This window comes from Paenibacillus sp. PCH8 (assembly GCF_002968835.1).
Taxonomy (GTDB): domain Bacteria; phylum Bacillota; class Bacilli; order Paenibacillales; family Paenibacillaceae; genus Paenibacillus.
On the sequence record NZ_PKQK01000006.1, the window covers coordinates 1 to 57,671 of the forward strand.

Consider the following 57,671-nt stretch of genomic DNA (forward strand, 5'->3'; position numbering starts at 1 on the left):
CAAAACGGTGCACAAGCATCTGACACTGTCCGCAACTTGCTTAGCAAAGCGGGCGTGATGAAGAAGTTCCACGAGTCTAAATTATCTAAATAAGATGCTGATTCGGAGGGTCATCTATGGAAGAATTAGTAAGCATAATTGCTAAGGCTTTGGTCGATCATCCGGAAGATGTGGCGGTTCGGACGGTTGAGAAAGACCGACTTGTCGTTTATGAGCTAACTGTTCATCCCGACGATGTCGGGAAGGTAATTGGTAAACAGGGACGAATTGCAAAATCTCTTCGCACGGTCGTCACATCAGCAGCAGTTAAGATGGATAAACGGGTTACCGTTGATATCATATCTTAAAGATATACGAAAGGGGGTTAGGATGCATGTCCTAGCCCCTTTTCGTGCATGCTGAAACTTAAATAATATGATTGAAATAACTCGTCAAGTATGATTATCTGCGGAAGTAGTGAAGGGTACGGAATCGATTCTGAAGAAACGTTAACAGCGATCCGAAGAACGATCCGTAACCGGAACGGTCACAGGGAGATCATCAAAATTTGAGTACCAATATGAATGGATTGTAGGAGGAAAGTATGGCAGAGTTTTTGAATGTAGGTAAAATTGTCAATACACATGGAATTCGCGGCGAGTTGAGAATCATGCCTTTAACCGATTTTCCAGAAGTGCGTTTTGCAAAAAATGCAGAGTTGTTTTTCTTCACACCAGATAATCATCCGATCATGGTTAACGTGGAATCAGCGCGTTTGCATAAGAATATGTATATTGTTCGTCTGAAAGAGTATGGCGATATTAATGAAGTAGAGAAGTTTAAAGGTGGTATGGCCAAAGTTCTGAAAGAGAACCTGGCTGAGCTTGACGAAGGTGAGTACTACTTCCATCAAATCGTTGGATGTGCTGTCATCACCGAAGAGGGTGAAACTCTCGGAACGATTTCTGAAATTCTGACTCCGGGTGCCAATGATGTATGGGTAGTCAAAACGCCAGCAGGTAAAGAAGTTCTAATTCCGGTTATTGATCATGTTGTGCTTGATGTGGACATCGAACAGCAGCAGGTTAAGATTCACTTGATGGAAGGGCTGCTGTAACATGAAAGTGGATGTATTGACACTATTCCCTGAGATGTTTGACGGCGTGTTCGGAGCAAGCATTCTGGGCAAAGCACAAACGAAAGGCCTCGTATCCCTGGGGGCAACCAACTTTCGTAATTATGCGACCAATAAGCACAATACGGTGGATGATGCTCCTTACGGTGGAGGAGGAGGCATGGTGTTGAAGCCTGACCCCATCTTTGCGGCTGTTGAGGATGTGCTGGAACAGCGGGGAGAAGCGACGACGAAACCTCCACGTATTATTCTCATGTGCCCTCAAGGTGAGACGTTCACGCAGAAAAAAGCAGAGGAACTTGTACAGGAAGATCATCTGATTTTTATATGCGGACATTATGAAGGCTATGATGAGCGTATCCGTGAATTTCTTGTGACGGACGAATTATCGATTGGTGACTATGTATTAACCGGTGGGGAGTTGCCCGCTATGGTTGCCATTGATAGTATCGTGCGTCTTATCCCGGGAGTGCTTGGCAATGAGACGAGTGCAGTAACCGACTCATTCAGCACGGGACTCCTAGAATATCCACACTACACACGTCCACCTGAGTTTAGAGGCATGAAAGTGCCGGATATGCTGTTGTCAGGGCATCACCTTAACATCGAAGCCTGGCGCAGAGAGCAGTCTTTACTTCGTACGTTAGAGCGCAGGCCGGAGATGCTGGAAATAGCCGATTTGACAGAGAAAGAGCGGGCTTGGTTGAAAAAGATTCGTTCAGATCGTAAAAATATCACAGAGTAAATGATACATCAGCATGAGATTATGAATTTTTCGAAAGTATGAAGACCAGCCTAAGATAAAAACGGTTGGTCTTTTTTTGTTATGGATAATATGAATATCTGAATTGCAACTGTGAGTTATACAATGGCTGAAACCATAAGCGAACAAGCTTATTTCTAACATGGTACTTTTTTGCCACTTTGAACTATTTTGCGTAATCCAGAATGGGGTTGTAGAGTACAGAATTCTTCTTTAAGGTGAACTCAGCTGGAAATTACTAAGCACGATAAGCTGAGGAGGAAGAATATGAACCATCAGCCTCATGAAATCGCCAGATTAGATATTAGTCAAGCTGGAGAGCGCTGCAAAATGCTTTTGGGAGATCTGAATGGAGACGGCAGGTTAGAGATGATACTGGTGCAGGAGATGTGATGCCTTCTTTGGTAGATGGAAAAATGAAAGCAATTACTATTTTCCCGAAAGAGGGATATGCGGTACATGCAGATTTGGGCCAGACTGGCCAAGAACAGATTATCATCTATGACGCACGGGAAGCAGTGATTTACTCCGATTCACCGATAAAATTATCACTGGTGGATGCAAAAAGAGCCAAGCTACAGCTCAAAAGGCTGTATAGCTCGACTCTATATCCAGGCGGTGAAGCTTAAATCTAAAATGGGGTGTTCACTGTCTATTCTCTGTTAGAGGTGGTTCGTTCTGCGGACGGGAATCAGGCTGAAGCAAGGCTGCCAGGTCCGTACCCGTCGTGACTGTCAAGCGAGGAAGCTTCATAAGAGGATCTCCTGGATGCACAAATCCGGAACGTACGGTAAAGGCCATACGATATCCATGCTGTTGCAACTTGTAGATCATCTGTGTGCTGGTATAACCAAAAGGGTAGGCCAGATAAGGTGTATCTATTCCAGTTTCCTTCATCCGTTGGATATCATCATCCAGAAGGCTGGTGTCCAGACCGACAGGCACATTGTCACCACAGCGCATAAATCCTTTGTGATGCAGGTTATAGGTGTGGCTATTGAATTCAAATACGTCAGTTGCCGCTTGCATCTCTGGCTTGGAGATGAAGCTTTTCTTGGCTGGATCGAATTCCGCAGGCTGACCCTGGATTTTACTGCCTATGATAAATAATGAGGCGTGAAAATTATATTTTTGGAGCACAGGATAAGCTAACGTATAATTGTTTTGGTACCCGTCATCAAAGGTAATCACAATGGATTTTTTGGGTAGGGAGATCTTCCCGCTGACATATTGTTCAAGCTGATCCAGTGTAACTGTACTATAACCTTCATTATAGAGATATTTCATGTTTTGCTCGAAATCCTCCAGATTAATAATGGATTTATTCCCTGTCTCGTGATTGTTCTGTTTGGGCTCTATGTAATGATACATTAGTACAGGAACTTCTGTAGCGGTACCATGTTCAATTTGGAAGGTAGACCGATCCAGAGCAGGTCGACTGGAATAGTCAGCGTGAGACAGTTGGAATGCTTTACGTTTGACCATATCCCAGGATGTGCAGGCTTTGTGAGACATTGCATTCGTCGGATGAGTTACGGCATACGCATATAACGTAATGGTACAGGTGAGCAGGGCAAGTGCGGCAAGCATAATCTTTTTCCAATATTTCATGAGTCTTTGGTTTCTCCTTTATCATGTAGTTCAATAAGCTATATCATAAACGATCTTTCATTAAGGAAAGTTACAGTATTTTTCCCTGTTTCAGGTTGACTTGCAGAAGAGATCGTTTCTTAAAAGATTGACAATAAGCATTTTGTTTATATGTCTTGTGTTTTGATATGCTGCGTGATACAATAGTTCTGTTATGTGGAATACGGCGGTCCTCTATGGATGATGAAGGAGACAATGAGATCTCTGGAAGAAGTATGAACGCCTGTACGGAAGGAGGGAGTCATAGATGAATATCGTTCAAGCGATTACACAAGAGCAACTTCGCAAGGATCTTCCGAGTTTTCGTCCTGGTGACACTTTGAAAGTGCACGTTAAGGTAATCGAGGGAACTCGCGAGCGTATCCAATTGTTCGAAGGTGTTGTGATTAAACGCCGTGGTGGTGGAATCAGTGAGACTTTTACAGTTCGTAAAATTTCTTACGGTGTAGGTGTGGAAAGAGCTTTCCCGCTTCATTCCCCTAAAATCGATAGAATCGAAGTGGCTCGCCGTGGTAAAGTTCGTCGTGCGAAGCTTTATTATCTTCGTGAACTACGCGGTAAAGCAGCGAGAATTAAAGAAATTCGTTAATATAACGGATACCGGGGAGGGCTTGGAGACAAGCCCTTTTCGTTTTTGTCCGGGAAAAGTTGAACCGGAGGTAACTTCCGAGTAAAATGGTATGGCAACACATACGGCGAACAGTCCGGGAGGCTTGTGAAATCAGTTATTGAAGTGCGTGTTCAAAAAGACCGATTTTCAGTACCGAGAAGATAGGATGAAGCTAGAAATGGAGTAGCGGAGCGTAGGGAAAACTACGTGAGCAACTACAATGTTTCCGAAGGAAACATTCTTCGCAGGTATATGCTTATTCGGTTGAATTCCATATTCGATGCTGATGATGCCACTAGACATCCTTCGTAATCAAAAGCGGACTTTTTGAACAACCTCTTGAAGGCATTTGAATTGTGGATTAAATGTACTGTAATGCTTCGTGTAAGATTACATAACTGATGTGAGAATTTTGTTTTCATCCATTGAACTATTCGTTGGAATGATGCAGGATGCTGAATGTGTATACTGCTATAAACATGTACTGTGAAGAGAGGAAGATCTTGAATGGAACAAGAAGTTCAACAGGACCGGGGCAATGCTACCGAAGAGAAAGACAGTCGATCCAAAAAAGCTAAAAATGAAATTGTTGAATGGCTTAAAGCCATCGTAATTGCATTAGTACTTGTTATTCTAATTCGGTGGTTGCTCTTCAAACCGTTTGTCGTGGACGGGCCGTCCATGCAGCCGAACTTTGAAACCGGGGAACGTGTGATTGTCAACGAAATCTTATATGATATCAGGGAACCGAAGCGTGGGGAAGTTATCGTCTTCCACGTACCAACCGAAGGTCGTGACTTCATTAAACGTGTCATTGCTGTAGAAGGTGATACGGTTGAAGTTCATGGTGATACAGTGACGGTTAATGGAGAAAAGGTTGAGGAAACCTATATTCAGGGAGCCATTGATGCAGCGGAAGCGAATGGTGGAACATATAACGTAAAGGAATTCCCGAACGATCAGTTCCCTGATGGCAAAGTGCCGGCAGGTCATGTGTTTGTAATGGGAGATAACCGTCCAAATAGTACAGATAGTCGTATGATCGGCTATGTTTCATTGACTGATATCATTGGTCGTGCAGATGTGATTTTCTGGCCAATTGGTGAAATTAAGTGGATCAACCACTGAAATTGAAGTAATAATGAGGTGAAGACAAGGTGACGATACAATGGTTTCCAGGTCATATGACCCGAGCCAGACGCCAGATTCAGGATAAGTTAAAGCTCATCGACGTGGTCATCGAACTGTTGGATGCCCGTCTGCCTGTCTCCAGCCGTAATCCGATGATTGACGAAATCATTCAGGGTAAGCCGCGGATGATTCTGTTAAACAAGTCGGATTTGGCAGATGCTAAAGTGACGCAAGAATGGATTGACTATTTCAAAAAAGATGGAATTACCGCTTTTCCTGTAGATGCTTCGACAGGTACCAATGTGAAAGACATTCACGTACAGGCCAAGCTTCTTCTTAAAGAAAAAATTGATCGTCAAATCTCTAAAGGAATTAATCCTCGTGCAGTTCGCGGATTGATTGTCGGTATTCCCAACGTAGGTAAATCCACGCTGATTAATCGACTGGCTGGACGGAGTATTGCGTTAACAGGAGATCGTCCTGGTGTGACTAAAGGGCAGCAATGGATCAAGGTGGGCAAAGAAATGGAGCTACTGGATACTCCGGGTATCCTATGGCCCAAGTTCGAAGATCAAAATGTAGGTTATCGTCTTGCTGTAACAGGTGCGATCAAAGAGGAGATTCTGAACGCAGAGGATATTGCCTTTTTTGGGATCAGTTACCTGATGCGATATTACTGGGATGCCTTGGAAGAGAGATACGGACTTCAAGAGTTCTCTAAAGATGCAGACGACTCGGACAGTGTTATTGCAATTATGGAAAAAGTTGGACGCATACGTGGTTGTGTTGTAAGTGGTGGACGTATTGATCTGGAAAAAGCATCGCGAGCATTTTTGCGAGAACTGCGAGCGGGTAAAATGGGACGTTTCTCCATGGAAGCCCCCTATTAAAAGAACGATATACGATGGGGTCCATGACTTCATCTGTTCATCCTTATAAAAAAAGTGCCGAAAGAAGCGGCCGTTACCGGATTACCGGGAGCGGTCTTTTTTGTGTTCAGCACATTAAATGAATACAGTTCACCACGATACATATGGAAGAGGATTGAAGAAAAGAGGTCTTAGTGGAATTACTTGTTCTATATATCAGGTGTTTCTAAATCATGCTATGATAAATGGTGGTGTAATTTGGAGAACACGCTTTAGTGTATATTCAATTTAGTCTATCAAATACCGATAAAATAAGACATCACTATCTTTATTGTAATATATGCAGATTATGAAATGGTGTAGCGAGGCATGGATTGAACAGAACAAAGACGCTGGTTTTACGTCTATATAATAAAAAACATGGAACAAGTGATACGCATGTTGAAGAAGCATGGGTAGAGGAGATGAGCGTTATGAATGAAAATAATGATACGACTGGGTTGAATCTGCTGGATACCCTGATTAAACCTACAAAGAAAAAAGGGGCAAGTGAGCCCCGAGACTTGTTGATATACGAGAGGGAATACTGGGATAGTGGTTTTGATCGTATTGCAGGCATTGATGAAGTAGGACGGGGATGCTTGTTTGGGGATGTTGTCGCAGCGGCAGTGATTTTACCGAGGGATCTCATTCTGGAAGGCGTGAATGATTCCAAGAAATTGACGGAGAAAAAACGTGATGCGCTGTATGACGTGATCATGGAAAAGGCGCTGGCGGTGGGTGTAGGGTACGCGGATGCCGAGACGATTGATCGTCTTAACATCAAGCAGGCTGCGAGACTTGCTATGAAACGTGCTGTTGAAGCATTGGGAGAAACTCCTGATTATATGCTGGTGGATGCCGAAAAGGTGGACATGAATGTGCCTCAACTGTCCATTATTAAAGGTGACGCCAATAGTCAATCTATTGCAGCGGCATCTATTATTGCAAAGGTAACGAGAGATCGTCTCTGTAAGGAAGACTGGGATACGTTATATCCGGAATACGGTCTGTCGATACATAAAGGATATGCTACAAAAGTTCATCGCGAGCAAATTATGGCTTTGGGGGCAACTCCAATGCATCGGCGCAGTTTCCTGGGCAATCTGCTTGGAGAGCAGCAATCTTTGTTTTAATACAGGATTGAGGAAAGGAGGGGAGAGATTTGAATATCAGTTCCATGATTAAGGGATTATTGGGAGATAGTAAGCCCGGGAATGCCAAGCCGCTTGAATTAAAGGAAGGTCAGGTGGTTCGTGGCTCCGTGGTTAGTGTATCCGATGATGGAGGAGATGCGGTTCTGCAGATTCAAGGTGTGCAGGTGCGCGCCAAATTGGAAACTCCACTCCGTCCGGGTGAGACCACGTTGCTCCAAGTGCAGGCGCCAGGGGAAAATGGCACAACGGTAATGAAACCTATGGCGGGTACACTTGCTGAGCTGCCACAAGCTTCTTTGAACAACCTGCTTCAGGAGGTAGGCCTGCCGGATACGAAAGGCAACCGGGAACTGTTGCTTGCCATGCAGCGTAGCGGTTTGCCGCTTACGAAGGATAATGTGGCTTTGGTTCAGAATATGATGACAGCCAAACCTGCACAGGTGCCTGTGGAAGAATGGGTGCAGGCGACGGGAATTGCTTTTCAGCGTGGCCTCCCGGTTACGGCCGAAACGGTAAAAGGATTACACCAGACGGTGTTTGGTCCACCACTGCATCAGTTGTTAAGTGGATTGGCTGATCAGTTGGAAACGTTGCTAACCCAAACGACGGGGAAACTGGCAACGGGCGGGGAACAATCTGCTACGATGAAACCAGCTATAATGGCTGGAGTACCTGCCCTGCTGAATGCAGCGCAGACGGAAGAGGCATTGGCTACATCAGGTAACGGTCGCCAAGTACCTGGGACCGTTACAGCTGGCTTGGCAACGCAACAAGGTCAGGGAACAGTGGCAGGAGCTGTTTCAGTGGCTGAGGGCGGGGCAGAGAATACGGCTGCTGTCGTAAAAGGAAGTGCACAGACCGGTGGAAGCACTGGAAATGCTGAAGCCGGTATGAAGGCAGGAGCCAGCAACGTTGAAACGGCTGGCAAGGGTGGAGTGGGTATTCCGTCTGGAACCGGAATACCTGGTGAGAGCCCGCGTGGGGCTGGCGCGGGGCAAGTTGGGGGCCGCCCAGGTGCAACAGGGGCGGCCGTTGAATCTGCGGCTGGCCGCGTAAGTGCAGGCCAGCCTGAAGCAGGCACAGCCGGCCGGACTGATGGCCGCGCTGAAACGCCTGCTGCTGCGGCGACTCCGTCCGCAGCAGGTCAGGCAGCGCCAGCAGCGCCTACGGCAGCGCAGCTGGCGCCTAAGCTGCTGGCGCTGCTGGACGCACTGCGCAGCGCGTCCACTGCCGCACCGGTACAGCCTGGTGCGGTAGCACAGGCCGCCCCTGCATCGCAGGGCGGCCAGGTGGCTGCGGCTGCCGGAGGCGTGCCGCAGCCGTTGCCAGCCGGCGCTGATGCGCCGCCGGCTGGCGGTAGTGCCGCCGCACCTGCGGGAGCAGCGGCGGTGCACGCGCCTGTCACCCACGAGGGGGACCCGTGGGTGGGGCGCGTGCTGAAGCTGCTCGGTGCAGAGCACGAGCAGCAGGCCGTTCACGGCGCGGCAGCGCAGCCGCGCGTGGGAGAAGCGGCGGGTCCTGCGAACGCGGACACGCTGAAGGGCTTGCTGCTGCAGCTTGCCAGCAGCGATGGTGCTCCTGCGGCGCTCAAGGATGCCGCAGGACAGGCCGTGCAATATCTGACAGGTCAGCAGTTATTGCTGACAACGGATCGCAGTGCCACATTTGCACAGATGCACTGGTTCATTCCCATTACCGGACCGGATGGGGAAGAAACAGCTTCTGTTCAGATTCAGTCACGCCGCGGACCACGCGGAGAACTCGATGCATCCAATTGTCGCCTCTGGTTCGATCTGGATATGAAAAGTCTTGGACCTACATTGGTAGATGTGCATGTGGTTAACAACATTGTCAGTCTGCGTGTTCTGAATGACCGAGAAGGGATGGGTCCGCTTCTAGAGAGTGGACGAGAGGTAATCCATCAGGCATTGGACAAGCTGGGCTACCAATTGCTAACCTTCAAGGCGGAACCGTGGCCTGTGGGCCAGGAACCGGGTGCGGAACGGAAAATGACGGCCTCGGACTACAGTCCCGAACGATACAAAGGGGTGGACTTGAAGGTATGAAAGACGATTCGTCACAACCGGATCTGCTCTCCAAAAAGGCAGTTGCCCTTAAATACGTTCCTGGAGAGAGCGAAGCACCCGTTGTTGTAGCAAAGGGACGCGGCAAAGTGGCAGAAGCTATTCTGGATAAAGCCAAGGAAAACGGTGTGCCTGTTCAGGAGGATGCAGCGCTTGTGGAAGTGCTCTCCAAGTTGGATCTGGATGAACAAATTCCAGCTGAACTGTATCAACTGGTGGCGGAGGTTCTAACTTATGTCTACCGTGCAGATCGACTGGCCTCGGAACGTAAAGAAGGCGAATCATGGTAGAGAGAAGAACAGGTCCGGCGCCTGGATTGAAGCTCACACGGCAGCAGAAAGGCCAATTAGGTGAAGAGGCTGCTTGTTGCTGGTTGCGGGAGAACGACTATCGGATTATCAGACGGAACTGGCGTTGCCGCAGCGGTGAGATTGACATCATTGCTTCCTGTGAAGGTCTGCTTGTTTTTGTTGAAGTCCGAAGCAGAAGCGGAGCCTCTCAATATGGTACACCTCAGGAATCGGTCGATATGCGTAAAATGCAGCAGGTGCGTTCAACCGCATCCGTTTATTTACAAATGACGGGAAAGACGGATATTCAGATCCGTTTTGATGTAATTGCCGTGATGCTTGATAAAGCAGGAGTAACCTTATCAGTGAATCATATTGTTAATGCCTTTTGAGGGTATCGTCAAGGGGCTGTCTCAAAAGCACTACAAAAGAATATGGGCGAAAAACCATAACATCAACGCATGAAAAAGGGACGAAGCAGAGATTCATTCTGCCTTGTCCCTTTGTGTTTTGTTGTTGACCCTCAGATTTCAAAACAGTTCTGATATTGCTACATGTATTGGTAACTTGTTCATTCAGACTGTCGGGAAATTATCCACTGATACCTGCTCCAATCTGCCCCGATGTCACGAATAACTCTGCATTCCTCGGAATTCTTGTAATATGCGTATAATTCCCTACCGGTGGCTGGCATATTCGATGGATTTTTTCTGGTGATCTTATCGTTCTTCATGTTCATTACTTCGTCTTCGTCATTCCTAAGATTTTTCTACGGTATTCCCTCGTTTTCATCTCCATTTGGATAGACTTCACCCTTGGACTAGATTCTAGAAAAAGACCTAAGTGGAATATCCATATCCCGAAGATATAAACGCAAGTGATTTTTTCTTCATGATTGGATGCTTCTCCCTTCTTAGATGACATGATTCTCTGGATTACTGAATTATATTTAAAACCATATCATGGGTCAAACAATCGTCTGACTTCCCTTTGAATCTCTTGAACAGTAGGGTGTATAATCATGAGTGTAATGTGGAGTTGTATCTTTTTCTTGTCATAAACTAAACGAACTGTACAAGGTCGCGAGCTATTGTTGCGATTGCAAATCATATTATATAAACAGGAGGTACGGCCGATGAGTAAAACTACGAAAACAAGTAATGAAGTCAGAGAGGCGATTCAAAATCGTCGCACAGTGAAAAAATTCAAAAAAGAAGCTGTTCCAACACAGCAGATTGTGGAATTGCTGGACACGGCAGTCTGGGCTCCTAACCATAAATTACGTGAACCCTGGAGATTTTTGTTGTTTACCGGGAATGGACGGAAGAAGCTGGCTGAGGCTATTGACGCAGAAATGGGAGATGACAATAAATTCTCAGCCAATATTATGCAAGTGCCTGCTGTATTACTTGTCGTTCTGGAAGAAGATCCAAGACAGAATATTTGGGATGAGGATTACGCCGCAGTAAGTGCATTAGTTCAGAACTTTATGCTTGCAGCCTGGAGCGAAGAGATCGGTACGTTCTGGGTAACCAAACCATTCTTATACGCCCCAAAATTCCGTAAACCTCTTGGGATTGAAGCCGGTGAGAAGATTGTAGGCATGATCTATATGGGATATCCTGATGTAATTCCTTCTGCCAAAGAACGCACCCCAGCCAAAGAGAAACTGACTTTATTCGAATAATTGAATTATCGTAACGATTAGCTATACAAGTTTGTCTGTTACATGACAAAAAAGTACAAGTTCCTTTCTTCTTGGAAGAGAGTCACTTGTACTTTTTTGTCGTTATTTTTGTACCGGTATTATAAAACCTGCATGAGATCTCGCCGGACTGGACTCTACGGTCTAAAGGTTAATGCTTAGAACAAAGCCTTTTACTAGTCTAGACTATGCCTGTCCTCCCTCCACAAGCTTCAAAATAAATTAAGATCCAATTGACGATATTGTATGGCTTCAGCCACATGAGCTGTTACAACTTCCCCTTCATGGTCCAGATCTGCAATCGTCTGTGCCATCTTGATTATTCGATCATGTGCACGCATGCTAAGGTTCAAAGTTTGCAGTGTTTGCTGTAACAGATCGTCTGCTTCCTGGGGAAGACGGATGGTTCGTCGCAGAAGAGTACCTGAAAGCTGGCTATTCCAGCGAACTGAACTTTTGGCATAGCGCGCAGCCTGGATTTGATGAGCGTGAATGACTTTGGCCTGCATTTCCGCTGACGAAGGAGAGGCAGCTGATTTGCGCCATTCGCCTGGTGGAGGAACTTCGACCTGGAGATCGATGCGGTCAAGCAAGGGTCCTGAAATTTTGGCTCGGTACGCGGCAACACGGGCAGGACTGCATATGCAGCGTTGCTCCTCCGAATGAGCGGACAGATACCCGCAGGGGCAAGGATTCATGGAACATGCGAGCATGAATTGGGCTGGAAAAGTGAATGCTGCCCGCGCTCGGCTAATCGTGACTGTGCGATCTTCTAGAGGTTGTCTTAATACCTCCAGCACTTGGCGCTGAAACTCCGGCAGTTCATCCAGAAACAATATGCCCGGTGGGCCAGGCTCACTTCACCCGGTTTCGGAATGGCTCCGCCTCCAATCAGACCAGATGTGGATATCGTGTGATGTGGGGAGCGAAAAGGTCTGTCCGTAATCAGACCTTGGGGAGCTTCTTTCAACTTGCCTGCGGCACTTAATACTTTGGTTACTTCCAGCGCTTCATCTTCTGACAAAGGAGGGAGAATCGTTGGCAATCGCTTGATTAACATCGTTTTGCCCGTGCCTGGTGGACCAACGAGCATTATGTTATGCATGCCTGCCGCAGCAATCATAAGAGCACGTTTTACATGATGCTGCCCAAGAACATCACTATAGTCATCTCCAAATAATGGTGTTTGTCTCGAACTTATATCCGCCAACTTTTGAGTCTTATCTGTTATAAGAGCAGTAAGGTGAGCATAACTTTTCAACACGACTGGTGCTGCATTAGCTTTATTTGGTACTCCAGTAGAAGTCGTAGATTGATCTGTTTTTTTCGGTGCGATATCATGCAGATGTCGAATACCAAATACCTGAATGCCACGAATCAGTGACGCCTCCTCCAAGTTATCAAAAGGAAGGAGCACTGAAGTGAAGCCCTGTCGTTTGGCCAAGTCCACCATGGATAAAATGCCGGGAACTGATCTGATCGTACCGTCTAGTGCCAGTTCTCCAACCACCAATGTCCGTTCCTGAGGAGGGAGTACAATTTGACCGCTTGTCATAAGTAAACCAATAGCAATTGCCAAATCGAAGGAAGACCCCTCTTTGCGCAGATCAGCTGGGGCCAGATTAATTGTAATCCGCTGCAATGGATACTGGTAACCACAGTTTTTAATGGCAGCCCGAACACGTTCAACGGCCTCGCGAATGGCTGAATCCGGTAATCCGATAATAGCCGTCTGTGGCAGACCATTGGATAAATCGGTCTCCACTTCAATCAGGACGCCATCAATTCCATACAGACACGCACTGTGCAATTTTCCGTACATAACAAAGAAACACCTCACTCGATTCTTGACTCCGCATAACACGGGCCAGTCTACGAATTAAGGTGCTTCCTCAGCTTCTACTAAGCATTTTATATAAAAGGAATCTTGGAGTCAACCTGTCGTTATCTCCGCTATATTAGTTTTGTAAAATATAATTTGTTAAAATTAAATTGAAGTATAAAATCATTTGTGCTCAATTATTCTGTTTTTTTTCTATTTTGTGATAAGATAGATTTATAATTCCTGATTATTAAGGAATAGAATGTACAATAGGCAGGTGAGAAAGACATATGCAGACTGAAAGTTTGAAGTTGGATAACCAATTATGCTTTGCCATATACGCTTGTTCACGTGAGATTACGAAGATGTACCAGCCCTATCTGGAGGTGCTCGGCGTAACGTATTCCCAATATCTGGTTCTGATGGTGTTATGGGAACGTGAAGAATGCACGGTTAAGGAGATCGGGGAAGCGCTATATCTCGATTCGGGAACGTTGACACCACTTCTCAAACGCTTGCAGACAGCAGGGCATATTAATCGCGAACGCTCGGCTCAGGATGAACGAAAAGTATTAATTACACTAACCGACTCCGGTCGTGAACTTCGAAACAAGGCTTTGTCCATACCTGCATCCATTCAGGGGACGCATGCCTAAACAGCACAGAGTTTGAAGCTTTACTCGGTCAGTTCAAAGGGTTACTGGAAAAGGTCCACGAAACCAACGTTAATACAGCCAAAAAATGAAAAAAATACCTTCTCTTCAAAGAAAACCTCAGCTTTTTAGCTGGGGTTTTCCCATTTTTATCCAAACATTCACATTTTGGGATCATATCCATATCAAAATGCTGTCTATTAAACATTACTTTTTTAAGGAAAGCGTTTTAAAAACGTGTTACAATGAATTGGGTTTAAGTGAAAATAGTCAACATTTGTCTTTTGTTAGTCTACCAGCCCGCCTTGTTGCAGTCATGTTGATAGGAGGATTCGAGAATGAATATCCATGAATATCAAGGAAAAGAATTACTGAAACAGTATGGGGTTACCGTTCCAAACGGAAAGGTTGCTTATACAGTCGATGAAGCGGTTGCGGCCGCAGAGGCACTGGGCAGTCCGGTGACTGTCGTTAAAGCGCAAATTCACGCAGGTGGCCGGGGTAAAGCCGGTGGCGTGAAAGTGGCGAAGAGCATGGATGAAGTTCGTGCCTATGCTTCCGAAATTTTGGGCAAAGTATTGGTGACACACCAAACTGGACCTGAAGGTAAAGAAGTGAAGCGTCTTTTGATTGAAGAAGGATGCGATATCCGCAAAGAGTATTATGTGGGTGTTGTTGTGGATCGTGCCACAGGCCGTGTTGTTATGATGGCTTCCGAAGAAGGCGGTACGGAGATTGAAGAAGTAGCTGAAGCTACACCTGAGAAAATTTTCAAAGAAATTATTGACCCTGCAATTGGTTTACAAGTGTTCCAAGCACGTAAATTGGCATACAGCATTCAGATTCCGAATGAACTGGTGAACAAAGCCGTTAAGTTTATGCTCGCACTGTATACTGCTTTTGTCGAGAAAGATTGCTCCATTGCCGAGATTAATCCACTTGTTATTACTGGAGATGGAAACGTTATCGCACTGGATGCGAAATTAAACTTTGACTCCAACGCCCTGTTCCGTCACAAAGACATTTTGGAACTGCGTGACCTGGATGAAGAGGATGAAAAAGAAATCGAAGCTTCCAAATATGACCTCAGCTACATAGCACTTGATGGCAACATCGGCTGTATGGTCAATGGTGCGGGACTTGCGATGGCAACGATGGACATCATCAAATACTACGGTGGGGACCCCGCCAACTTCCTTGATGTTGGGGGCGGTGCAACAACGGAGAAGGTGACTGAAGCGTTCAAAATCATCTTGTCCGATGCCAAAGTAGCTGGGATCTTTGTTAACATTTTCGGTGGTATCATGCGCTGTGATGTTATTGCCAACGGTGTTGTTGAAGCTGCGAAACAGCTTGGCCTGACCAAACCGCTGGTTGTTCGTCTTGAAGGAACTAACGTGGAGCTGGGCAAACAAATTCTGGGTGAGTCTGGCCTGAATATCGTACCTGCTGATTCCATGGCTGATGGTGCACAGAAAATTGTTGCCCTCGTGAAATAAGTTCATTCCTGGGTAATTTACATCACTACATGATGAAAAATTGCTTTCGTAGTACCGGAGCTGTCCGGGAATTGAAAAATAACCGTTAGGATGTGAAGCAACGTGAGTATTTTGATTGATAAAAATACAAAAGTCATTACGCAAGGCATTACGGGTTCAACGGGAATGTTCCACACGAAGGGCGCATTGGACTACGGGACCCAGATGGTAGGCGGAGTTACACCGGGTAAAGGCGGAACCAAAGTGGATATCACGCTGGAAGACGGTACAGTAGCAAGTCTGCCAGTGTTTAACACTGTGCAGGAAGCGAAAGCAGCTACAGGCGCAACAGCGAGCGTCATTTACGTTCCTCCTGCATTTGCGGCAGACTCCATTATGGAAGCTGTTGACGCAGAGCTGGACCTCGTGATCTGCATTACGGAAGGTATTCCGGTTCTTGACATGATTAAGGTTGACCGTTTCATGGAAGGTAAAGATACCGTCCTGATCGGACCAAACTGTCCAGGTGTCATTACACCAGGAGAATGTAAAATCGGTATCATGCCTGGTTATATCCACATGGCAGGGCACGTTGGCGTCGTTTCCCGTAGTGGAACACTGACATACGAAGCTGTTCATCAGCTGACGACTCGTGGCATCGGACAATCTTCTGCTGTAGGCATCGGGGGAGACCCTGTTAAGGGATCCGAGTTCATTGATATCCTCAAACGATTCAATGAAGATCCACAGACTCATGCGGTTATTATGATTGGTGAGATCGGTGGTACAGCTGAAGAGGATGCGGCAGATTGGGTACGTGAGAACATGACCAAACCGGTCGTTGGTTTCATCGGTGGCGTAACTGCGCCTCCAGGCAAGCGGATGGGTCATGCTGGCGCGATAATCTCTGGCGGTAAAGGTACAGCAAAAGAGAAAATTGCAAAGCTGGAATCTTGCGGTATCAAAGTAGCACCAACGCCGGCTGAAATGGGTTCGACTTTGGTAAGTGTACTTGAGGAACGTGGTATTTTAAATTTGTGCACGACACATTAATCCTTTCCCGTTATAATAGAAGAAACGGTTCGGAAATCATGTATTTCTGGTAGACCGACTATTGTGGTTACGGAAAAGGTAAGCAACCTTTTGTCCTTTAACAGGACGAAGGGTTGCTTTTTTGCGTTTTTTAACGGGAAATGGAGAGAAATCACTTCTCATTTGCGTAAACGCTTGCATTCCGTAATCACTTATCACACAATATGAGGGAAGATCTCTTCCTGCTCCGGGAGGTTTATTGTATGGAAGAAAGATGGATATTGATTGGATTGCACGAGATGGAAGGGATTGGCAAGAAAACAATCTCTAAATTGATCTCAGGACAGCATCAACTGTCTGATCTGTTGAATTATGAGATAGGTGATTGGGTTGCAGCCGGATTGCGCAAAGATCAGGCTCTACGTTTGGCCCATCAATTTGATGTCAACTGGATCGAGAGCAGAAGAGAGCAGGTTTATCAACAGGGGATAGAGGTTATTACTTATCTGGATCAGAATTATCCCATATTAATGAAGGAAACCGTTCAGCCTCCATGGGTAATGTATGGTCGCGGTGATCTTAGTCTGCTACACAACTCCTCTATTGCGATGGTGGGAACCCGGATGCCGACCGTGTATGGTCGCAAAGTTGGTGAGAAGATGGCAGAACAATTATGCAGTGCAGGATTGACGATCGTAAGCGGACTTGCCCGAGGTATTGATAGCGCATGTCACGAGGCAGTATTACGTGCTAAAGGAAAAACCATTGCTGTGTTCGGAACAGGGATTGATCATATATATCCACTCGAAAATACAAGCCTTGCAGAGCGCATTGCCGAGACAGGGCTGCTTTTGTCTGAATATCCACCAGGTACGCGGGCACGTCAAGGACTATTCCCGGAACGCAATCGAATCATTGCTGGACTAACGCTGGGAACACTGGTCGTCGAAGCGGACATTCGCAGTGGTTCACTCATCACAGCAGATGCTGCTCTAGAAGCAGGCAGAGATGTATTTGCAGTGCCTGGACCCATTACATCACCGAAGAGTCGGGGGGCGCACAATCTAATTCGGCAAGGCGCAAAATTGGTCACTTGTGCAGCAGACATATTGGAAGAGTATCGTTTGGACTTGCCAAATGCAGAACAACTTCCTTACAATAGAGGACGTTCGACAGAAACACCTGAACCTTCCCGGCAAGGGATATTCGCTGAGGTTAAGCTCTCTCCAGATGAACAACGCGTCATTTATATGTTGGAACAGGAAGAGCAGTCTCTAGATCAACTGGTTGAGCAGCTTGGTTGGGATTTTGGACATTTGCATTCAGTTCTGTTATCTTTAATCATAAAAAAGCAGATTAGCCAATTACCTGGTACCAAATATGCGAGGGTATGACGTTGCTGCAACCTGCGCAGCGTGTGGAAATATATAATTAGCAGAAGTTATCGATCTGCATAAGCTTACAGAAACAGTTTCATGATTGGGAGGAGGATGAACTATGGCGGATGCACTCGTAATCGTGGAGTCGCCCTCAAAGGCGAAGACGATAGGCAAATATTTAGGCAGCAAGTTCATCGTGAAAGCTTCAATGGGACATATTCGCGATTTGCCAAAGAGTCAGATCGGCGTTGAAGTGGAGAATGATTTTAATCCGAAATATATTACGATCCGCGGTAAAGGTTCAATTTTGAAAGAATTGAAGGATGCACGAAAGAAAGTGAAAAAAGTGTATCTCGCAGCTGACCCGGATCGCGAAGGCGAGGCAATTGCATGGCATTTGGCCCATGCACTTGATTTGGACGAGACGGCAGATTGCCGGGTTGTGTTTAATGAGATAACGAAACAGGCGGTCAAAGATGCGTTCAAAACTCCGCGAAAAATTAATATGGATTTGGTCAATGCGCAGCAGGCAAGACGTATTCTGGATCGGCTCGTGGGATATAAGATTAGTCCACTATTATGGAAAAAGGTAAAGAAAGGCTTGTCCGCTGGTCGTGTTCAGTCCGTGGCGGTCAAAATCATCTTGGACCGTGAAAATGAAATTGATGATTTTGAGCCGGAAGAATACTGGAGCATTACCGCTAAACTGACAGCAGATGGTAATCCGTTTGAAGCCAAGTTTCATAAGCTAAACGGTGCCAAAACTGAGCTTGGTAGTGAAGCGGAAGTGCAAGCCATCCTGAAACAGATCGAAGGTGCAGCCTTTACGATCAAGGAAGTGAAAGAGAAAGAACGGAGCCGCAACCCGTCCGCCCCGTTTACAACGAGTTCCCTGCAACAGGAAGCAGCACGTAAATTGAATTTCAGAGCCTCGAAGACGATGTCGGTGGCACAACAGCTATATGAAGGTGTAGACCTTGGAAAAGAAGGCACAGTAGGTCTCATCACGTATATGCGTACAGACTCGACTCGAATTGCGGCATCTGCACAAGAAGAAGCCAAAGAATACATCGTAGGCAAGTATGGAGAACCATTTGCGCCTGAAACGCCACGTAATTATTCCAAAAAGGCTGCCAATGCTCAAGATGCGCATGAAGCGATTCGTCCAACTTCAATTCTGCGTGATCCTGATTCAATCAAGTCATTCATGAGTCGGGATCAGTTCCGGTTGTATAAACTGGTTTGGGAACGTTTTGTAGCGAGCCAGATGTCTTCGGCCATTCTGGATACGCTCTCTGTGGATATTGCTGCTGGAGATACGATTTTCCGTGCTGCAGGTTCGAAGGTTCGATTCCAGGGCTTCATGAAGGTGTATGTCGAAGGAAACGACGATGGTACAACCGATGAGGATCGTCTGTTGCCTCCGCTGAAAAGTGGGGATGCGCTTGAAAAGCAGGAGATTGAGCCGAAACAACATTTTACACAACCGCCACCACGTTATACGGAGGCACGATTGGTCAAGACACTTGAGGAATTGGGTATTGGGCGTCCGAGTACATATGCGCCAACGCTGGAGACCATTCAGAAGCGCGGATATGTTGCTATTGAGGAAAAGAAATTTATGCCGACTGAGCTGGGTGAACTGGTCATCGAACAGATGGAAGAGTTTTTCCCGGAAATTCTGAATGTAGAGTTTACCGCCAACATGGAAGGTGATCTTGACCATGTGGAAGAAGGTTCAGAGGACTGGGTCAAAGTACTCGCAGAATTCTACGAATCTTTTGAGAAACGGCTTATCTTTGCAGAAGAAGAAATGAAAGAAATAGAGATTGAAGACGAAGTATCCGATGAGATCTGTGAGAAATGTGGCAAACCGCTTGTTTATAAACTGGGGCGTTTTGGCAAGTTTCTAGCGTGTTCTGGTTTCCCCGATTGCCGGAATACCAAACCGATTATCAAAGACATTGGCGTAACTTGTCCGAAGTGTAAGGAAGGCCATGTTGTAGAGCGCCGAAGTAAAAAGGGACGTATTTTCTACGGTTGTGACAAGTATCCTGAATGTGATTTTGTCTCATGGGACAGACCTTCAGCGAAACCATGTCCAAGTTGTGGATCGTTAATGATTGAAAAACGGAACAAAAAGGGAGCACGATTGCAGTGTACTTCGTGTGATCATCAGGAACCGGTGGATGAACCGGATGACGAATCAGCGGATTAGCATATATTAGTGAGTTATGAAATTGTTTTATGGGGGTTAATGATTTTGACGAATGAACAACAAGTAACCGTTATTGGTGCTGGACTCGCTGGAACAGAAGCTGCCTGGCAGATCGCAAGTCGCGGCGTACGCGTGAAATTATACGAGATGAGACCTGTTGTGAAAACGCCGGCTCATCATACAGATAAATTTGCAGAGCTGGTGTGCAGCAACTCACTACGAGCAAATGGGTTGACTAATGCAGTTGGTGTGTTGAAAGAAGAAATGAGAATGCTTAATTCGCTCGTACTGTCTGCAGCAGATCGGCATGCAGTCCCTGCGGGTGGAGCGCTCGCTGTTGACCGGGATGGATTCTCTGGTGAGATTACATCCACGCTACATCAGCATCCTCTCATTGAGGTTGTGAATGAAGAGCTCACCTCACTGCCGGAAGATGGCATCGTTGTTGTTGCAACGGGTCCGTTGACTTCACCGGCATTGTCGGAGCAAATCAAGGCACTTATGGGTGAAGAATATTTCTACTTCTATGATGCAGCTGCACCTATTATTGAAAAAGATTCAATTGACATGGATAAGGTATATCTGGCCTCACGTTACGATAAGGGAGAAGCAGCGTATCTGAACTGCCCGATGACAGAGGAAGAGTTTGATGTCTTCTATGAAGCTCTTATTACTGCTGAGGTTGCTCAGTTGAAAGAGTTTGAGAAAGAAATCTACTTTGAGGGCTGTATGCCAATTGAAGTGATGATGAAACGTGGGAAACAGACGGCTTTGTTTGGACCCATGAAACCAGTGGGGCTGGTTAACCCGCATACAGGAGAGTTGCCACATGCAGTTGTTCAGCTTAGACAGGACAATGCAGCGGGAACGCTATATAACCTGGTAGGTTTCCAGACGCATCTGAAATGGGGAGAACAAAAACGAGTCTTTTCCCTTATTCCTGGGCTTGAAACTGCAGAGTTTGTCCGGTATGGCGTAATGCACCGCAATACGTTTATTAATTCTCCTAAACTGCTTCGTCCAACGTATCAGTTTAAAGAGCGCCCAAACCTGTTTTTTGCAGGTCAGATGACGGGTGTGGAAGGATATGTAGAATCTGCTGCATCAGGGCTGATCGCTGGCATGAACGCAGCCAAAGCAGCTCTTGGCGAGGAATTGGTGGTATTGCCGGTTGAAACAACACTGGGCAGTATGGCACAGTATATTACAACGGCTGACTTTAAGCACTTCCAACCAATGAACGCAAACTTTGGTTTGCTACCGAAGCTGGAAATGAAAATTCGCAACAAAAAGGAAAAAAATGAAGCTCTTGCACAGCGTGCACTGGATGGTATCACCAGATTTGCTGCGGCAGAAGGTCTAACCGTTCCAGAACGCGTATAAATTATTCGTGGGGGAGGCTATATCATGGATATGTCATTTCATGCTACAACGATCTGTGCTGTTCGTCATAATGGAAAGGCAGCCATTGCTGGAGATGGTCAGGTGACCATGGGCCAAAGTGTTGTGATGAAAAATACAGCCAAGAAGGTAAGACGATTGTACCGCGGACAGGTTGTGGCTGGTTTTGCCGGTTCTGTGGCGGATGCCATCACCCTGTTTGAGAAATTTGAAGGTAAGCTGGAGGAGCACCATGGTAACCTGCAGCGTGCTGCTGTAGAGCTTGCTAAGGATTGGCGTCAGGATCGCATCTTGCGTAAGCTTGAGGCACTGCTGATTGTCATGGACAAATCAGGAATGCTACTCATTTCAGGCGGTGGCGAAATTATTGAACCAGATGATGATGTGATCGCCATCGGATCAGGTGGGAATTTTGCGTTATCTGCTGCACGTGCTTTGAAGCGTCATGCCGTGGATCTGGAAGCGAAGGATATTGCACGCGAATCACTTCAGATTGCCTCGGAGCTTTGTGTATATACCAACAGTAATATTATTGTAGAAGAGCTATAACTTAAAGAAATCTCCCGTAGTGGAGCATGATTCCGTAATCTGCTCCAGGTACGACATGGGGATTCTTTGTTCTTGCAGGTAAGAAAACTTCAGCAGACTGGTAGGAGGGAAGCAATATGCATACTCAAGCATTAACACCGAGACAGATTGTTGCAGAGCTTGACAAGTACATTGTAGGTCAAAAAAAGGCGAAAAAATCGGTAGCGGTGGCCCTTCGCAATCGTTATCGGCGTAGCCTTTTGCCTGAGCACACTCAGGATGATATCGTGCCTAAGAATATCCTGATGATTGGACCTACCGGTGTTGGTAAAACGGAAATTGCACGTCGCCTCGCCAAATTGGTAGGTGCCCCATTTGTTAAAGTCGAGGCTACCAAATTCACCGAAGTGGGCTATGTCGGTCGTGATGTGGAATCGATGGTGCGTGATTTGCTAGAAACATCCCTGCGGATGGTGAAGCTGGAGCGGACTGAAAAAGTGAAGGACAAGGCTGAAGAAGCTGCTAACGAGCGAATTGTACATATTTTGGCTCCTTCACAATCCAAATCCAAAAATCAACGCAATCCCTTTGAAATGATTTTTGGTAATAATGGCAATAACGTTCAGGAACCGGATGAGCCGGAACCGGACACGGGTGTAGCGGAGCGTCGACGCAAGATTAAGTTTGATCTGTTATCCGGTAAGTTGGAAGATGACATCATCGAGATTGATGTGGAAGACACTGCGCCTAACATGATGGATATGTTTGCAGGTCAGGGTAATGATCAGATGGGCATGAACATGCAGGAGATGTTTGGCAGCCTGCTTCCCCGTCGCACCAAAAAACGTAAGCTGGCCATCAAAGAAGCTCGGAAGGTGTTGATTCAGGAAGAAGCGGGCAAACTGATCGATATGGATGACGTTACTCAGGAGTCAATCCGTCGGGCAGAGCAGACAGGAATCATTTTCATTGACGAGATTGACAAAGTTGCCAGTCAAGGACGCGGTAGCGGTCCAGATGTATCCCGTGAGGGTGTTCAGCGGGACATTCTTCCAATTGTGGAAGGATCTACGGTAATGACGAAGTATGGTCCTGTCAAAACGGATTATATCCTGTTTATGGCAGCTGGCGCATTTCACGTAGCCAAACCCTCAGATCTAATTCCTGAGCTTCAGGGGCGCTTCCCTATTCGTGTAGAACTGAGTAGTCTGACACTTGAGGAATTTGTATCCATTCTGACTGAACCTCAAAATGCGCTGACCAAGCAGTATGTCGAACTGCTACGCACCGAAAATATTGAGATTGAGTTCTCGGACGATGCTATTCGTGAAATTGCCAAGTTGGCTGAATCCGTCAATCAGAACACAGAAAATATTGGTGCGCGCCGATTGCATACCATTCTTGAAAAGCTTCTGGAGGATTTATCCTTTGAGGCGCCGGAACTTACGCTGGATCGAATGGTGATCACTCCCGAATATGTACGTGAGAAACTGAATGATATCGCACTGGACCGTGATTTAAGCCACTATATTCTGTGAAACAGGTCTAGTAATGTATTCTTTAAAAATAGGAATATGAATAAACGATATGCACTGGAGAGAAGAGCAAACTTGCGAGATCGATGAAGGAGGGTACTCCTTTATCAGCTTGCAAAGGTTGGCTTAACCCGAGGCATATCGTTTATTTTTGTTGCGAAACTAAAGAATTTAATAAAATAACCGATAAAAGATGTGAGGTTGCTATCCGAGTCGACAAAAACTAGGACTTGTGCCGCATGTATACGGAGTTAAAACCGATAGGATTGGTGGCTATTCCTAATACGTATATCTAGTTATTCCCAATAAAAGAATTTTCCTTATTCAAAGTCTGGTCATTGGTTTAGTTGTATAGTTGAAAAACATTGCGTGATTGTGCAAAAACAGGATTTGTTGAAAAGTTTGAAGTGATCAATTGTTTTGGGGATATTAAATATTGTTGGCCCTGCTTAATTGTTAAGAAAGTGTTGTGAAGAAAAGGAAAGAAATCTTAAATATTGAAAGATAATTTGTCAATTGATTAATGTACAGCTTCATATGTATACCTATCATATAGCCCCTAAACCCTTAGTGGAGCGGTAAAAAATTCTAACATTACCAACGATGTAATTTTCAGTTTTCTACATAATTACTGGTGTTTAATAGTCATATTGAGGCAAGATTTTTTTTATTTATTTTAAGAATGTTTAAGAACGAACAGAGAGAGTCTTAACATACTTTTGTTTTGGGCCTCAACATTTACGGAAAAATTCATAATTTGCTGAAAATACACAAAAAGCCCTGTCTTTAAGAAAAGATAGGGCTTTTTTCTTATTGTAATAAATCCCAAACTCGAAGAAACTTATGTTATACGACAACATCAGAGTTAATTCTACTTAAGTCCTAGAAAACCGTGTAAAGACGAATAATTTTGTCGAAAAAACATAAGAATTCTCAAGGGAAAAGATTCAATCTTTTTCCATAACTTCTAAAGAGAGGAGGGGCATTGTGAATCTTTTGAACGATATTAGCTTTAAAAGATTGCAAGGTGCACTCGATGCGTCCAACATCAGACAGCGAACGATTGCTGACAACATCGCGAATGCCGATACCCCGTATTTCAAGCGCTCGGACGTTTCTTTTGAAGAAATGTTACAGGGGCAAATGAATGGAGACATGCCTGTTCTTAAAGGTAAAGTAACTGATGCAAGGCATTTTGTCATAGGTCCTTCCTCTTCTGTACCCACGCCAGTAGTTAATATGGACCAGTCAACGTCCATGAATAACAACCAGAACAATGTCGATATAGACAGAGAAATGAGTCTTCTGGCAGAGAATCAACTACGTTATAACGCTTATATTCAGCAAGTGAACGAACAGATTAAAATCATGCGTATTGGCGTGGAAGGGAGATAACTGAATTGAACATTAGTAATAGTTTTAGTATTAGTAGCTCAGCCCTGACGGCTCAACGTTTGCGGATGGACGTCATATCTTCCAACATTGCCAATGCAGAAACCACGCGCGCGAGCGTAATTAATGGGGAGGCGGTTCCCTACAAACGCAAAATGGTTGTGCTCGAACCCAATAAGGCCTCGTTTAGTACGATGCTTCAAAATCAAATGAGAAGCGGCGTTGCCGGAGATGGAGTCCGAGTGACAGAGATTCGAGAAGATCAATCACCACTGAAACCTGTTTACGATCCTTCTCATCCGGATGCTAACGCAGAAGGGTATGTGTATATGCCTAATGTGGATATTGCGAAGGAAATGGTCGACATGATCTCTGCTTCCCGTTCATATGAAGCGAACGTAACCGCATTGAACTCAACGAAAGCGATGATCTCCAAAGCGTTGGAGATTGGAAGGTAATCTGAATCAGAACAAAACAAGAATATATAAACCAGTGATGAAGGGGAGGGACATTAATGATTCAGAACAACATGTTTAACACACAGGGGATACAACCTTTACAGATGAAGAGCGCAATCGAGAGCAAGCCTTCTACACCAGCCGAAACCATCCAGAGCTTCGGTACATACTTACAGAATGCATTGGGGTCTGTCGCAGCACAGGAGACTCAAGCACACGAAATGTCCAATCAATTCTTGGTTGGCAAGGCGAATGTGGATCAAGTGATGATCGCTTCAGAACAGGCCTTGTTAAGTCTGCAACTCACAACTCAAGTCCGAAACAAAGTGGTCGAGGCATATCAGGAAATTATGCGAACGCAGTTATAAAATAATCTACTTGCGCTCAGGCAATAGCGCTGATCATTACAACAAGCAGCTGCGATGCTGCTCCTGCGGAGCCCCTGGAACGGCTAGGGTTGCGTAAGGACAGACTAAGCTAAGTTTCGGATGGGGTGACAGAGTGAATGAGAGAATCGCCCAGTACAGGGATAAGGCATCCCAGTATTGGAATAGTTTCAGCAAAAAGCAAAAAGTACTATTTATATCAACCTTCCTGTTCCTGATTTTGGCTGCAGTTGTACTAACGATGCAATTGTCCAAAACCGAATATGAAGTCGCGTTCACGGATCTGAATGCAAGTGATTCAGCTGGCGTGATCAGTTATCTCGATACATCCAGCATTCCCTATAAACTAAGTGCAGATGGCAAGAGCATTTCGGTGCCAAGCACAAGTGTAGCCATTGCAAAAGTGAATGTCGGGTCACAAGGGATCATTCAGAATGGTTCATTAGGATACAAAGCTTTCGAGCAATCTTCATCCCCAATCGGGATGACAGACAAAGAGTTTGATGTGAAGTACAACAATGCTATAAACGGAGAAGTAGAGCAGTTACTTCAGCGGATGCAAGGGATACAGGACGCTAAAGTGCTGGTCAATATGCCGAAAGATAACATCTTTGCTGGATTAGAGGAACAGGACAAAGCATCTGCATCGGTTGCGCTCCAGTTTAAACCAGGTTATCACCCAAATCAGGCAGCTGTAGATGGCTATTTTAACTTGGTTAAGACCGCAATTCCTAATCTGCCAGTTGAGAACATTACGATTACCAATACGGATGAAGCAGAACTGATTCCAAGTGCTCGAGGTGGCAGTGGGGGGTTGTCTTCGGAAGTTCAAGAGAACATGGCATTACAGAAGAAGTTTGAAAACGATGTTCGTAATAACGTGAAGCAATTTCTTTCTCAAATTGTAGGCGAAGACAAAGTAAATGTTTTGGTAGCCTCAAAGCTTAATTTTGACAAAGAAACACGTAAAGAAAATCTGGTCACACCCGTTGATGTAGAGAATATGAAAGGCATTGAAATCAGTGTACAGGAGATTCAGAAGAGCTACACTGGGGAAATAGCGCAACAGGTGGTGTTGCTGGTACCGGGCAAGAAGAAGTACCAGGTTATCCATCATCGGATGCAACAGGAAACTCTACTTCGGAAGAATCATCAAGCACTGTGAATTACGATGTTAATCGAATAGCCAAGGATATTATTTCCAGTCCATACACTGTAAAAGACTTAACCATTAACGTTGCTGTTGAACCACCAAATGGAGAAACAGAATTACAGGGACCGGTTAAGGACGCAATCGAGAACATTTTGGTTAACATTGTTCGAGCATCACTGGCAGACTCAGGCGCTGTAATAAGTGACGCCGATCTGACAAAGAAAGTTTCAGTGATGTCACAAGGCTTCCAGGCTGCATCAGCAGCGAACACGGGCTTCCCGCTTTCTACAGCTATGATGTGGGGCGGAGGAGCGCTTATAGCGGCATTGATCGCAACGGTGGTTATTTTGTTAGTACGCCGTCGCCGCAAACAAAACGAAGTGGAAGAAGAGGAAATTCCTCTTCCGGTTGCAACAGAGTTCCCGTCCATTACGCTGGACAGTGTAACGAACGAAAGTCAGGTGCGCAAACAATTGGAGAGTTTGGCCAAGAAAAAGCCAGACGAATTCGTCAATCTGCTGCGTACGTGGCTGGCTGACGAATAGAGGTGAACGAATTGGCAAAGGCAAGCAGTCAGGGATTAAGTGGCAGACAAAAAGCAGCAATTTTGTTGATTACATTAGGTCCGGAAGTATCGGCTCAAATTTTCAAACATCTGCGCGATGAGGAGATTGAGCAACTTACGTTGGAAATTGCCAACGTTCGTAAAGTTGATGCTTCCGAAAAGGACATGATCATGTCCGAGTTTCACCAGATCTGTCTGGCACAGGAATATATCTCTCAGGGCGGTATCAATTATGCAAGAGAAATCTTGGAGAAAGCTCTGGGTTCTACAAAAGCACTTGAAGTCATTAATCGTTTGACAGCTACGCTGCAAGTCAGACCATTCGACTTTGCACGCAAAGCAGACCCGAATCAGATTTTGAACTTTATTCAGAATGAAAGCCCTCAAACCATAGCTTTGGTTCTGTCATACCTGCAGTTCGAACAAGCAGCAGCGATTCTGTCCTCCTTACCACAGGATAAACAAGCCGAAGTCGCTCGAAGAGTCGCGGTGATGGACAGTACTTCCCCGGAAGTCATCTCTCAAGTGGAGCGAGTGCTTGAGCAGAAGCTGTCTTCTACCGTAACGCAGGATTACACGAATGCAGGTGGTATCGAATCGATCGTTCAGATTTTGAACGGAGTCGATCGGGGTACGGAACGTACCATTTTGGACTCTCTCGAAATTCAGGATCCAGAGCTTGCGGAAGAAATCAAAAAACGCATGTTTGTATTCGAAGATATCGTCAATGTGGATGATCGTTCGATCCAGCGTATTATTCGGGATATCGACAACGCAGATCTTCAGCTTGCACTTAAAGTGGCGAGTGAAGAAGTTCGGGATGCCGTGTTCCGGAACATGTCGAAACGGATGTCAGAAACATTCAAAGAAGAGATGGAGTTCATGGGACCTGTGCGTCTGCGTGATGTTGAGGAAGCTCAGACACGCATTGTAGGAACGATACGCAGATTGGAAGAAGCCGGTGAGATCATTATCGCACGCGGTGGAGGAGATGATATCATTGTCTAATTTGATTAAATCTTTCCAGTATGTACCCGTTGATGACCGTAAAAGACTCGAAAATCATCATCATTATGGTGGGACTGAGGCGTCTGAAACGGAATTAAATGGTGGAAGTGCTGAAGGTTTTGAAGCAGAAGTGCTTCAAGCACGCGTGGATGAAGAGACACAACGTCTTACCGCGGAGATGCTGGAAGATGCGAAGGAGTTTGCAGAAAAGCAAGTACGTGATGCTTCAGAAGAAGCGGAGCGCATGCTTCAAGAAGCCCGTGAACAGATCGATAGCTGGTGGCAGGAACAACGACAACAGGATGAACATCTGACCGAAGCACTCCGTTCACAAGGTTTCCAACAGGGTTTTGAAGAAGGTAAAGTACAAGCTGAACTGGATCTCCAGGTGCAGATCGAAGAGATGATGAAGGAAGCCCAAGAAGTTCTGCAGGAGGCTTACGTAGCAAAAGATCAGATTATTCAGGAAGCAGAACCGTTCCTGGTTGATCTTGCTTGCGGAATCGCTGAAAAGGTCATTGATAAACAGCTTTCCATTGAACCCGAGCAGACATTGGAACTGATACGCCAAAGTCTGTCACGTAAACGGGAACAAGGACAGATCACACTTTGTGTGGCTCCTGATCAGTTTACATTTGTACAGGCAGCTCGCGAGGAACTCTCCCTCTCTATTGACTCTCAGGCTGAATTGCAGATTTTGCCTGATTCTACCGTCAAAGATAAAGGATGTGTCATCCGTTCTTCATTTGGAAGCGTAGATGCGAGAATAGATACACAGCTTGCTGAGATTAAAAAAGAACTGGTCCGCATAGCACTTGAGGATGAGGAGCGAAAAAATCAACATGAAGGTTCTTAGTTCACAACGATACATGGAACATTTGCAGCAATTTGATCCCGTTCGCATTAACGGCAAAGTTACTCAGGTCATTGGTCTTATGGTTGAGTCTGAAGGGCCGGATGCAAGTATCGGCGATGTATGTTACATCTACCCTGGAAAATCAGCCAAGCCTCTTCAGGCCGAAGTCGTTGGGTTTCGAGATAACAAAGTGCTGCTAATGCCACTGGGTGAACTTCAATCGATTGGTCCGGGTTGCGATGTAGTCGGTACAGGCAAACCACTTGGAGTTCAGGTAGGCTCCGAATTACTGGGTAAAGTGTTAGATGGACTGGGACAACCGCTTGACGGTTCACTCCTTCCCTCCAGAATGCCGATGTACTCGACTTCCAATAAACCGGTGAATCCAATGGATCGTCCGCGTGTACTTGAAACGATGAGTGTTGGTGTAAGAGCCATAGATGGATTGCTGACTGTAGGCAAGGGACAGCGTGTAGGTATATTTGCCGGTTCAGGTGTTGGTAAAAGTACTTTGATGGGTATGATCGCCCGCAATACTGCGGCAGATGTCAATGTAATTGCACTTGTAGGTGAGCGGGGACGTGAGGTTCGCGACTTTATTGAACGGGATCTTGGTCCGGAAGGACTGGAACGCTCGGTAGTCATCGTTGCAACTTCAGATCAGCCTGCCCTGGTTCGGATCAAGGGAGCCGTTATTGCTACCACCATTGCGGAGTATTTCCGGGACCGTGGAATGAATGTAATGCTGATGATGGATTCGGTTACTCGATATGCAATGGCTCAAAGGGAAGTTGGTCTGGCTGTAGGGGAACCTCCGGCAATGAGAGGATATACACCTTCGGTGTTCGCAAGTTTGCCCAAACTGCTTGAACGGGCAGGGACAGGACCTACAGGCTCAATTACAGCCTTTTACACCGTTCTGGTCGACGGGGATGACATGAACGAACCGATCGCGGATGCGGTAAGGGGGATACTGGATGGGCACATCGTGTTAAACCGATCTATAGCGAATAAGGGTCATTTCCCAGCTATCGATGTGCTAGCCAGCATAAGTCGTGTCATGAAGGATATTGCTCCTGAAGAGCAGATGGAAGCTGTTAATAATATGAAGCGTTTGATGTCTGTGTACAAAGAGTCGGAAGATTTAATCAATATTGGAGCTTACCAGCGGGGATCGAATGCAGCCATTGATGAATCAATAGACCAGATTGATAGTATATGGAATTTCACAAAGCAGAAGGTTGATGAAAAAGTTACTTTAAGTGAAGTACAGGAACGTTTGATTCTTGAATTTGCAAGGAGATGAATGGGTAAACGATGAAATTTCGATATCATTTCCAGAAAGTTGTTGACCTGAAGAGCAATGAGAAAACACAAGCAGAGTGGATGTTATCCACAGCGATCGGAAAGCTTCAGACGGAGGAAGAGCATCTGATACAACTTCTGAATGATAGAAGTAATCTGGTCGGTGTTATCCAATCTGCTGCGGAAAGTATAGCGTCTGTAAACCGTTTGCAGGAGATGCAGCGTTATGTTCATCACCTTGACGAGTGCATCTCACGTAAAAACAGTGATGTTAGACATGCTCAGGTCAATGTGCAACAGAATCAGACATTTCTAAATGGGAAGATGATTGACGAAAAAGTATGGCTTGGAGCGAGAGACAAGGCCAAAATCAGTTTTCAGCAGGAGATGCTCCTCCGGGAACAGAACGATCTGGACGAGATGGCAACTGTACGCTTCGCTGCCAAAGCCGGACGCGCGAATTGATGTGAGTTGGCGCGAAGTTGTCTCGTGAGGGAGGAATGAACGATGGCTGTTAAAGACGATAGCGATATAGAAAAAGAGTCGGGAGGCGGTTGGGAAAAATTTCTCATGATTTCAATCCCGATTGTATTCACCGTAGTATTGCTCGGCGTATTACTTACTCTATTTAATGTAGATATTCGTAATAATTTGCTTGAAGTTGCCAACAAGATTCCAGTAGTCAAGGAATGGGTGCCTGATCCTGTGCTGGACCCGGAGAAAGAGAAGCTGGAGAAGAGCGAGCAGCAGGTTGAAAGTGCTGAAGCGACAATCGAAAAGCTGAAGTCTCAAGTAACCGCCAAAGAAACAGAACTCAAAGCGGCGCAGGAAGCGACAACAACAGAGGCTAAAAAAGCAACTGACCTTCAGAAGAAGTTGGATGATGCAGAAAAGGCTACTGAAACTGAAACTGCAGCGGCAGCGGCGACTCCGGAAACGGTATCCGATTATCAGAAGCAAATAAAAGATCTGGCTAAAATGTATGCGGATATGAGCCCGAGCAAAGCTGCACCCATATTGCAAAATATGACGAATGAAGAAATGGTATTGTTGTTGAATGTCATGCAATCAACTGCTCGGACTAAGGTGCTTGAAAAGATGGACCCGAAAACAGCAGCGGATGTCACGATGATGATGAAGGATGCGAAACCATCTGGAGACTTGGCACTGGATGCGCTGCAATCCAGATTGAAGAAGGAAACTGCCGCAACTTCAACCGCAGCAACAACTACAAGTAAGAACCTGGATAAAAATCAGCTTAGTCAAACGTTTGCTTCGATGTCTGCTTCAAGTGGTGCCAAGCTTTTGTTGGAAACATACAAGTTGAGTCCGGATAAAACATTGACCATTCTGAACTCGGTAGATGATGCAACACGATCGCAATTACTCGAAAATATGTCTACAGAGAATTCAGTCGAAACTGCAAAGATTCTGAACAAATTAATGGGCAACAAGTAGATCTGATTCATCTGATATAACCGAGAGGAGGTGAAAATAAATGTCGATCGTATATCAAATGACATCCACAACATCTGCAAAAGCCACAGCAACAAGTCAGGCAACGGGGACACAATCTAAAGGCTCAACCGCAAGTGCTGGTGGTGAATTTCTGCAAACTCTTGCACAGACATTATCCGGAGGATCCACAGAAGGCGAAGCTTCGAGCACCGCTGGAAGCTTAACAGCGAATCCATTGGTAGTATCCTTTGCCTCAAGTGAAGATGGGGAAGAGACCTCAATCACGGATATACTGAATTCGTTGTTCACGGACTTGGATTCGCTTGATGAAGCTTTGGAGAATGATCCAGCTCTACTTGCAGGCTTGCAGACTTTGATTCAACAGATGTATACACAATTAAATGATTCTTCAGGTACCCACGCGGAAGGTTCTGATGTATCTTCGGATGGAGCTGGAAGCGCCGGTACAGTGCCTGCAATTGAACTGTCTCAGCATCCGGCAGCGGTTCGTTTTGTTTTGCAGGATATGCTTACTCAGCTAGTAGCCGGTATGAGTGAACCAGAGAGCGCGGTTGCGAAGAACGCACCGGAATTCAAACATTTGCTTCAATCTCTGCAGAGTCAGTTGCAAGATGCTGGATTGGATACAGCTAGCAACAAAGGATGGAATGAACTGAAATCTATATTGGATACATTGACTGCAGTTAAGGATCAGGTTGTACAAGTTGCTCCAACAACTATGCATCTAACCTCCAAACAGGATTCGGTTGTCCCGCAAGTTCTTGTTGCGGCAGCAGCTAATTCGGGAATTAAAGTCACAGGTGACGCGGATACCACATCTGCTTCAAACCCAGGTGGAGAAGTGGATCACTCAACCATCATTACAGCAGGAGAGTTGTCCTTGCGTACATCAGGCACAACAGCAGGCAAACCGGCTGAACCTGTAATGCAAACATCACAATTTGCCAAAGAGATGACACAATTTGTTGTGAGCAAGTTGGATATTGTACAGCAAAAAGGTTTTTCCGAGGCGACCATCTCACTCCGTCCTGAGCATCTAGGCAAGTTGGATGTACAGATTACCTTACAGAATGGACAATTGGTTGCAAGGTTTATAACAGAGCACACGATGGCCAAAGACATGCTTGAACAACAGATGATGCAGTTACGTTCTTCTCTTCAAGCGCAAGGGATTCAAGTGGAACGTCTTGAGGTCACACAGAACAGTTCACTCGGATCACAGATGTATCAGGATGGAGGCCGTCAGCCGGGAAGCAACTCTCAGCAACAGCGCCGTTCCCGTGAACGTGAGGAACAATCAGATGATGCAGTAGCTACAGCGGGGATTCAAGAAGAATTGCGTAACTGGCGTAGCGAGCAAGTAGATGGCAACGAATCTCTGAGAGATACGTTTAGTGCGAAGGCTTAAATAGAAATGAGGTGAGCAAATGGCTAATGAAATTGTTTCAACCAATAATACCTGGCCGAACTATTCCGCAGCTAATAAAGCAACGACAAGCGCTGCTACAAAAGAATTGGGCAAAGACCAGTTTTTGAAAATATTGATTACCCAGCTTCAGAATCAAGATCCGATGCAGCCGATGGAGGATAAGGAATTTATCGCTCAGATGGCACAGTTCAGCTCGGTAGAACAACTGGTCAATATTTCTACACAACTTAAAACGCTGAATCAGTCACTTGGAGCGGTATCCGGCATGATTGGCATGGAGGTTAGCTGGCTTTCTTCTAATAAAGAGGATAACGGGACTCTTCGTCAGGGTATTGTCGATTCCATCATTGTAAGAGATAGTGTTCAATACGCAAAAGTGGGCAAAGACGAAATTAAGCTGGATGAGATCATTCAGGTGAATTATCCAAAACAGACAGAAGAGAATAAAACTCCAGTACAGAACGTTCAGGATGTAGCCCCTGAAATGAACGAGAGCCAAGAACCTGAATCATCCGCTGAAACTGTTGATACGGAAGATAGCGGGAAAACGATATGAGTGATCGCATAACGGTTGGACAATTATATTCAGGCCCGATTACACCCAATATGCTTCAAAGACCCAAAACAGGAGATGCCTCAGCTGTACCCGAAAAACCTTTTGCAAAAGTACTGGAAGATAATCTTCTGAAATTGAGCAATCATGCTGCCAAACGACTGGAACAGCGTGGAATTGAACTCAAAACCGAACAAATGGAACAGATCGGCTCTGCTTTGGACAAGGCTGCTGCTAAAGGAGCCAAAGAGTCTCTCATTTTGATGAAGGATATGGCTTTTATCGTCAATGTCAAAAATCGTACGGTGGTTACTGCTATGGATAGTGAAAGCATGAAGGATAATGTGTTCACTCAGATTGATAGTGCTGTAATCATTTCTTGAACGGCTGGCCCTTCTCGGGAGCCGGAATGCCGCTGACCGACTGACGCGGTAACCAAATGAAGACTGGGAGGAATTTCTAAAATGTTGAAATCAATGTACTCAGGCGTTTCCGGGATGCGGGGTTTTCAAACCAAACTCGATGTAATTGGTAATAATATTGCGAACGTAAACACGGTTGGCTTTAAAGGTAGTCGAGTGATGTTCAAGGATATTATGAGTCAAACCACTGCAGGGGTAACTGCACCTGGCGATGCAACGGGTGGTGTCAACGCGAAACAAATTGGTCTGGGTGTATCCGTAGGTTCAATTGATACGCTGCATCTGGCAGGTAGTCCCATGACAACGAATAATCCAACGGATCTTCGGATTAACGGAGATGGATTCTTCCTGGTACGTTTGAGTGAAGATCAGGAAGTCCCTTACTTAACTCGCGCGGGTGATTTCCATGTTGATGCTGCGCGTAACCTTTTGACTTCGGATGGATTGTTTGTTCTGGATAGTGGTGGCGGAAATATTACGATTCCAGACGATGCTGTATCCTTCACTATTGGTCAAGATGGAACGATCAACCAGACCATGGCAGACGGAACTATTGAAGCGGGTCCACAGATTGGAATTGGTAAAGTTGTCAATCCGGAAGGTCTTGAGAAAATCGGGGGCAACTTGTACCGCATGACAGCGAATGCGAATCCGGATGGAGCCCTTGAACCATTGACAGCGAACAGTGCTGAGAATGGAACAGGAGCCATCATTGCTGGACAGCTCGAGATGTCAAACGTAGATCTGACTGGTGAATTTACAGAAATGATCGTTGCTCAGCGTGGATTCCAGGCGAATTCCCGGATCATTACAACGTCGGATGAAATACTTCAGGAAGTGGTTAACCTGAAACGTTAATAGCTGATTGGTAATTTTTAAAACGTGGGGGAGCTTACTCCTCCCACTCTGATCGAGGGGGCTTAGCATGATTTCGGTTACGCGGTTAAATGGTTCTCCCATGTGGTTAAATGCGCTGATGGTTGAAATTGTGGAAGAGACGCCGGACACGTATATTACTCTGGTAACTGGAAAGAGACTGATTGTGCTTGAAAAAGCAGATGAAGTTATTTCCAAAATTAAAGATTACAACCGTGAAATCGGGGTTCAGGCAGCCACTATTAAAGTGCAGCAAACGGAGGAATCCTGATGAAAAAGATGATGCCTTGGCTAGCAACGATGTTGCTTGCTATCACACTCATTGTGGTGGTTGTGTTTGTATTTATGCAAGGCCAGAACAAGAATGACGACACACATACTGCTGCAGCTTCTGAAGAAAAAAAAATGACTGCGGATGAGATTGTAGAAGTTTCCTCAGAGCTTGGAGAAATTAAAACCAATTTGGCTGATACAGATCATGTTGTCGTTGTCAGCTTTTCATTCAAGTTGTCAGACAAAGTAGCCAAAGAAGATTTTGAGAAAATCAAAGAAATAACGGTGAAGCCTATTATCATTCAGACGTTTGCGGATACCAAGTCTGAGGAGCTGGCTACAGCGAAGGGCCGGGTTCAATTTAATGAGAGACTAACCGGACTTATTAATGAAGCTTTACCTGAGGGCAAGTTAAGCAGCACCAGTTTTTCAGCTTTTGTGATTGCGCAAATGTAAATGAACAGAACACGCTGTAGACCTGTAAGGGGGTGAGAACATGGTGGATGTATTATCACAAAATGAGATTGACGCCCTATTAGCAGCACTTTCTTCTGGCGAAATGGACGCGGAAGAATTGAAGAAGGAAGATACTCAAAAGAAAATTAGATCGTACGATTTCAAGCGGGCAGTACGTTTTTCCAAAGATCATATTCGAAGTTTGACTCGTATTCACGAAAACTTTGCACGCTTTCTCACCACTTATTTTTCAGCCCAACTGCGGACGTTCGTTCAAATCAATGTCGTTCAGGTCGAACAGTTGCCTTATGATGAGTTTATCCGATCTATTCCTAAGATGACGATATTGAACATTTTTGAAGCGGAGCCACTGCAGGGACGAATGGTGATGGAGGTCCATCCCAACGTGGGATATGCGATGTTGGATCGCCTGCTTGGTGGAAACGGAATTGCTCCGACCAAGATCGTATCGATGACGGAGATTGAGACGACCATCATGGAGCGGATATTCAGCCGTGCGTTTGAAAGTTTGCAGGAAGCATGGAAGACCGTGTTGGATATTTCACCAAGGATGGAAGCACTGGAGACCAATCCGCAATTTATGCAGATTGTATCCCCCAATGAGACTATTGCTCTGATCTCGCTCAGTACCAAAATTGGTGACACGACAGGCATGATCAATCTATGTATACCACATGTCGTTCTTGAACCTATTATGTCCCGGTTGTCAACTCATCAATGGTTTGTTTCGGAGAAGAAAACAAGAGCTCCGGAAGAATATGAAGCGTTAAAAGAGCGAGTGAACAAAGCCAAATTACCCGTTGTAGCGGAATTGGGAGAATCCAGAATTTCAATTGCAGAATTTTTGGGGCTTTCTGTTGGTGATGTCATTACCTTAAACAAACCTGTTGATGAGGGACTTTCCATTAAAGTGGGTGACAGACTGAAGTATATAGGCAGTCCAGGAACCATTAAGGACCGTGTGGCTGTGCAAATAGACGAGATTGTCACCGAAGGAGTTGAAGAATTTGACGAGTAAGGATTATTTATCTCAGGAAGAAATCGATGCTTTGCTCCGGCAATCGGAATCGATAAACAGTTCGGAACCGGCTGAGAAGACAGTTGATGATTTTTTGACTGAGCTGGAACAAGACGCCTTGGGAGAGATTGGTAACATTACATTTGGTAGTGCGGCAACGGCTTTGTCCACGCTATTAGGAATGAAAGTAGATATTACAACACCTAAGGTTTCCATTATTAGTCGAATACAGTTTGAAGAAGCTTTTCCTAAGCCACATGTTGCCGTTCATGTGAATTACGTGGATGGATTCGAAGGCATTAACTCGCTTGTCATCAAGAAGAGAGATGCTCAAGTCATCGCGGATCTGATGTTGGGTGGCGAAGGAAACCCGGTTGACGAAGAACTGAACGAAATCCATATTAGTGCAGTACAGGAAGCGATGAACCAGATGATGGGTTCCTCCGCGACCTCTATGTCCACGATCTTCAATCGTTTCGTGAATATTTCTCCTCCGGGAATCGATATTCTGAATTTGGAGAGCGGCGAGGGTGTCAGTAATCTTCCTGAAGATGAGACGTTGATTCAAGTTTCATTTCGTCTGTTAATAGGCGATTTGATAGATTCAAATCTGATGCAGTTACTTCCAGTACATTTTGCCAAAAGCATGGTAGATATGCTGATTGGAGGCGCGCAAGAGTCAACTGCTAGTGCTTCTGTGGCGACTACGCCTGATCCAGTACCGGCAGCGGTGACAGCACCGCCACCACCTGTTGCTGAACAGCCACCTGTACAGCAACAGGTGCCGCCACAAGCTCCACAGCCTCCTGCTCAGGACTATAACGGATATGGACAGGCTCCAATGGGTATGCCGCAAGGAATGCCGCCACAGCAGCCGTATGGCATGCCGCCGCAGCAACCTTATGGTGCACCTCAACATTACGGTGGAATGCCAAATAGGAATGTTAACGTACAACCAGTACAATTCGCCAATTTGCAAAATGGGGCGTTTGCTCATGTAGACGAGAACAATTTGAATTTATTGATGGACATTCCCCTTAAAGTCACCGTAGAATTAGGAAGGACCCAGAAGCAAATTAAAGATATATTGGAACTGTCACAGGGTTCGATTGTCGAACTGGATAAGTTGGCTGGTGAACCTGTCGATATTTTGGTGAATAACAAACTGATCGCCAAGGGTGAAGTTGTCGTTATTGACGAAAACTTTGGTGTTCGTGTTATAGATATCCTTAGCCAATGGGACCGAATTCAGAAATTACAATAAGCACAATTTAGGGAGGACTTTAATCAAGATGGCAAACCGAATTTTAGTCGTAGACGACGCTGCATTTATGAGAATGATGATCCGGGACATTTTGTCCAAAAATGGATATGAGGTTGTTGGTGAGGCACAGGATGGTTCACAAGCAATTGAGAAATTTAAAGAGCTTCGTCCAGATCTGATCACAATGGATATCACTATGCCTGAGATGGATGGCATTGCAGCTTTGAAAGAAATTAAAAAGATTGATGCGAACGCAAAAGTCATTATGTGTTCTGCAATGGGTCAACAAGCGATGGTAATCGATGCAATTCAAGCGGGAGCCAAAGACTTCATTGTTAAACCTTTCCAATCTGACCGAGTTATCGAAGCGATTAGCAAGACGCTGGGCAATTAAGAAAGATGATGATGGCTCAGGGAGATAATCCGGTAGGAACTGGCGCGGGAGCCAATTATTATTTACAGCTTGTATGGGTGATTGTTGTCCTGGTCGTCATTCTGGTCCTTATTGTCTATCTGATCCGGTTTTTAAATAAACGGAATCAGCAGTGGTTCCGGAACGGCACGATTCGTATTCTGGGCGGGGTCGGACTGGGACAAAACAAGTCGCTGCAAATTATAGAAATTGGTGGAAGTGTTTATCTGCTTGGTGTAGGTGAAGACATACAGCTGGTAGACAAAGTTTCGGATCTTGAAGAGGCGCAGCGAATCATTAATTCATTTGAACGAGATGCTGCTGCACAACAAGGGAGTCTTTCGCCTCTCATTGCCAAGCTCGCAAAACGCTTCCGTAAAGATGAACCGCCGCGGGAAATGGATTTAGAGGACACAACTTCTTTTCACGAAATGTTTGAATCCAAACTTCGGCAGATGCCTAACCGTAAAGAGAAGATGGAGAAGCTCCTGGATAAAGACAATACTACAGATCGGTCGAGGGATTCATGAAGAAAAAGATTTGGTTAGCGTGTTGTTTGATAGGACTTATCAGTCTGGCATCTGTTACGGTTGCCTTTGCCGAACCCATTCCGAATATTGATATTCAAATCGGAAATGGGGATGGGGGAACACCGAGCACGAGTTCACTGTCCATTATCCTTTTAATTACGGTGCTTAGTATTGCACCCGCATTACTGGTGCTGATGACCAGTTTTACTCGGATTGTAATTGTTCTGGGTTTTGTACGGACATCTTTGGGTACACAACAAATGCCACCCAATCAGGTGCTGGTCGGTTTAGCGCTCTTTCTGACACTTTTCATCATGTCACCGACGTTGTCTTCCATAAATCAGGTAGCACTTCAGCCTTATCTCAAGGGAGACATTACACAAATCGAAGCGCTTGAAAAAGCTGCAGATCCAGTGAAAAAATTTATGTTTACTCACACCAGAGAAAAAGATCTACTTCTGTTTATGAAGTACAATCAGACCGAACAGCCCAAAACATATCAGGATATTCCGATCACTGTTATGGTGCCGGCATATGTAATCAGTGAGTTGAAGACAGCATTCCAGATGGGCTTCATGATTTTTATTCCGTTTCTGGTAATAGACATTGTTGTCGCGAGTACACTCATGGCAATGGGGATGATGATGCTTCCCCGGTCATGATCTCATTACCTTTCAAAATACTGCTCTTTGTCCTAGTGGACGGGTGGTATCTGGTAGTCAAGTCACTGTTGCTGAGTTTTAATACTTGAGCCGGAAAGTTAAAGGAGGACGGTCATGACTTCGGAATTTATTATCGGTCTGGCCGGGAAAGCGGTATACACGTCATTGCTGGCCAGTGCACCCATGCTTATACTAGCTCTGGTTGTAGGACTTGCAATCAGTATTTTCCAAGCGACAACTCAAATTCAGGAACAAACATTGGCTTTTGTACCCAAAATTATTGCTGTGCTTCTGGCAATACTTGTGTTCGGACCTTGGATCTTGAATATATTGCTCGATTTCACGTTTAACATTCTCGACAATCTATACAGATACATAGGGTAGGCTTTAGCAGATGGAGACATTATTGCAAAGTTTTCCTGTCGCTCTGCTTATCTTTTGTCGAATAGCATCATTTTTTGTTACTGCGCCAGTCTTTTCAGCTCGAAATGTACCGAATTCAGTCAAAATTGGTTTATCTGCTTTTGTCACATTGTCTGTATATATGATAGATGGCATAAATCAGACCGTACCGACAGACCTTAGTTATATTTTGCTCATCATTAGAGAAATTTTGATTGGTTTGATTCTGGGGTTTGCTGCGTATCTATTGATGACGGCTGTGCAGACAGCAGGAACCTTTATCGATCTTCAGATTGGTTTCGGTATGGCCAATGTGTACGATCCGATGACAGGTGCTTCAGCGCCACTTACGGGTAACTTGAAGTATGCGTTCGCTACGCTTCTGTTTCTGACGATGAATGGACACCATTATTTACTGGATGCGATAGTCTATAGTTACCGATGGGTTCCGTTATCGAATGTATTTTTCCTGCGATTGGCAGATGGGAGTATAGCTGAATTTTTGCTGCGTACCTTGGGGCAATCATTTATGCTTGCTTTTCAGATGGCTGCTCCGATTGTAGTCGCATTGTTTTTGACGGATGTAGGATTGGGATTCTTGGCCAAAACGGCTCCGCAATTTAATGTGTTTGCTGTCGGAATGCCGCTTAAGTTACTCGTCGGGCTTGCTATTTTGCTTTTGCTGGTTCCCAGTTTTGCCTTTGTATTTAGCCAATTGTTCGAAGTAATATTTACATCCATGGAAAAATTGCTGGGAACCATCGGTCAAAGGCCGGGCTGAGTGAAACGGAGGATATGACTCGGATGAAACTTCAACTCGACCTCCAATTGTTTTCGGGGGAGAAGACAGAGAAAGCTACCCCGAAAAAAAGACAGGATGCACGAAAAAAAGGACAGGTTGTCAAAAGTATGGAGTTATCGGGTTCTTCGATTCTCCTGTTCTCGTTTTTGATTTTGTCGGTTTTCAGTGATTTTTACAAGGAACGCACAGTTCGACTGTTCACGGATATCTTCATCAATCGGTTGAACATGGAAATCACCGGTGAGAATGTAATGGCGCTTATGATGCGCTATGGCGTTGAGATTATGTTGTTGCTGGCTCCAGTATTGTTGGGGGCCGTCCTAGTAGCCTTAATCGTTAATTACATGCAGGTTGGTTTTCTACTGGTGGGCGAAGGCTTAAAACCGAAACTGGAAAAGTTGGATCCAATTAAAGGATTCAAAAATATTTTCTCTATGCGATCATTAGTCGAATTTGCTAAGTCCGTTTTGAAAATGACCATTATCGGCTATCTTGTGTACAGTACAATTACAAGTTACCAGTCTGATATTGCTTCGCTTTCTCATTTTTCACTGGATGCCATTTTACATTTTGCAGCCTCAATTACTTTAAATCTCGGAATCAAAATTGCGGTAGCTCTTCTTATACTTGCTATATTCGATTACATGTATCAAAAGTACGATAATGAGAAAAAACTCCGCATGTCCAAGCAAGACATCAAGGATGAGTATAAGAAAATGGAAGGTGATCCGCTGATCAAGGGTAAAATTCGGGAGCGTCAGCGTCGTATGGCTATGCAGCGTATGATGCAGGAAGTACCGAATGCGGATGTAATCATCACGAACCCGACCCACTTTGCAATTGCTTTGAAGTATGAAGGTTCCGAGATGGAGGCTCCGCAGATTATTGCCAAAGGTCAGGATTATGTTGCCTTGCGCATTAAGGAGATTGCCAAAGAACACGGTGTTGTTACGATGGAAAATAAGCCGCTGGCACGGGCATTGTTCCAGAGAGCCGAGATTGGTGATGCCATACCGGCCGATTTGTTTCAAGCGGTAGCCGAAGTGCTGGCTTATGTATATAAACTAAAGGGCAGAACGAGATAAAAGGGGATCGGAGGCCGTACATTCATTGAAAACAAAAGATTTAGCTGTCCTTTCGGGTATTATCGGCATTGTGTTGATGATGATTCTCCCGATCCCAATCTGGTTGTTGGATATGCTGCTCGTCATCAATATTGCAATTGCGCTGATGATATTGCTCGTTGCCATGAACAGCAAAGAAGCATTGCAGTTTTCTATTTTCCCAGCTTTGCTGCTAATCACCACACTATTTCGACTCGCACTGAATATTTCGACAACCAAGCTAATTCTTGGCGAAGGTGATGCGGGAGCCGTTGTTGCTACCTTTGGTAGCTGGATTGCCGGGGGCAAATTGCGATCGGGTTTGTTGTGTTTCTGATCTTGGTTGTTGTTCAGTTCATCGTTATCACCAAGGGATCGGAACGTGTAGCTGAAGTAGCTGCCCGATTCACACTCGATGCGATGCCTGGTAAACAAATGAGTATTGATGCGGATCTGAATGCAGGTCTGATCAATGAGCAGCAAGCGCGTGAGCGTCGTTCCAAGATTGAACGCGAAGCCGACTTCTATGGAGCAATGGATGGAGCAAGTAAGTTCGTAAAAGGAGACGCAATTGCAAGCATTATCATCCTCTTGATCAATTTGATTGGTGGATTTATCATCGGGATGACCGTGCATGGTCTTGACTTTGCTGAGTCACTTGCCACGTATTCCGTTCTAACCATAGGAGATGGATTGGTCAGCCAGATTCCAGCTCTTCTGATTTCAACAGCAGCAGGTCTCATTGTTACAAGAGCGTCATCTGAAGGAAACTTGGCAGATGATATTACGGGGCAGTTATTTACATACCCGATCCTTATTTACATTGTAGCTTTCGTTATTGCCATGCTCGGTTTTTTCACGCCAATTCATGTTATTACTACGCTTCCATTGGCAGGTGTGCTCGCTTTTGCCGCATGGCGGATGCAGAATAATCTGAATTTGAAGCAGGAAGCGGAAGAACAATTGGAAGAGGAACAGCAGATTGAAGAGGTCAGAAGCCCTGAAAGTGTCATTAACCTGCTTCAGGTGGACCCTATTGAGTTTGAATTCGGTTATGGTCTAATCCCGCTCGCTGATAATCAGCAAGGTGGGGACTTGCTAGATCGGATCATTATGATCAGGAGGCAGTGTGCTCTTGAAATGGGGTTGGTCGTTCCCGTCATACGGATTCGGGATAACATTCAACTTAGACCTAATGAGTATGTTATCAAAGTCAAGGGTAACGTGGTAGGCGGCGGAGAACTGTTGTTGAATCATTACCTTGCGATGAGTCCAGGTTATGAAGAGGAGTCCGTGACGGGTATTGAAACGACTGAGCCAGCTTTTGGGCTTCCTGCACTATGGATTGATGAAGTAACCAAAGACCGTGCGGAACTTGCAGGGTATACGGTTGTAGATCCACCTTCCGTTGTGGCCACTCATCTAACGGAACTGATCAAGAAGCATGCGCATGAGTTACTTGGAAGACAAGAGACGAAAGCACTTGTGGATAATCTTAGAGAGAACTACTCTGCGTTGGTAGATGAACTTATTCCTTCTGTCCTCTCCATTGGTGATGTGCAGAAAGTGCTCGCTAAGTTATTGCGTGAGAAAGTATCTATCCGTGACATGGTTACCATTTTTGAGACATTGGCCGACTACGGTACGTATACGAAAGACCCTGATGTACTGACTGAATATGTCAGACAATCGCTCTCGCGTCAGATTACTCAACAGTTTTCACAGAAAGGTGAGACACTTCGAGTGATCACGGTGGGTCCTGGCCTAGAGAAGAAAATTGCAGAAAGTGTGCAACAATCGGATCAAGGGAGCTATCTTGCGCTAGACCCGGTATCCACACAAAGTGTATATCAGAAGCTGAGTGAACAAGTGAATCGTCTGATTCAATCGGGTCAACAACCTGTTGTATTAACTTCTCCAACCATTCGGATGTATCTGCGTCAGGTTATTGAACGTACTATGCAGGATATTCCTGTTCTTTCCTACAGCGAGTTGGAGCCGAATGTTGAAATTCAAAGTATCGGGGTGGTGAACTTATGAGAGTAAAACAATACGTTGTTGAGACCATGCCCGAAGCTATGCTTCAAATTCGCAAAGACCTGGGAAGTGATGCCGTCATTCTGTCCACCAAAGAGATTAAGGTGGGCGGTGTGATGGGAATGTTTCGCAAAAAAAGGATCGAAGTTGTAGCTGCAGTGGACAAGGAAGAAACCAAGCAATCGCCGAAGCCAGTACAACATCAATTTACCCCTGTACCTCGTGCATTTGTGCCTGAAGCTTATCGGCAAACAGCTCGTTCGTTTGCTGCGGTTTCTGATGAGTCGGTCACAACGGATAGAGCTGATCAAAATGCACAGGAAAAATCTGTGGCTGCAATGTCTAAGTTTGAATCGAATAATATCGTTACAGACATAGATAACGGCTCGGATTCTTCGAGCACTGAACATAAACCGCGACCGCAAGGGGCGGATTTTTCGGGTTTAACAACTGCCTCTACTCAACTGGCTTCAGATCTGCAGCAGGACAAGTTAATGAATGAATTACAGGATCTTAAACAGATGATGACCAAGCTTTCAAAGCAAGGTACTTCTGCTGACCCTGTGCCCGAGGAACTGCATAAGATCAGAGAACGGTTGATGGAACAAGATGTTTGGCCTGAGGTATGGGAATCCTGGTTTGATTCGATTCAAGCAAGATTTACTGAGGGTGGATTGAACGAGCAAGAAATAGAACAAGCAGTAAGGCTTGAGGTCATGCATTTTCTTGAAAATCGTATTGACGAAGGCATTCTTCCCACCACTCGAATCGTGTATGTAGCTGGGCCAACAGGAGTCGGGAAAACAACGACAATTGCGAAATTGGCAGCTGAACAGATGTTCAAGAAACAGCGCAAAGTTGGATTCATTACATCAGATACGTATCGGATTTCTGCGGTAGAACAGCTTAGAACCTATGCATCCATACTGAATGTTCCACTTGAGGTGGTACAATCACCTGGTGATACACAACGCGCAATTTCCCGTTTAGAGGATTGTGATTTGATCTTTATGGATACTGCAGGAAGAAACTACAGAAATGAATTACTTGTCTCAGAACTGCAAAGTTTGCTTGCTCCTGTCGAGAATAGTGAAACCTTCCTCGTCATGAGCATGACTTCCAAAAGTGCCGATATGGTTCAGATTACCGAACATTTTAGTAAATATGGACTGGGTAAAGTGATTTTTACCAAAATGGATGAGACTGGAAGCTGCGGGCCGATGTTTAACCTTCTCTATCGTTTTCCACTCAAGCTCGCATATGTGGCTAATGGACAGAATGTTCCAGACGATTTGTTGAAGCCGGCAGCAGACTTGTTATCTAAACAGTTGTTGGGAGAATTGGCACAATGAAGGACCAGGCAGCTTCACTTCGAAGTATGGTCTCCGCACCACTGGAAATGGAAGGCGTGGAACGAGATGTCCGTTCTTCCAAAATCATCACTGTGGCGAGTGGTAAAGGAGGTGTTGGGAAATCCAATTTCACACTAAACTTTGCACTGGCATTACAGGCTTTGGGGCAAAAGGTACTTGTGTTTGATGCAGATATCGGAATGGCTAATATTGATGTTCTCATGGGTACTTCTTCTTCCTATAATCTGTACCACCTATTGTACCGACAAAAGACTATAAGGGAAATCATACAACTTGGTGCCAGCGGCTTGCCTTACATTGCCGGAGGATCGGGCATGAAAGAGTTGTTCTCTTTGTCCGATCGTGATCTGGAGTTCTTTGCCAGTCAAGTGGAGGATATTGCTCAGGAAATGGACTATGTCATCTTCGACACTGGGGCAGGACTTTCCAGAGAAAATATGAAGTTTATCGGTGCTGCCGATGAATGCTTGATTATAACCACGCCTGAACCGACTTCAATAACCGATGCTTATGCTTTAGTCAAAGTTATGCATGGCCAGGAAAATGCTACACCCTTTCGAATGATTGTTAATCGGGTGGAAGACGAACGGGAAGCGGAACGGGTGGCAGATAAAATAGCTGGAGTGGCAAGGCGGTTTTTGCAGACGGATATTCCGTTACTTGGATACATTTCAGAAGATGCTCAAGTGGTAAAGGCAGTCAAAAGACAAATGCCTTATAGCCTGGCGTATCCGAATGCGAAAGCCTCCAAAGATATAGAGAAGCTTGCCCTTCAATATTTGGCTGTACCTGCAACTCCGGAATCCGAAACCTTGACAGGAATCAGAGGATTTATGAAAAAGTGGCTTAAACGAACAACATGATTTCTGAATAAAGGAACAGGGGTGACACAACATGGCGGTGTATCAAGTATTGGTGGTCGATGATTCCGCTTTTATGCGTAAAATTGTTACGGATTTAATTGAAGCGGATTCGGAGTTTAAAGTTACGGCAACGGCATCAAATGGTAGGGAAGCTATTCAAAAATCGCTGGAATTGAAACCTGACATTATTACAATGGACGTTGAAATGCCCGAAATGAATGGGTTGGACGCATTAGAATCAATTATGAAGGAGTCCTTCGTTCCTGTAATTATGCTGTCTGGTATCAATGAACAAGGCATGAAAGAAACGATTATGGCGCTTGAAGCCGGGGCATTTGACTTCATTCGCAAACCATCTATCGCCCATGACCAGGATATCTCTCAAGTCGGTAAAGCCTTGGTTGAACGCATGCGTGCTGCGATGAATGAGATCAAACGAAAAGCCGATCGTGAAGTTTCTATGAAAAATAAAGATATTTCTGGAGGAACATCCGTTCCTCCAGCTCAGCCATTGCAGAGAGATTTTCCGGTACGGGATCGAGTGGAGCCTGTGAAAAAAACGATTGAACCTGTCCAGATTAGTCAACGCTCTTTGAGTGAACGGGCGGAAATCTTCCAGGCAAAATCAAAGCAATCAAGCGTACCCTTATCTCCCTCGAAACCGGGCCGTGTAGAGAAAAAGGCAGATCCGTTGCCGAAGCCTGAGCGTAAGTCGGGAACGATTGTAGAAAAAACGGTTAGGTCATCTAATCCAGCACAGACACCTAAGGAAATTCGATTACCTCATGCATCTCAAGTGGCAGCTGATCAGATAGCGGCAGCTGCTGCCTCTGCAAAAACCAGAGACTTGAGCAAACCTAATCCTGTTTCCAAAAGTACAGGAAGCCCGGAAGGGCCTTTCAACAAACTTGTAGCGATTGGTTGTTCTACTGGTGGACCTAGAGCTCTCAAGACCTTGCTTGAGCAGTTGCCTGCGGATTTGCCAGCACCTGTTATTATTGTGCAGCACATGCCGCCCAATTTCACCCGTTCTCTGGCTCAACGATTGAATACGTTCAGTCCATTACATGTGGTTGAAGCTGAAGAGGGCATGGTCCTGAAGAAAGGGACCGCCTATATTGCACCCGGCGGATTCCATGTAAAAGTTAACAAAACAGCAGACGGGAAGTTTACTTTGAAGCTGACAGAAGATCAACCAGTGAATGGGCATAGACCCTCAGTGGATACGATGTTTGAGTCACTTCTGCCGTTTACATCTCTACAACGGCATCTTGTTTTGCTAACGGGAATGGGTAGTGATGGAGCACGTATGATGAAGAGATTATACGATGCAGGTGTCACATCAACCTTTGCCGAGAATGAAGAAACTTGTGTTGTATATGGTATGCCGCGTTCTGCTGTAGAGCTGCAATGCGTACGTCATCTTCTGCCACTGCAGGAGATCGCGTCTAAACTTGTTCAAGCTGTTAAATAACAGAGTGTAACTCACGGAGGAGGTGCCTCACAATGGACATGAACCAATATCTATCTATGTTTATTGATGAGTCTAATGATCATCTGCAATCGCTTAACGAAAACATGCTTAAACTTGAAGGCAATCCGGAAGATCTGGGAATAGTTCAGGTTATATTCCGCTCTGCTCATACCTTGAAGGGTATGGCGGCAACAATGGGCTTTGAAGATTTGGCATCGCTGACGCATAAAATGGAAAATGTGTTGGATCTGGTGCGTAATGAGAAGTTGAAAATGCAGGATTATATTTTTGATACGCTGTTCAAGAGTCTGGACGCTTTGGAAACTATGGTTCAGGATATTACCGAAGGTGGACAAGGTAAAGCGGATGTGTCCTCTATCGTAGCTTCGCTTCATGCCATTGAAAATGGTGAAATTACAAACGGAGATGCTTCTGCAACAAAACCAAACAAGCCAGCTGACGCTTCTATTTCTTCGGCTGTGGAGCTGGATGAATTCCAATATTCGGTGCTTGATCAATCGATTGCCGAAGGTCACCGTGTGTTCTATGTTGATGTGCTTATTAGTGAGCATAGCCAGTTAAAAGGTGTTCGGGCTTATATGGTCTTTGATATGCTGGAACGTTCAGGTGAAGTCGTTAAGGCTTATCCATCCGTTCAGGATATTGAGCAGGAGAAGTTTGAGCGCAGTTTCTCGTTGTATTACATAACAACTAAAGATGCGCAACAACTGGAAGAAGGCATTATGAGTATCTCTGAAATTGAAAGTGCGAAGCTGATCCAATTGGATCAGGAGACTCTGCAGCAGATGGCCAATCAGGTCGCAGCCACAGTTGAAGCGCCAACCGCACCGATTATTGTAGCTGAGGTTGCTTCGCCCGATAAGAATTCTTCATCCAAAGAAGAAGCCAAGACGGCACCAGCCAAAACAGCTGCGCCGAAACAAGCTGCTGCACCTTCACGTACCATTCGTGTAGATATTGAACGCCTTGATGTATTGATGAACCTGTTTAGTGAATTGTTGATTGACCGTTCACGTCTGGAGCAACTGGCCAGTGAGACAGGCAACAATGATTTATCCGATACGGTAGCACATTTGAGCAGAGTTAGTACAGATTTGCAAAATATTGTATTGAAATTGCGGATGGTTCCGGTAGATACCGTATTTAATCGATTCCCACGCATGATTCGGGATCTGGCTAAGACTCTTGATAAAAAAATCGATCTGGTGATTACAGGTGCTGAGACGGAACTGGATCGTACGGTCATTGATGAGATTGGTGATCCGCTTGTGCATTTGCTGCGTAACGCGGTTGACCATGGTGTGGAATCCATTGCAGAGCGCGTAGCAGCAGGTAAACCAGAGATGGGTATAGTAAACCTGCGCGCCTTCCATAGTGGAAATCACGTATTTATTGAGATTGAAGATGATGGCAAAGGAATCTATCGCGACAAGCTTTTGAAAACTGCTATTAAACGTGGAGTTGTAACCGAAGAACAAGGTGCCAAGATGAGCGACGATGAAGTGAATCAACTATTGTTTGCACCTGGTTTTAGTACTGCTGATATTATCTCGGATATCTCTGGCCGGGGCGTTGGCTTGGATGTCGTGAAATCTAAAATCACTTCACTTGGCGGTAATGTAACTATTCATTCCACTCCAGGCAAGGGCACGAATTTCTCTGTTCAACTTCCTTTGACTCTTTCCATTATTGCTGCAATGCTTGTACGGCTTGGTTCAGAGAAATACGCGGTTCCTTTGTCCTCTATTGTAGAAACGGCCATTGTTCAACGTGAGCAAGTTCGCAATATTCATGGCAATAAAATGATCACGTTCCGTGAGTCACTGATTCCGTATCTGTCCTTGAGCGAAGTATTCTCTGTACCAGATTTCAATGATGCTGATGAGCAGGAAACAGAAATTGTCGTCATTCGTAAAGGTGACCGTCTTGCAGCCGTAGCTGTTGAGGAATTTATTGGTCAGAGTGAGATTGTTCTCAAATCAATGGGAACCTATCTGCCTGCTATTGAAGGGATCTCCGGAGCAACCATTCTTGGAGATGGACAAGTAGCCCTGATTCTAGATCCTAATGCATTTATTAAATAGCATATAGCTAAGTCCTACATTTAATAGGGAGGTTTTTTACATGGAAGAAGAGTTGAAAGTCATCGTCTTTAAATTAGGTTCCGAAGAGTATGGTGTTGAGGTTGATAAGGTTCAGACGATTGAGCGTATGATGCCAATCACCCGTGTTCCCAAAACACTATCCTTTGTAAAAGGAGTCATTAATCTACGCGGGGTTGTAATTCCGGTCATTGATCTACGTGGTCGATTCTCCCTGCCAGAATCGGAGTATACAGATCAGACTCGTATTGTCATTGTGGGTGTAGACGACATGCAAGTTGGCTTTATCGTTGATTCTGCCAATGATGTTATTGATATCAAGAGCAGCGCCATTGATAGCCCTCCTGAAGTAGTTGGAGGAGTCAAAGCGAGATACCTGCGTGGTGTGGCTAAATTGGAAAATTCACGATTGCTGATTATGCTCAACCTGAATGAAGTATTAAATAAAAGCGAGATTGTACAGCTGGAAAGTGCTGAGGGCTAGCACCGTGGGAGTGTTCAACCGATTTGAGGTATTCCAGATGGATGTGCTCAAAGAGGTCGGTAACATTGGAGCAGGCAACGCCGCAACGGCGTTGTCTCAGCTCCTCAATAGACCGATTGATATGGGTGTACCTACAGTACAGATGATCCCTTTTGAAGAAGTCGCTGAAAAAGTAGGCGGTGATGAACGCATCGTGGTTACCGTATTTCTTCGCGTAGAAGGTGAAGCACCGGGAAATCTTTTCTTTATGATGACACCGGAGACTGCTAGAATGTTGTTGAATAGACTTGCCGGATTTGACTTGAAAGAAGGACTCGATTTCTCGGATATGGAGCAGTCAGCACTTTCCGAAATTGGAAATATCCTGGCTGGATCATACCTTTCTTCTTTGGCAGATTTCACGAAATTGTCCATGTATCCAACCGTTCCTGGACTTGCTATTGATATGGCAGGTGCCATTCTGAGCTACGGATTGCTGCAATTTGGCGAGATGGGTGACGAAGCATTGTTAATTGACACATCTTTCTTTGAGGGTGAAGATCAGGTTGAGGGTCAGTTTTTCCTGATTCCGGATCCGCCATCATTTGCTAAGATATTTGAATCGCTAGGGGTGCCAATGGACCATGATTGAGGACAAAAGCGTCGTTAAAGTCGGTATGGCGGATTTAAACATTGCTCATCTTCCCGGCATAATCCGTACGACTGGCCTTGGCTCGTGTGTGGGATTAACCATGTATGACCCACATTTGAAGCTGGCTGGAATGGCGCATGTCATGCTCCCTACGTCAGACATAGCTCGTGAAGGGAAACTGAACACAGCCAAGTATGCGGATACAGCGTTGCCTGAGCTTTTGGAGAAGATGATAAAACTGGGTGCTTCTCGCTCACGTATTGTGTCAAAAATGGCTGGAGGCTCACAGATGTTTGCCTTTGCTGGTGCCGGGGATACGATGCGTATTGGACCACGGAACGCGGATTCTTGTCGAGAGTGGTTGGACAAGCTCAAAATTCCACTTCTTGCAGAAGATACAGGTGGGAATTACGGACGGACCATTGAAATGGATTGTGAAACTGGACTGTTGACTATTCGAAGTGTACAAATGGGTGTAAAGGAACTATAAGACTATGATAGGAAACTACCGCATTAATCTTGGAGCAGGCATCCTTGGATTCATTTTTACTTTTTTTGTAGCATACAGCAGCAATGTGTTGACGACCAGTTTAAATCGCGGATTGATCGGATTCGTAGCCTGGTTTGTCCTCGCCTATGCTTTGCGCTGGGGGTTGGGAATGCTGCTGCTGGGCCCTCGGGTAGAAGGACATGGATATGGTTATGATTCACCGAGTGCTCAAGATCAAAGAGGTTCACAGGTGGACATCAAACTCGAAGACGATGGACAAGAGCTGAATGACTTGCTCAAAAGTGGACAGAACGCCTCCTCGGGCGATGATCTTCCGCCATCTGAGACGAAAGCTCCAACGGGATTTGCTCCTTTGGATCCGCCTAAACTTGTCCGGACCAAAGATCCGGAGGAATTGGCGCAGGCCGTTCGTCACCTGACAGACAAATAAGGAGGGTGAAAGCAATTGAACGAGCGTAAAGCTTCACATTTGAACCATTCTGATCTGTGGGAAAAGTGGAAAGAGCATGGAGATCTTGAAGCCAAGAAGAATTTGATTGAAAAATATCTTCATATTGTAAATTATGTATCTGGTCGTTTGGCTGTTGGTTTGCCCAAAAATGTCCCCAAAGATGACTTGGAGAGTAATGGAGTTATGGGTTTGATTGATGCATTAGAGAAATTCGACTATGAACGTGGTCTGCAATTTGAAACCTATGCATCATGGAGAGTGCGTGGAGCTATACTTGACGGTCTGCGTCAGGGAGATTGGGTTCCGCGTTCTGTTCGGGAGAAGGCCAAGCGGATTGAAGACGCTTATCAACAGCTGGAACAAAGCTATCTCAGGTCCGTTAGCGATGAGGAAATGAGCCAGTACCTGGATGTGTCAACCAAAGATTTTCAGAACATGCTTCAGGAAGTGGCAGTCATGTCTCTTTGCTCGCTGGAAGATCCAATTCGCGAAGAAGAGTCTGAGACTCGTCTCTCTTTAATGGTGGATGAGAAAGCTAAAAATCCGGATTATAAAGTGAATGAGTTTTATTTAAAGGATGTTTTGGTGCAAGGGCTTGAAAAGTTGACGGTAAAAGAGCGAACTGTCGTTTCACTCCTGTACTACGAAGATCTTTCTCTTAGTGAAATTGCGGAGGTTATGTCTCTTTCTCCGTCTCGTATCTCTCAGTTACATTCCAAAGCAATATTACGACTACGCGGCACGTTGGACAAACAGAAGGATTTGCTCATGCGTAAAGATTAATAGATAGAAAGATTATATATTGGAGTTTGGGGAGTGGGAAAGCTAAAAGGGGGAAGAACTGCGGTGACACAACGGACTGTTTTGGAACAGTGTTTAAGCATTGTTTTATCGGACGACAAGTGTACGGCCTACCTTGAATTTTCCAAAGAGGAAGAAGGCTTTACCTGCACATTCGATGAACTTGAACAATTTGTGGCGAACAAGGGTATCAAACAAGGTGTAGTGCGAGAGGCACTATTACTTTTTGTGAGTAACCCTGGAGCCTATTTGAAAGAAAAGTACAAGATTGCCGAAGGCATCGCTCCTATTCAAGGAACAGATGGATTTATCAAGATCCTGGCAGGCTTGGATGATACGAACGAACGACGACCGCTCGAAGCGGAAGATGGAAAAGTGGATTACAAAGAAGTGACCCGGCTAAACAATGTTCGGAGTGGTCAGATTATTGCAGAGCGAATCGCTCCTGTTGATGGAATACCAGGCAGAGCAGTAACCGGCGAGGAAATTCCTTATCGTTCTGGTAAAGAAGCCCGGTTTAAAGTTGGGAAAAACGTTGTGGTCAATCCGGATGGATCTGCTATGTACGCTGCCCTGGACGGATTGGTTACCAAAACGGACGGCAACAAACTAAACGTATTTCCGGTTTATGAAGTCAATGGTGATGTTGACTACAACAATGGCAATATCGATTTTGTAGGCACTGTTGTCATTCGTGGCAATGTACTTACCGGGTTCAAAGTTAAAGCGGCAGGCGACATTCGTGTCGTTGGAGGTGTCGAAGGAGCAGAACTGGAAGCAGGTGGCTCAATCGAAATCACGGGTGGCATTATTGGTTATAACAAAGGATTAGTACATGCGGGCCATAATGTTAAGTGTACCTTTATTCAAGAAGGTAACGTGGATGCGGGTGCAGATGTCCTGGTCTCCCAAAGTATTATGCACTCCAATGTACGTGCAGGTCATGGAGTTATCTGTGCAGGAACCAAGGGACTTATCGTTGGTGGCTCAATTCAGGCCGGTGAGAATGTTACAGCGCGTGTTGTAGGTAACAGTATGTCCACTGTTACTGTCATTGAAGTTGGCGTACTGCCTAGGCTGCGGAACGAGTTAAACGATTTACGCAAGGAAGTCAGAGAGCAGATGGACTCCTTGGACAAAACGAAGAAAGCTTTAACGTTATTGGATCAGTTAGCTGCTGCTGGACAATTAAGTACAGATAAGATGTCGATGCGAATCAAGCTAAGTGCTACCCAGAAATCTGCTCTTCGCCTAAGTGAAGAAACGAAGACTCGTATCTTTGAAATTGAGAAGGTACTTGAAAATACAAGCAAGGCTCGTGTTGATATTATGAAGATGATTTTTGGTGGCTCTAAGATAGTTATCGGCAGATACACGAAATTCATTAAAGATCCAGTCAGTCGAATGTCATTTTATTATCACGATGGTGACATTACAATGGTTCCATACGTTTAAGTACAGCATTCAGGCACATGAGGAATCCATTCGAAACCGTGAGGTGAGCGTATGAGTTTCAAAGCAGTGGAGTTGCAGATTGCGGTACCACGAACAAGTGAAGCGGGACGATATCAGAGTGAAGCCCAGCAGAGACCGATTACGGATCAGAGTCTCTTGGCAGAGCAAACAGCGAAAGAAGCAAATGAGGCAAGGCAGCGAAGTGAAGCAATGGATGAAACTTCACATACTTCGGTGCGTGATGGTCATACCCATGATGGGGATCAGCATAGTGGCTCTGATGGACAGGAAACTGCTCAGGTTCAGGAGAACGTCAAACCTGCGGAGCACCCGTACAAAGGAAAACACATTGATCTGTCTCTGTAGTAAACGATTGTGATGGACATGCAGTCTTACGCACCGATGGTTATATCAGAAGGAGAGAACCCAATTTGTCACCATGGATCATTATTGTCATATTAGGAGCCTGCGCAATTGCCTACGCATATATCATGCCCCGGAAAAATAAGGCGCAGGAGCCTGGGCATCAACTGGTGCAGGAGATGGAATCTACGCTTGAACATTACATGACCGAAATCGAAAATGATAACGATGCTCTTATTCAGCGTGTGTCTGAAATGAAAGGTGAAGCGACAGCAGCCGATCAACGCATGCAATCGCAACTTCAGGAACTACAGCAGCGATTGGATCAGCTGGAACAGAACAAACGGAATGAAGTTGTCGCATCACCAGTTCTACACTCAGTTAACATGCCGCTTCAAACTTCCGAAGGTTTGCAGGCGCAGGTGCTCATGGATAGCGTACGGGCAGAGGCAGCTCAGCAGGCGACAGAAGCAGTGCTACAGACCAGCAAAGTGGAATTGTTGCCTCAACGCGAATTGATCAAAGACCGATATGCAGAATTGTTTAATCTACATGCAGAGGGTAAGTCAATGGAAGCTATCTCCAAGCAGACAGGTATTCAGCGTGGTGAGGTACAGTTAATACTGCAACTGGCAGAACGGGAGGAGAGCTAAGTCATGGACAAGCGATCCTTATGGATTGGTCTGGGGAGCGGCATGATCGTTGGTGCAGTTTTGCTTCAACTGGCAACGGTGGGACAAAATGCATTATCTGATAGTAACCTTGACCCCGAGCAGACCGCCAATATAACCAAAGAACAACTTGAAACAGCTGCGAAAAGTTTGGATATGAAGTTGGTAGGTTCTGAAGAAGAGTTATACACAGAAGCAGAGTGGGTGGAGAAGAAAAAACAGGAGAGCAGTAAGTTGCAAGGTACAACAGCAACAGAACCTGGGACAGTAACCCCTACCAAGACACCTGCAGAGCCTGAGAAGCCACAACAACCTGCTGGAAGTGCAAGTAAAGAGCAGAAAGAGATAACTCAACCGAAGACAACAGAGCCTTCGACCCCGAGCAATCCAAAAGAGGCCACGGTATCATTCAAAGTACGTTCAGGCAATAGTCTGGCAATCGTTGCTGGAAACCTACAAACAGCAGGAATTGTCGATGATGCTCAGGCATTCATAAAGGCTGGCAAAGCTGAGCGAATTAACACCAAAATTCAAGTGGGTACCTATGCGCTCGAAAAAGGTGAAAGTTTCAAATCTATTATCGCCAAAATTACGAAAGAACCGTCAAGCTGAGCATGCTCGGACAGGACGGTTCTTTGCGTATTAAACAGTATGTCCCTGATACTTGACATAATTAGTATTATGCTCCGCATGAATTAAAAATTAATTGCTTCTTAATTGGCCCGGAGTATAAAGAAGATTTAGTTTCATAGACTGTTGCATCGGGTTGTCAGTTGTGCTATATTAGATAACGGTGTTAAAACACACGCATGTGCTAATTTTGTTGAGGGTGCTTTCCTGATGGAGAGTCTTGGCGAAAAATGATGCCGGCGGAGGACAAAATAAAACCATATTAGGAGGTGTGTGAAGATGGCAGTAATCTCCATGAAGCAGCTTCTCGAAGCTGGGGTACACTTCGGTCACCAAACTCGTCGTTGGAACCCAAAAATGGATCGTTATATCTTCACTGAAAGAAACGGAATTTACATCATCGACTTGCAAAAAACGGTGAAAAAAGTCGAAGAGGCTTACAATTTCGTTAAAGGAATCGCAGGAGAGAATGGTAAAATTCTTTTCGTGGGCACGAAGAAACAAGCTCAGGATTCAGTTAAAGAAGAAGCTGAACGTGCTGGTCAATTCTACATTAACCAACGCTGGCTCGGCGGTACCCTGACTAACTTCCAAACTATTCAAAAACGTATTGATCGTTTGAAACAGTTGGAAGCTTGGGAAGAAGACGGTACATTCGCTGTATTGCCTAAAAAAGAAGTTATCTTGCTTCGCAAAGAAAAAGATCGTCTTGAGAAATTCTTGGGCGGTATTAAAAATATGAAAGGCCTGCCAAGCGCCCTGTTCATCATCGATCCACGCAAAGAGCGTATCGCTGTTGCAGAAGCTCGCAAATTGGGTATCCCAATTGTTGGTATCGTTGATACGAACTGCGATCCGGACGAGATTGATTATGTTATCCCGGGTAATGACGACGCGATCCGCGCTGTTAAATTGCTGACAGGTAAAATGGCTGACGCTGTAATCGAAGCTAACCAAGGCGAAGAAACTTCCGCTTAATAGATTCGAACATATGCAATAAACTAAATTAAAAGGGTGGTTGGCAGGTGGATAACCTCTCACTGCCCTTTTTTTAGAGTGTACGTACAATACTTAATGTTGGAGGGAATTTATAATGGCAGTTAATGCGAGTGCAGTAAAAGAACTTCGCGAAAGAACGGGCGCTGGTATGCTCGATTGTAAAAAAGCACTGGAAGAAGCAAACAATGATGTGACGAAAGCAGCTGAATTGTTGCGTGAGAAAGGTCTTTCTGCAGCAGCAAGCAAAGCAGGCCGTGCAGCGACTGAAGGCGTTGTAGAATCTTACATCCACGCTGGTGGACGGATCGGTGTCTTGGTTGAAGTTAACTGTGAAACGGACTTCGTTGGTAAAACAGATCAATTTAAGGATTTTGTTAAAGATGTAGCTATGCAAATCGCTGCAGCTAATCCTAAATTCGTTACACGCGAAGAAGTTCCTACAGAAGAGCTGGAGAAAGAAAAAGAAATTTTGAAAGCTCAAGCTCTGAACGAAGGCAAACCAGAGAAAATCATTGAAAAAAT

At 45.2% G+C, this 57,671-nt stretch carries 58 protein-coding genes and 7 pseudogenes (1 of these 65 running past the window's edge); 61 read left to right on the forward strand and 4 right to left on the reverse strand.

The features are described 5' to 3' along the window. The 6 genes and pseudogenes from rpsP to C0Q44_RS25455 all read left to right on the forward strand — a co-directional run. Positions 1 to 93 (forward strand): annotated as a pseudogene (gene rpsP, locus C0Q44_RS25435) (30S ribosomal protein S16); the annotation flags it as partial. Positions 94 to 116: 23 nt separating this feature from the next. After that, positions 117 to 347, forward strand: coding sequence for a KH domain-containing protein (locus C0Q44_RS25440; RefSeq protein ID WP_024630185.1), 231 nt, complete (start codon positions 117 to 119; stop codon positions 345 to 347). Between the two features lie 236 nt (positions 348 to 583). Further along, positions 584 to 1,096 (forward strand): ribosome maturation factor RimM, encoded by a 513-nt coding sequence (gene rimM / locus C0Q44_RS25445; RefSeq protein WP_105409981.1) that lies wholly within the window; start codon positions 584 to 586, stop codon positions 1,094 to 1,096. A gap of 1 nt (position 1,097) precedes the next feature. Then, positions 1,098 to 1,859, forward strand: a complete 762-nt coding sequence (trmD, locus tag C0Q44_RS25450; RefSeq protein ID WP_105409982.1) for a tRNA (guanosine(37)-N1)-methyltransferase TrmD — start codon at positions 1,098 to 1,100, stop codon at positions 1,857 to 1,859. A 285-nt stretch (positions 1,860 to 2,144) separates the two neighbouring features. Then, entirely contained in the window at positions 2,145 to 2,270 is a 126-nt protein-coding gene (locus C0Q44_RS31295) for a hypothetical protein (RefSeq protein WP_258166557.1), read from the forward strand. A gap of 23 nt (positions 2,271 to 2,293) precedes the next feature. Beyond that, complete coding sequence (locus C0Q44_RS25455; protein ID WP_181151174.1) at positions 2,294 to 2,506, forward strand: hypothetical protein; 213 nt, start codon at positions 2,294 to 2,296, stop codon at positions 2,504 to 2,506. A gap of 16 nt (positions 2,507 to 2,522) precedes the next feature. Here C0Q44_RS25455 and C0Q44_RS25460 read toward each other — a convergent pair whose 3' ends face one another. Continuing rightward, entirely contained in the window at positions 2,523 to 3,488 is a 966-nt protein-coding gene (locus C0Q44_RS25460) for a polysaccharide deacetylase family protein (protein ID WP_258166558.1), read from the reverse strand. A 286-nt stretch (positions 3,489 to 3,774) separates the two neighbouring features. On the opposite strand from C0Q44_RS25460, the gene rplS reads away from it, so the two are divergent. The 7 genes from rplS (at position 3,775) to C0Q44_RS25495 (ending at position 10,099) form a co-directional block, all read left to right on the forward strand. Beyond that, positions 3,775 to 4,116 (forward strand): 50S ribosomal protein L19, encoded by a 342-nt coding sequence (rplS, locus tag C0Q44_RS25465; protein ID WP_017689212.1) that lies wholly within the window; start codon positions 3,775 to 3,777, stop codon positions 4,114 to 4,116. A 528-nt stretch (positions 4,117 to 4,644) separates the two neighbouring features. Beyond that, the gene (gene lepB / locus C0Q44_RS25470; RefSeq protein ID WP_105409983.1) at positions 4,645 to 5,265 is read left to right on the forward strand and encodes a signal peptidase I; all 621 of its coding nucleotides are present in this window, start codon (positions 4,645 to 4,647) and stop codon (positions 5,263 to 5,265) included. A gap of 29 nt (positions 5,266 to 5,294) precedes the next feature. Then, positions 5,295 to 6,158, forward strand: coding sequence for a ribosome biogenesis GTPase YlqF (gene ylqF / locus C0Q44_RS25475; RefSeq protein ID WP_105409984.1), 864 nt, complete (start codon positions 5,295 to 5,297; stop codon positions 6,156 to 6,158). Between the two features lie 452 nt (positions 6,159 to 6,610). Beyond that, entirely contained in the window at positions 6,611 to 7,312 is a 702-nt protein-coding gene (locus C0Q44_RS25480; RefSeq protein ID WP_105409985.1) for a ribonuclease HII, read from the forward strand. A 29-nt stretch (positions 7,313 to 7,341) separates the two neighbouring features. After that, on the forward strand, positions 7,342 to 9,399 hold the full coding sequence (locus C0Q44_RS25485) for a TrbL/VirB6 family protein (protein ID WP_105409986.1): 2,058 nt from the start codon (positions 7,342 to 7,344) through the stop codon (positions 9,397 to 9,399). Next, entirely contained in the window at positions 9,396 to 9,707 is a 312-nt protein-coding gene (locus tag C0Q44_RS25490) for an EscU/YscU/HrcU family type III secretion system export apparatus switch protein (RefSeq protein WP_105409987.1), read from the forward strand. Before C0Q44_RS25485 ends, C0Q44_RS25490 begins: the two co-directional genes overlap by 4 nt. Beyond that, the gene (locus C0Q44_RS25495) at positions 9,701 to 10,099 is read left to right on the forward strand and encodes a YraN family protein (RefSeq protein WP_105409988.1); all 399 of its coding nucleotides are present in this window, start codon (positions 9,701 to 9,703) and stop codon (positions 10,097 to 10,099) included. Before C0Q44_RS25490 ends, C0Q44_RS25495 begins: the two co-directional genes overlap by 7 nt. A gap of 130 nt (positions 10,100 to 10,229) precedes the next feature. Here the strand turns inward: C0Q44_RS25495 and C0Q44_RS31300 are convergent. Then, positions 10,230 to 10,440: pseudogene (locus C0Q44_RS31300) on the reverse strand (RidA family protein); the annotation flags it as partial. A gap of 402 nt (positions 10,441 to 10,842) precedes the next feature. On the opposite strand from C0Q44_RS31300, the gene C0Q44_RS25505 reads away from it, so the two are divergent. Beyond that, positions 10,843 to 11,394: a nitroreductase family protein gene (locus tag C0Q44_RS25505; protein WP_105409989.1), complete on the forward strand. Its 552-nt coding sequence runs from the start codon at positions 10,843 to 10,845 to the stop codon at positions 11,392 to 11,394. A gap of 230 nt (positions 11,395 to 11,624) precedes the next feature. Here the strand turns inward: C0Q44_RS25505 and C0Q44_RS31925 are convergent, their stop codons facing one another. Continuing rightward, complete coding sequence (locus tag C0Q44_RS31925) at positions 11,625 to 11,921, reverse strand: magnesium chelatase subunit ChlI family protein (protein WP_374955155.1); 297 nt, start codon at positions 11,919 to 11,921, stop codon at positions 11,625 to 11,627. A 105-nt stretch (positions 11,922 to 12,026) separates the two neighbouring features. After that, positions 12,027 to 13,234, reverse strand: a pseudogene (locus C0Q44_RS25510) (YifB family Mg chelatase-like AAA ATPase); the annotation flags it as partial. 290 nt (positions 13,235 to 13,524) lie between these two features. Here C0Q44_RS25510 and C0Q44_RS25515 point away from each other — a divergent pair. From C0Q44_RS25515 to tsf, 47 genes and pseudogenes are all read left to right on the forward strand, one after another. Then, a pseudogene (locus C0Q44_RS25515) lies at positions 13,525 to 13,979 on the forward strand (MarR family winged helix-turn-helix transcriptional regulator). 246 nt (positions 13,980 to 14,225) lie between these two features. After that, complete coding sequence (sucC, locus tag C0Q44_RS25525) at positions 14,226 to 15,386, forward strand: ADP-forming succinate--CoA ligase subunit beta (RefSeq protein ID WP_105409991.1); 1,161 nt, start codon at positions 14,226 to 14,228, stop codon at positions 15,384 to 15,386. A 102-nt stretch (positions 15,387 to 15,488) separates the two neighbouring features. Further along, entirely contained in the window at positions 15,489 to 16,418 is a 930-nt protein-coding gene (gene sucD, locus C0Q44_RS25530) for a succinate--CoA ligase subunit alpha (RefSeq protein ID WP_105409992.1), read from the forward strand. A 242-nt stretch (positions 16,419 to 16,660) separates the two neighbouring features. After that, positions 16,661 to 17,791: a DNA-processing protein DprA gene (gene dprA / locus C0Q44_RS25535; protein ID WP_105409993.1), complete on the forward strand. Its 1,131-nt coding sequence runs from the start codon at positions 16,661 to 16,663 to the stop codon at positions 17,789 to 17,791. A gap of 103 nt (positions 17,792 to 17,894) precedes the next feature. Next, on the forward strand, positions 17,895 to 19,994 hold the full coding sequence (topA, locus tag C0Q44_RS25540; RefSeq protein WP_105409994.1) for a type I DNA topoisomerase: 2,100 nt from the start codon (positions 17,895 to 17,897) through the stop codon (positions 19,992 to 19,994). 39 nt (positions 19,995 to 20,033) lie between these two features. Further along, a complete protein-coding gene (gene trmFO / locus C0Q44_RS25545; RefSeq protein ID WP_374955156.1) occupies positions 20,034 to 21,377 on the forward strand; it encodes an FADH(2)-oxidizing methylenetetrahydrofolate--tRNA-(uracil(54)-C(5))-methyltransferase TrmFO in 1,344 nt (447 codons plus the stop codon). A gap of 24 nt (positions 21,378 to 21,401) precedes the next feature. Beyond that, a complete protein-coding gene (gene hslV / locus C0Q44_RS25550) occupies positions 21,402 to 21,944 on the forward strand; it encodes an ATP-dependent protease subunit HslV (protein WP_105409996.1) in 543 nt (180 codons plus the stop codon). Between the two features lie 116 nt (positions 21,945 to 22,060). Then, complete coding sequence (gene hslU / locus C0Q44_RS25555) at positions 22,061 to 23,461, forward strand: ATP-dependent protease ATPase subunit HslU (protein WP_105409997.1); 1,401 nt, start codon at positions 22,061 to 22,063, stop codon at positions 23,459 to 23,461. A 984-nt stretch (positions 23,462 to 24,445) separates the two neighbouring features. Next, complete coding sequence (gene flgB, locus C0Q44_RS25560) at positions 24,446 to 24,853, forward strand: flagellar basal body rod protein FlgB (RefSeq protein ID WP_105409998.1); 408 nt, start codon at positions 24,446 to 24,448, stop codon at positions 24,851 to 24,853. A gap of 5 nt (positions 24,854 to 24,858) precedes the next feature. Continuing rightward, the gene (flgC, locus tag C0Q44_RS25565) at positions 24,859 to 25,308 is read left to right on the forward strand and encodes a flagellar basal body rod protein FlgC (protein ID WP_105409999.1); all 450 of its coding nucleotides are present in this window, start codon (positions 24,859 to 24,861) and stop codon (positions 25,306 to 25,308) included. 56 nt (positions 25,309 to 25,364) lie between these two features. After that, positions 25,365 to 25,676 carry a flagellar hook-basal body complex protein FliE gene (fliE, locus tag C0Q44_RS25570; RefSeq protein WP_105410000.1) on the forward strand — a complete coding sequence of 104 codons (312 nt, stop codon included), beginning with the start codon at positions 25,365 to 25,367 and terminating at the stop codon, positions 25,674 to 25,676. A gap of 133 nt (positions 25,677 to 25,809) precedes the next feature. After that, a pseudogene (gene fliF, locus C0Q44_RS25575) lies at positions 25,810 to 27,392 on the forward strand (flagellar basal-body MS-ring/collar protein FliF). An 11-nt stretch (positions 27,393 to 27,403) separates the two neighbouring features. Further along, positions 27,404 to 28,420, forward strand: a complete 1,017-nt coding sequence (fliG, locus tag C0Q44_RS25580; RefSeq protein WP_105410001.1) for a flagellar motor switch protein FliG — start codon at positions 27,404 to 27,406, stop codon at positions 28,418 to 28,420. Next, positions 28,413 to 29,276 (forward strand): FliH/SctL family protein, encoded by an 864-nt coding sequence (locus C0Q44_RS25585; RefSeq protein ID WP_105410002.1) that lies wholly within the window; start codon positions 28,413 to 28,415, stop codon positions 29,274 to 29,276. The genes fliG and C0Q44_RS25585 overlap by 8 nt, the downstream gene beginning before the upstream one ends. Continuing rightward, positions 29,263 to 30,582: a flagellar protein export ATPase FliI gene (fliI, locus tag C0Q44_RS25590; protein WP_105410003.1), complete on the forward strand. Its 1,320-nt coding sequence runs from the start codon at positions 29,263 to 29,265 to the stop codon at positions 30,580 to 30,582. Before C0Q44_RS25585 ends, fliI begins: the two co-directional genes overlap by 14 nt. An 11-nt stretch (positions 30,583 to 30,593) precedes the next feature. After that, positions 30,594 to 31,046: a flagellar export protein FliJ gene (gene fliJ, locus C0Q44_RS25595; protein ID WP_105410004.1), complete on the forward strand. Its 453-nt coding sequence runs from the start codon at positions 30,594 to 30,596 to the stop codon at positions 31,044 to 31,046. Positions 31,047 to 31,088: 42 nt separating this feature from the next. After that, positions 31,089 to 32,039 carry a MotE family protein gene (locus C0Q44_RS25600; protein ID WP_105410005.1) on the forward strand — a complete coding sequence of 317 codons (951 nt, stop codon included), beginning with the start codon at positions 31,089 to 31,091 and terminating at the stop codon, positions 32,037 to 32,039. A 40-nt stretch (positions 32,040 to 32,079) separates the two neighbouring features. Next, the gene (locus C0Q44_RS25605) at positions 32,080 to 33,468 is read left to right on the forward strand and encodes a flagellar hook-length control protein FliK (protein WP_105410006.1); all 1,389 of its coding nucleotides are present in this window, start codon (positions 32,080 to 32,082) and stop codon (positions 33,466 to 33,468) included. A 19-nt stretch (positions 33,469 to 33,487) separates the two neighbouring features. Beyond that, positions 33,488 to 34,045, forward strand: a complete 558-nt coding sequence (locus C0Q44_RS25610) for a flagellar hook capping FlgD N-terminal domain-containing protein (protein ID WP_105410007.1) — start codon at positions 33,488 to 33,490, stop codon at positions 34,043 to 34,045. Positions 34,046 to 34,095: 50 nt separating this feature from the next. Then, positions 34,096 to 34,425, forward strand: coding sequence for a TIGR02530 family flagellar biosynthesis protein (locus C0Q44_RS25615; RefSeq protein ID WP_374955157.1), 330 nt, complete (start codon positions 34,096 to 34,098; stop codon positions 34,423 to 34,425). 81 nt (positions 34,426 to 34,506) lie between these two features. After that, on the forward strand, positions 34,507 to 35,322 hold the full coding sequence (flgG, locus tag C0Q44_RS25620) for a flagellar basal body rod protein FlgG (protein ID WP_105410009.1): 816 nt from the start codon (positions 34,507 to 34,509) through the stop codon (positions 35,320 to 35,322). A gap of 67 nt (positions 35,323 to 35,389) precedes the next feature. Next, a complete protein-coding gene (locus tag C0Q44_RS25625; protein ID WP_024630220.1) occupies positions 35,390 to 35,611 on the forward strand; it encodes a flagellar FlbD family protein in 222 nt (73 codons plus the stop codon). Continuing rightward, complete coding sequence (locus C0Q44_RS25630; protein WP_105410010.1) at positions 35,611 to 36,069, forward strand: flagellar basal body-associated FliL family protein; 459 nt, start codon at positions 35,611 to 35,613, stop codon at positions 36,067 to 36,069. Before C0Q44_RS25625 ends, C0Q44_RS25630 begins: the two co-directional genes overlap by 1 nt. A 40-nt stretch (positions 36,070 to 36,109) precedes the next feature. Further along, entirely contained in the window at positions 36,110 to 37,108 is a 999-nt protein-coding gene (gene fliM / locus C0Q44_RS25635) for a flagellar motor switch protein FliM (protein WP_105410011.1), read from the forward strand. Beyond that, positions 37,098 to 38,372 (forward strand): flagellar motor switch phosphatase FliY, encoded by a 1,275-nt coding sequence (fliY, locus tag C0Q44_RS25640; protein WP_105410012.1) that lies wholly within the window; start codon positions 37,098 to 37,100, stop codon positions 38,370 to 38,372. Before fliM ends, fliY begins: the two co-directional genes overlap by 11 nt. Positions 38,373 to 38,400: 28 nt before the next feature. Next, positions 38,401 to 38,766 (forward strand): response regulator, encoded by a 366-nt coding sequence (locus tag C0Q44_RS25645; protein ID WP_105410013.1) that lies wholly within the window; start codon positions 38,401 to 38,403, stop codon positions 38,764 to 38,766. A gap of 11 nt (positions 38,767 to 38,777) precedes the next feature. Further along, positions 38,778 to 39,314 carry a flagellar biosynthetic protein FliO gene (locus C0Q44_RS25650; RefSeq protein WP_181151186.1) on the forward strand — a complete coding sequence of 179 codons (537 nt, stop codon included), beginning with the start codon at positions 38,778 to 38,780 and terminating at the stop codon, positions 39,312 to 39,314. After that, positions 39,311 to 40,065, forward strand: a pseudogene (fliP, locus tag C0Q44_RS25655) (flagellar type III secretion system pore protein FliP). The gene C0Q44_RS25650 and the pseudogene fliP overlap by 4 nt, the downstream one beginning before the upstream one ends. A gap of 25 nt (positions 40,066 to 40,090) precedes the next feature. Further along, positions 40,091 to 40,360 carry a flagellar biosynthesis protein FliQ gene (gene fliQ, locus C0Q44_RS25660; RefSeq protein ID WP_105410015.1) on the forward strand — a complete coding sequence of 90 codons (270 nt, stop codon included), beginning with the start codon at positions 40,091 to 40,093 and terminating at the stop codon, positions 40,358 to 40,360. A gap of 10 nt (positions 40,361 to 40,370) precedes the next feature. Further along, positions 40,371 to 41,159: a flagellar biosynthetic protein FliR gene (fliR, locus tag C0Q44_RS25665; RefSeq protein ID WP_105410016.1), complete on the forward strand. Its 789-nt coding sequence runs from the start codon at positions 40,371 to 40,373 to the stop codon at positions 41,157 to 41,159. Between the two features lie 23 nt (positions 41,160 to 41,182). Beyond that, positions 41,183 to 42,265, forward strand: a complete 1,083-nt coding sequence (gene flhB / locus C0Q44_RS25670; protein WP_105410017.1) for a flagellar biosynthesis protein FlhB — start codon at positions 41,183 to 41,185, stop codon at positions 42,263 to 42,265. A gap of 76 nt (positions 42,266 to 42,341) precedes the next feature. Then, a pseudogene (flhA, locus tag C0Q44_RS25675) lies at positions 42,342 to 44,323 on the forward strand (flagellar biosynthesis protein FlhA). Further along, complete coding sequence (gene flhF, locus C0Q44_RS25680) at positions 44,320 to 45,672, forward strand: flagellar biosynthesis GTPase FlhF (RefSeq protein WP_105410018.1); 1,353 nt, start codon at positions 44,320 to 44,322, stop codon at positions 45,670 to 45,672. Before flhA ends, flhF begins: the two are co-directional and overlap by 4 nt. Next, positions 45,669 to 46,556, forward strand: a complete 888-nt coding sequence (locus tag C0Q44_RS25685) for a MinD/ParA family protein (RefSeq protein ID WP_105410019.1) — start codon at positions 45,669 to 45,671, stop codon at positions 46,554 to 46,556. The genes flhF and C0Q44_RS25685 overlap by 4 nt, the downstream gene beginning before the upstream one ends. Before the next feature lie 31 nt (positions 46,557 to 46,587). Beyond that, positions 46,588 to 48,030, forward strand: a complete 1,443-nt coding sequence (locus tag C0Q44_RS25690; RefSeq protein ID WP_105410020.1) for a protein-glutamate methylesterase/protein-glutamine glutaminase — start codon at positions 46,588 to 46,590, stop codon at positions 48,028 to 48,030. Positions 48,031 to 48,062: 32 nt separating this feature from the next. Further along, complete coding sequence (locus C0Q44_RS25695; protein ID WP_105410021.1) at positions 48,063 to 50,135, forward strand: chemotaxis protein CheA; 2,073 nt, start codon at positions 48,063 to 48,065, stop codon at positions 50,133 to 50,135. A 40-nt stretch (positions 50,136 to 50,175) separates the two neighbouring features. Then, a complete protein-coding gene (locus tag C0Q44_RS25700) occupies positions 50,176 to 50,637 on the forward strand; it encodes a chemotaxis protein CheW (RefSeq protein WP_105410022.1) in 462 nt (153 codons plus the stop codon). A 37-nt stretch (positions 50,638 to 50,674) separates the two neighbouring features. Continuing rightward, on the forward strand, positions 50,675 to 51,268 hold the full coding sequence (locus C0Q44_RS25705) for a chemotaxis protein CheC (protein ID WP_105410200.1): 594 nt from the start codon (positions 50,675 to 50,677) through the stop codon (positions 51,266 to 51,268). After that, positions 51,261 to 51,758: a chemotaxis protein CheD gene (locus C0Q44_RS25710; protein WP_105410023.1), complete on the forward strand. Its 498-nt coding sequence runs from the start codon at positions 51,261 to 51,263 to the stop codon at positions 51,756 to 51,758. Before C0Q44_RS25705 ends, C0Q44_RS25710 begins: the two co-directional genes overlap by 8 nt. Before the next feature lie 4 nt (positions 51,759 to 51,762). Then, complete coding sequence (locus tag C0Q44_RS25715) at positions 51,763 to 52,209, forward strand: hypothetical protein (protein ID WP_105410024.1); 447 nt, start codon at positions 51,763 to 51,765, stop codon at positions 52,207 to 52,209. A gap of 15 nt (positions 52,210 to 52,224) precedes the next feature. Continuing rightward, positions 52,225 to 53,013, forward strand: a complete 789-nt coding sequence (locus tag C0Q44_RS25720; RefSeq protein ID WP_105410025.1) for a FliA/WhiG family RNA polymerase sigma factor — start codon at positions 52,225 to 52,227, stop codon at positions 53,011 to 53,013. 63 nt (positions 53,014 to 53,076) lie between these two features. Beyond that, on the forward strand, positions 53,077 to 54,486 hold the full coding sequence (locus C0Q44_RS25725; RefSeq protein WP_105410026.1) for a flagellar assembly protein A: 1,410 nt from the start codon (positions 53,077 to 53,079) through the stop codon (positions 54,484 to 54,486). A gap of 51 nt (positions 54,487 to 54,537) precedes the next feature. Next, positions 54,538 to 54,852 (forward strand): hypothetical protein, encoded by a 315-nt coding sequence (locus C0Q44_RS25730; RefSeq protein ID WP_105410027.1) that lies wholly within the window; start codon positions 54,538 to 54,540, stop codon positions 54,850 to 54,852. 65 nt (positions 54,853 to 54,917) lie between these two features. Beyond that, positions 54,918 to 55,502, forward strand: a complete 585-nt coding sequence (locus C0Q44_RS25735) for a hypothetical protein (protein WP_105410028.1) — start codon at positions 54,918 to 54,920, stop codon at positions 55,500 to 55,502. Between the two features lie 3 nt (positions 55,503 to 55,505). Next, complete coding sequence (locus tag C0Q44_RS25740; RefSeq protein WP_105410029.1) at positions 55,506 to 56,132, forward strand: endolytic transglycosylase MltG; 627 nt, start codon at positions 55,506 to 55,508, stop codon at positions 56,130 to 56,132. A 297-nt stretch (positions 56,133 to 56,429) separates the two neighbouring features. After that, positions 56,430 to 57,128 carry a 30S ribosomal protein S2 gene (rpsB, locus tag C0Q44_RS25745; protein WP_017689155.1) on the forward strand — a complete coding sequence of 233 codons (699 nt, stop codon included), beginning with the start codon at positions 56,430 to 56,432 and terminating at the stop codon, positions 57,126 to 57,128. A gap of 115 nt (positions 57,129 to 57,243) precedes the next feature. Beyond that, positions 57,244 to 57,671, forward strand: the 5' portion of a protein-coding gene (tsf, locus tag C0Q44_RS25750) for a translation elongation factor Ts (protein ID WP_105410030.1). 223 nt of this gene lie beyond the right edge of the window; 428 of the gene's 651 nt are visible here — the first part of the coding sequence; its start codon is at positions 57,244 to 57,246; its stop codon lies beyond the right edge, outside the window.

Excerpts from the sequence above, each read along its gene's own strand:
- C0Q44_RS25440 (WP_024630185.1), top strand. The coding sequence starts at position 117 with ATGGAAGAATTAGTAAGCATAATTGCTAAGGCTTTGGTCGATCATCCG.
- rimM (WP_105409981.1), top strand. The coding sequence starts at position 584 with ATGGCAGAGTTTTTGAATGTAGGTAAAATTGTCAATACACATGGAATT.
- trmD (WP_105409982.1), top strand. The coding sequence starts at position 1,098 with ATGAAAGTGGATGTATTGACACTATTCCCTGAGATGTTTGACGGCGTG.
- C0Q44_RS31295 (WP_258166557.1), top strand. The coding sequence starts at position 2,145 with ATGAACCATCAGCCTCATGAAATCGCCAGATTAGATATTAGTCAAGCT.
- C0Q44_RS25455 (WP_181151174.1), top strand. The coding sequence starts at position 2,294 with ATGAAAGCAATTACTATTTTCCCGAAAGAGGGATATGCGGTACATGCA.
- C0Q44_RS25460 (WP_258166558.1), bottom strand. The coding sequence starts at position 3,488 with ATGAAATATTGGAAAAAGATTATGCTTGCCGCACTTGCCCTGCTCACC.
- rplS (WP_017689212.1), top strand. The coding sequence starts at position 3,775 with ATGAATATCGTTCAAGCGATTACACAAGAGCAACTTCGCAAGGATCTT.
- lepB (WP_105409983.1), top strand. The coding sequence starts at position 4,645 with ATGGAACAAGAAGTTCAACAGGACCGGGGCAATGCTACCGAAGAGAAA.
- C0Q44_RS25480 (WP_105409985.1), top strand. The coding sequence starts at position 6,611 with ATGAATGAAAATAATGATACGACTGGGTTGAATCTGCTGGATACCCTG.
- C0Q44_RS25490 (WP_105409987.1), top strand. The coding sequence starts at position 9,396 with ATGAAAGACGATTCGTCACAACCGGATCTGCTCTCCAAAAAGGCAGTT.
- C0Q44_RS25495 (WP_105409988.1), top strand. The coding sequence starts at position 9,701 with ATGGTAGAGAGAAGAACAGGTCCGGCGCCTGGATTGAAGCTCACACGG.
- C0Q44_RS25505 (WP_105409989.1), top strand. The coding sequence starts at position 10,843 with ATGAGTAAAACTACGAAAACAAGTAATGAAGTCAGAGAGGCGATTCAA.
- C0Q44_RS31925 (WP_374955155.1), bottom strand. The coding sequence starts at position 11,921 with ATGCAGGCCAAAGTCATTCACGCTCATCAAATCCAGGCTGCGCGCTAT.
- sucC (WP_105409991.1), top strand. The coding sequence starts at position 14,226 with ATGAATATCCATGAATATCAAGGAAAAGAATTACTGAAACAGTATGGG.
- dprA (WP_105409993.1), top strand. The coding sequence starts at position 16,661 with ATGGAAGAAAGATGGATATTGATTGGATTGCACGAGATGGAAGGGATT.
- topA (WP_105409994.1), top strand. The coding sequence starts at position 17,895 with ATGGCGGATGCACTCGTAATCGTGGAGTCGCCCTCAAAGGCGAAGACG.
- trmFO (WP_374955156.1), top strand. The coding sequence starts at position 20,034 with ATGATTTTGACGAATGAACAACAAGTAACCGTTATTGGTGCTGGACTC.
- hslV (WP_105409996.1), top strand. The coding sequence starts at position 21,402 with ATGGATATGTCATTTCATGCTACAACGATCTGTGCTGTTCGTCATAAT.
- hslU (WP_105409997.1), top strand. The coding sequence starts at position 22,061 with ATGCATACTCAAGCATTAACACCGAGACAGATTGTTGCAGAGCTTGAC.
- fliE (WP_105410000.1), top strand. The coding sequence starts at position 25,365 with ATGATTCAGAACAACATGTTTAACACACAGGGGATACAACCTTTACAG.
- fliI (WP_105410003.1), top strand. The coding sequence starts at position 29,263 with ATGAAGGTTCTTAGTTCACAACGATACATGGAACATTTGCAGCAATTT.
- fliJ (WP_105410004.1), top strand. The coding sequence starts at position 30,594 with ATGAAATTTCGATATCATTTCCAGAAAGTTGTTGACCTGAAGAGCAAT.
- C0Q44_RS25600 (WP_105410005.1), top strand. The coding sequence starts at position 31,089 with ATGGCTGTTAAAGACGATAGCGATATAGAAAAAGAGTCGGGAGGCGGT.
- C0Q44_RS25605 (WP_105410006.1), top strand. The coding sequence starts at position 32,080 with ATGTCGATCGTATATCAAATGACATCCACAACATCTGCAAAAGCCACA.
- C0Q44_RS25610 (WP_105410007.1), top strand. The coding sequence starts at position 33,488 with ATGGCTAATGAAATTGTTTCAACCAATAATACCTGGCCGAACTATTCC.
- C0Q44_RS25615 (WP_374955157.1), top strand. The coding sequence starts at position 34,096 with ATGCTTCAAAGACCCAAAACAGGAGATGCCTCAGCTGTACCCGAAAAA.
- flgG (WP_105410009.1), top strand. The coding sequence starts at position 34,507 with ATGTTGAAATCAATGTACTCAGGCGTTTCCGGGATGCGGGGTTTTCAA.
- C0Q44_RS25625 (WP_024630220.1), top strand. The coding sequence starts at position 35,390 with ATGATTTCGGTTACGCGGTTAAATGGTTCTCCCATGTGGTTAAATGCG.
- C0Q44_RS25630 (WP_105410010.1), top strand. The coding sequence starts at position 35,611 with ATGAAAAAGATGATGCCTTGGCTAGCAACGATGTTGCTTGCTATCACA.
- fliM (WP_105410011.1), top strand. The coding sequence starts at position 36,110 with ATGGTGGATGTATTATCACAAAATGAGATTGACGCCCTATTAGCAGCA.
- C0Q44_RS25645 (WP_105410013.1), top strand. The coding sequence starts at position 38,401 with ATGGCAAACCGAATTTTAGTCGTAGACGACGCTGCATTTATGAGAATG.
- C0Q44_RS25650 (WP_181151186.1), top strand. The coding sequence starts at position 38,778 with ATGGCTCAGGGAGATAATCCGGTAGGAACTGGCGCGGGAGCCAATTAT.
- fliQ (WP_105410015.1), top strand. The coding sequence starts at position 40,091 with ATGACTTCGGAATTTATTATCGGTCTGGCCGGGAAAGCGGTATACACG.
- fliR (WP_105410016.1), top strand. The coding sequence starts at position 40,371 with ATGGAGACATTATTGCAAAGTTTTCCTGTCGCTCTGCTTATCTTTTGT.
- flhB (WP_105410017.1), top strand. The coding sequence starts at position 41,183 with ATGAAACTTCAACTCGACCTCCAATTGTTTTCGGGGGAGAAGACAGAG.
- flhF (WP_105410018.1), top strand. The coding sequence starts at position 44,320 with ATGAGAGTAAAACAATACGTTGTTGAGACCATGCCCGAAGCTATGCTT.
- C0Q44_RS25685 (WP_105410019.1), top strand. The coding sequence starts at position 45,669 with ATGAAGGACCAGGCAGCTTCACTTCGAAGTATGGTCTCCGCACCACTG.
- C0Q44_RS25690 (WP_105410020.1), top strand. The coding sequence starts at position 46,588 with ATGGCGGTGTATCAAGTATTGGTGGTCGATGATTCCGCTTTTATGCGT.
- C0Q44_RS25695 (WP_105410021.1), top strand. The coding sequence starts at position 48,063 with ATGGACATGAACCAATATCTATCTATGTTTATTGATGAGTCTAATGAT.
- C0Q44_RS25700 (WP_105410022.1), top strand. The coding sequence starts at position 50,176 with ATGGAAGAAGAGTTGAAAGTCATCGTCTTTAAATTAGGTTCCGAAGAG.
- C0Q44_RS25705 (WP_105410200.1), top strand. The coding sequence starts at position 50,675 with ATGGATGTGCTCAAAGAGGTCGGTAACATTGGAGCAGGCAACGCCGCA.
- C0Q44_RS25710 (WP_105410023.1), top strand. The coding sequence starts at position 51,261 with ATGATTGAGGACAAAAGCGTCGTTAAAGTCGGTATGGCGGATTTAAAC.
- C0Q44_RS25715 (WP_105410024.1), top strand. The coding sequence starts at position 51,763 with ATGATAGGAAACTACCGCATTAATCTTGGAGCAGGCATCCTTGGATTC.
- C0Q44_RS25730 (WP_105410027.1), top strand. The coding sequence starts at position 54,538 with ATGAGTTTCAAAGCAGTGGAGTTGCAGATTGCGGTACCACGAACAAGT.
- C0Q44_RS25740 (WP_105410029.1), top strand. The coding sequence starts at position 55,506 with ATGGACAAGCGATCCTTATGGATTGGTCTGGGGAGCGGCATGATCGTT.
- rpsB (WP_017689155.1), top strand. The coding sequence starts at position 56,430 with ATGGCAGTAATCTCCATGAAGCAGCTTCTCGAAGCTGGGGTACACTTC.